This window comes from Mammaliicoccus fleurettii (genome assembly GCF_002018435.1).
GTDB lineage: Bacteria > Bacillota > Bacilli > Staphylococcales > Staphylococcaceae > Mammaliicoccus > Mammaliicoccus fleurettii.
The window spans coordinates 1-57,671 of the sequence record NZ_MWJM01000012.1 but is presented as its reverse complement, the minus strand read 5'-3'; the positions used below and the strand labels follow the sequence as shown (position 1 = coordinate 57,671).

Sequence of the window (57,671 nt, the reverse complement as noted above, 5' to 3'; positions counted from 1 at the left end):
GTATATCCTACTGGTATATCAACTACTTCCAAGTTGTCACCTGAAACATGATATTCAATGACTTCATCTGAATCCGGTAATCTAAATCTAATAACGCCCTCCCCAGAAACTACTAGGAATTTTTCATTTTTAGTATGATGCCAATGATTACCTTTAACTATGCCTGGTTTTGAAACATTGACCGATACTTGTCCTCTGTCTGGTGTTTTTATGAATTCAGTAAAAGAACCTCTTTCATCAACATTCATTTTAAGAGGATAACTAAATTCATTTTTAGGTAAATAACTTAAATAAGTACTATATAAAGCTTTTTCAAATGAATCATCTAATTTAGGTAAGAATCTCTTTTCTCTAGAATCTTTGAATGAAATAATTAAGTCACTGATTTCTCCTAAACTCTTTTTATAAACATTAGGTACTTCAACTTTGTTATCAACAATTGTAGGTTTATCTTCAATTGCTCTTTTTATTTCCGCGATAACATCATCAATATAATTTAGTGATAACATGATTTCTCTATCATTCACTTTTATTTCTTTACCACAAGCAATATTATTACAGAATGTAGCAATAACAGAATTGTAATTAGGTTTACACCATTTACCAAATAAATTTGGGAATTGATAAATATAAACTTTGTTACCGTATGTTTTTGAGAAATTATTTAGTAAACTTTCAGCTTCATTTTTACTTTTACCATACAAATTATCTGCATTTGCCTGAATAGAAGATGACAAAATAATAGAAGGTTTATTAGGATTATTTTTAACTATATCTAACATTTCTTGTAAGAGTGATACGTTACCTTCATAAAATTCACTTTCATGTTCTGGTCTATTTACACCTGCTAAATGTACAATACAGTCTGCTTTAGTTAAATATTCATTTCTATCTTCAATAGAAGTATCTCTTGATATTTCGAGAATTTGATAATCAGTCGTTTGCTTTAAATCAAATTTTAAATTTTTTCCTACAAAGCCATTTGAACCGGTAATTACGATTGATTTCATATAAACCTCCTATTTAAGCTTTATTTTTATAACTATTTAGTTCATTTTTTACAAATTCTAATGACAATAATTTTTCTTTTATTTCTTCTACTGATAGTTGGTATGTGTTATCTGAGTTATATTCATACGCTTCAGTTATTTCTTTACTACCATCTTCCACATAATTACTATAATTTAAGTCTCTAGAATCCGCTGGAACTCTATAATAGTCACCCATATCTTCTGCTTGTGCATATTCTTCTCTTGTAAGAAGCGTTTCAGCTTGTTTTTCACCGTGTCTAGTACCTATAATTTTAATTTCATTTTTTGCTTCAAAAAGTTCTAATAATGCTTGAGCTAAATCTCCCACTGTAGAAGCAGGTGATTTTTGAACCATAATATCTCCAGTTTCTGCATGTTTAAATGCATGTATAACTAATTCAACTGCTTCTTCTAAGCTCATTAAATATCTCGTCATATTTGGATCTGTAACTGTTAATGGCTCCTTATTTTTAATTTTTTCAATAAATAATGGAATAACAGAGCCCCTTGAAGCCATAACGTTCCCATATCTTGTTCCACAAATTAATGTTTGATCTTTATCAACATTTCTTGATTTGGCAACAAATACTTTTTCCATCATAGCTTTAGAAATACCCATAGCATTTATTGGATAAGCAGCTTTATCAGTAGAAAGGCATATTACTTTCTTTACATTTGATCTTATCGCAGATTGTACAACATTTTCAGTACCCAATATATTTGTCTTAACAGCTTCTATAGGGAAAAACTCACATGAAGGAACTTGTTTTAATGCAGCTGCATGAAAGACAAAGTCAACACCTCTCATAGCACTTTCTACACTCAATAGGTCACGTACATCACCAATATAAAATTTTAATTTATCATTATTATATTTTTTTCTTATATCATCTTGTTTTTTCTCATCTCTTGAAAACACTCTTATTTCTTTTATGTTTGTGTGTAGGAATCTTTTCATTACTGCATTACCAAACGAACCTGTGCCACCTGTAATTAATATTGTTTTACCTTTAAACATATCCTCACCTATTACTTTTGTATTGTTTTATCATGATTACTATCGATATTATTATTGGTATAGTTTATAATTTTTTCTTTAGTGTAACTGTTAAGTAAATCTGAAATAATTGATTCAACTTCTTCTTTATCAATATCTTTAACTTTTCCTCGATAAATCTTTTCGTATACTTGCTCTGGATGTATTTCATCTTTATTCAACAATTCTTCAAATAATTTTTCACCTGGTCTAATACCACTAAATTCAATACCTATGTCTTCTTCTTTATAACCACTTAGTCTGATAAGGTTTTTAGCTAAATCTACAATTTTAACGGGTTTACCCATATCTAGCACAAATACTTCTCCACCTGTTGCTAAGGCTCCAGCTTGTAATACTAGTCTTGATGCTTCTGGTATTGTCATGAAGTATCTTGTCATTTCCGGATGCGTAACGGTTACTGGTCCACCAGCCTCGATTTGTTTTTTGAAAAGTGGTATTACAGAACCTCTTGACCCAAGTACGTTTCCAAATCTGACTGCCACAAAGTCAGTCTTCCTTGTTTCATTGTTTATACTTTGTATGACCATTTCTGCTACTCGTTTAGAAGCTCCCATAACGTTAGGAGGATTTACTGCTTTATCTGTAGAAACCATTACAAATTTACTAACTTCTGCTAGTTTCGCAGCTTCAGCTGTATTTTTTGTCCCTAAAATATTATTCTTGATTGCTTCTTGTGGATTAAATTCCATTAATGGTACGTGTTTATGTGCTGCTGCATGATAAACAACATATGGTTTATAATCTTGCATTATTTTTTCCATACGCTCTTTATCTTGCACGTCTGCAATAATGGGTACTACTTCGATTTGTTCTTTATATATTCTATTAAGTTCTTGATGTATGTGATATATGCTATTCTCACCGTGCCCAAGTAGTATGATTTTCTCTGGTTTGAACTTACAAACTTGTCTGCATATTTCAGAACCGATTGACCCACCTGCTCCAGTTACAAGTATTGTTTTTTCTGTTAATTCTTTTGAAATAGATGCCATATCGAGTTCTACTGGATCTCTTCCTAGTAAGTCTTCGACTTCTACTTTTTTTAATTGATTAACTTCTATTTCACCTGACATGACATTTTCTATGTTAGGCATTTTAAACACTTCGACTCTTGCGCCTTCACACAATCTATTTATTTCTCTTAATCTGTTTTGCGAAAGGGTTGGAATGGCAATAATAATTTTTTTAATATTAAATTTCTTAACTAAATCTGGTATATCTGAAATGTAACCTTGTATCTTTACACCGGATGTTATAGACAACTTTTGTTTATTTGGATCATCATCTACGACAAGCACTGGTTCCATTCCCATATAAGGTGTATTTATCATTTGGCGAATAAGTAAAGAACCACCTCGGCCACCACCTACTATAAGTGTTGGTATCTTCTTATCTTCATTACTTATGAAGGATTTTCTAAATATTCTCCATGACAATCTTGAGCCACCTATTAACAGTAAGTGCATCATCCAAGTTATAAAATATAATCTTAAAAATGGTGGTTGTTGTGTAACTATTGAGACAATTATCCCCGTAGTTATGATTGATCCTGTAACTGCTTTAACAATTAAGATTAATTCACTTACACTCGCATATTCCCATGCTCTATGATATAAATCGAAGACTTGAGCGAATAAATGATGAGATATAAGCAATATAAATGATGATAAAATTAACGTTTTAATGGAGTAGCCTTCAAAGTATGGCTCTAAGATGTAATATCCTAAAAACAGTGAAAAAGTAACAATTAGTGAGTCTATAACTAATAGCATCATGAGTCTTTGCTTAATTGATATATATTCCAATTCTCATTCCCCTATTTCCTATTTAAAATAGACCAAAAATTTTGCTTTTCTTAAATTCAATTGGTCGTCCCTTTACTACATCTTTATTCTGTATCATTGCTTCATTATTATTTAATAAGCCTTTTATATTAGGCTCCATTTTTTTCAATTTTGGTGTGTTGAACAATTCACCCAGACCGAACGGTCTATTCTTTGGATGATGTGCATCTGAAGCAACAAAATGTATTAAGTTATGTTCTATCATTTGAATAGATAATTTCTGTATATTTTTTCCTAACTCACCTGTCAAAGATGAAGCTGTTATTTGGCTTAATGCCCCATTACTTATTAATTCATAAAGCAAATTAATATCTTGAACAATTGCATTATTACGTTCTGGATGAGCAATGATAGGTATAAAACCTTTAGTTTGAATTTCATAAAGTAGATTCTTGGTGTAATGTGGTACAGCATTAGAAGGTAACTCTATTAGAAGATATTTAGAATAATTAATTCCTTGGATTTGATGTTGATCTATATCCTCTAATACTTTGTCCGTTATTCTTACTTCTTGACCAGGATATAACTGAATATTAAAGTCTTTAATTTGTTGATTACTTGTTAGATCTTTAATTGCATTATCGACATCACTAAATATGTTGTTATACTTCGGATGTAGATGGTGAGGTGTAACAACAATACCTGTGATACCTTGTTCTTTAGCTTGTGTTAATAAATCAAATGTTTCTTCTAATGATTGAGGGCCATCATCCATACCAACTAATAAATGATTATGAATATCTATCATTATTCATCTTCCCCATAATAATAGTAAGAACTTGATGATTTATCTAAAGGCGCTTTATTTAAAACAGCACCAAGAATTTTTGTTCCTGACTTCTCTAACAATTCTTTGCCTTTCTTAACTGATTCTTTATTATTACTTTCAACATCTATTATGAAGATTGCATTTTTAGTTAATTCGCCAAATAATTGAGCATCTGTCACTGTATTAACAGGCGGTGTATCTACAAGAATGAAATCATATTGTTGTTTAAGTTCTTCAAATATATCCATCATATTTGTTGAACCAATTAACTCAGATGGGTTTGGTGGAATCGGGCCTGAAGTTAAGACGTCTAAATTAGTAACTTCAGTATTATGTACTGCATCTTTAAATGTACTCTTGTTTATAATTAAATTAGACAGACCTGTAATATTGTTTTGATTAAAAATGTAATGTTGGGTTGGCTTTCTCATATCTCCATCAATTAATAATGTTTTAAATCCAGCTTGTGCATATGTTATTGCAATATTTGCTGATACAGTTGATTTACCTGAAGAAGGTTTATCCGATGTCACTAACAATGTTTGCACCTCATCATCTGCAGACGAAAATAAAATGTTCGATCTAATCCCTCTGAATTTCTCACTGACAACTGATTTAGGTTTCTTATGAGTTATTAAAGTCGTTATTTCTTTATCTATTTTCTTTTGCATAGCCATACTATTAAACCTCCTTTATTGATCAAATCTTTGTATAGTTCCTAGTACTGGTATATTTAATTGTTCTTCAACATCTTGTTCTGTCTTTATTCTCTTATCTAATATTTCTTTCAAGAAAATGATAGTTAGTGCGACAGCTAAACCTAAAAATAAACCGACCACTAGATTTATTAGCGGTTTAGGCGATACTTTACTTCCATTATTATCTGCTTTAGAAAGTATAGAAACGTTATCAACATTCATTATGTCTTTAACTTCTTTACTAAAAACGTTTGCTATTTCATTAGCTACCTTACCCGCATTTTCACGACTTTCATTTTCAACAGTAATATTTAATATTTTTGATTCTGCTTGATTGCTTACTGTTAGCATTCCAGAAAGCTCATTGCTAGAATATTTGTCATTTAAATTTTCAGATACTTTGTCTAATATTCTTGGACTTTTTAAAATTTCGGAGTATGTATTAACGAGTTGTAGATCTGTTTGTACTTGTTGAGCTATCATTTGGTTGTCTATTTTTTTTTGATTAACAAGCACTTGTGTAGACGTTGAATATTTCGGTGTCATAAATACGAATGTAATCACCATACTCAAAACTAGAAAAATGATTGGTAAAAAAATTAAATACTTTATGTTTTTCTTTAAAATTCCAAATAGTTTGCTTAAGTCAATAGTCTCTTCCATAAAATCCTCCACTCTTATATTTAATACAATTTAATTATACATCATTCACTTGTAGTTACAATTGTATTTTATAAATATTCTAGATTTATTATCTATAATTATATACTACTTAAATGAGTTTCATTTATATTTAATCATAATCTTCTTTTAAATAAAATTATTCTGATATTAATTTGAATATTTCCATAGGTTTAATAATATATCTTTAAGTTACTTTATACATTAAAAAGTACATTTATTGACATCAAATATAAATAAAAAGCCTTATTGAGTAAAACACTCAATAAGGCTTTTGCTAAAGTTATTATTAATTTCTTTTATTTGTATTAAATTTTATTTAAACACTATTCTCTTCTACCCCAACTCATACTTCTCTTTAAACTCATCTATTACTTCTCCTAAATCGTCTACATCTAAAGAAAAATACAGTTTCATTTTAGGTTCTGTTCCTGATGGTCTTACTGCTATAAATCCTTCTTTAAAGATAAATTTAATAAGATCTGTTTGTGGTAAGTGGATAGTTTCTTTATTACCGCTTCTTACACTATATGATTCTTGTGTTATATAGTTCTCTATAATCAATGGTGTTAAGTTTGATAGTTCTATTGTATTTAATTGTTTGAAGTTGCTCATGATTTGATTGATCTTTGTTCTTCCTGCTGCGCCTTCAAATGTTGGTGATAGTGTCTTATCTTTATATTGTCCGTGTTCTTGATATATATTTTCTAATATATCTTTAAATGTTTTACCTTCTTGTGCAAGTTGTTCTTTATACTTTATGAGTAATGCTGCTACTTGTATTGCATCTTTATCTCTTGAGATATCATCTACTATATATCCGTGGCTTTCTTCATATGCTAAGACAAGTTGTGAGGGATTATTTTCTAAGTTCATCAACTGTTCTGATATGTATTTAAAGCCTGTTAGGACATTTATTACGCCTATGTCTAATGATTTCGCTAATTTCTCACTTAATGCACTTGTTACGACTGATTTGATGATGTATTTCTGTTTATCATCTGATAGTTCTTCGTTTCTTAATTTCATAAGCAACAAGCCTATTTCATTTCCATTGAAATATTTCGTTGTGCCATCTTCGTATCTTTCTACAATTCCGATTCTATCTGCATCTGGATCTGTTGCGATTATCAACTGAGCGTCTTCTTGTTCTGCTAATGCTTTTCCTAATTCAAAAGTGTCTTCCACTTCAGGGTTCGCTATTTTCACAGTTGGGAAATCGCCATTTGGCGCTGATTGTGCTTGTTCTACGATATAATTAGTGTATGATAAATCATTTAATATTTCGGATAATAAAGGTAAACTTGTACCGTGCAAGCTTGTTAGAACAGTCTTTGTTGATGTTGTTGAAAAGTCACCGACTAATTCTTTAATCGCTGCTTTATATGCTATTGTTGTTGCTTCATTTAATGGCATCACGACTTGTTCTTCTTGTAATGCTTTTAAGTCTGTCGTCTTAATATTCAAAGGATCTTTTACTTTATCTATATAATGACTAAGTTCTTTCGATGGTTCTGTTAATAATTGGCCACCGTCTGAGCCATAAACTTTAATGCCGTTATAGTTTTTAGGATTATGACTTGCTGTAATCATAATGCCTGCAGTTGTGTTTAAATGTCTGACTGCAAATGATAATTCTGGTGTTGATTTATATGTTTCTGGCAATATAACATGTACGCCATTTGTGCCTAATACTTTCGCTATCTCAATCGCAAATTCTTTAGATAAATGTCTCGTATCAAAGTGGATGACTACTTTAGGTTGTTCTGTTTTATTTTTTAAATATTTGGCTAACCCTAAAGCAACCTTTTGTATAGTAAATTTATTTAAACGACCTGGACCGATACCAAAAGTATTTCTAATACCTGCTGTTCCAAAGGATAATACATCTGAAAATCCTTCTTCAATTTCTTCATCTGATTGGAGTTTATAAAAGTGTTCTACTAAGCTTTCAGAAACTTTCTCTTCCCATTGTGATTTCAAAGTTCTATCCCCTTTATCTAAATATCTAGTGATTGAATGTAACGTTGAATTTCATCACACATTTCTTCATCTTTCAAAGCATATTCTATCGTTGTCTTAACAAATCCAATTTTTTCACCAACATCATAGCGCTTGCCTTCAAAGTCATACGCATAAACTTTATCGTCTTTATTTAAACGCTCTATAGCGTCTGTTAATTGAATTTCTCCACCACTACCTTCAGTTTGTGTTTCTAAATAGTCGAAGATTTTAGGTGAAAGTACATATCTACCCATAATTGCAAGGTTAGATGGTGCTGTTCCTTGCGCAGGCTTTTCTACAAACCTTTCTACTTCATATAAGCGTTCGTCTTGAGATTTCGGTTCGATTATACCGTATCGATGTGTTTCTGATTCAGGTACAGTTTGAACACCAATAACTGATTTACCTGTTTCTTCATATTGATCCATTAATTGTTTAATCGCAGGATTATCAGATTCAACAATATCATCTCCTAAAAGAACCGCAAACGGTTCATTACCGATAAATTGTTTAGCTGTATGAATTGCATGACCTAATCCCTTTTGTTCCTTTTGTCTCACATAGAAAATATTCGCCAAATTTGTTGAATACTGAACTTTATCAAGTAACTCAAGTTTACCCTTTTCGAACAATGTTGTTTCTAGTTCTTTTTGAATATCAAAGTGATCTTCAATCGCACGTTTATGTTTACCTGTGACAATAATAATATCCTCAATACCAGCTCTAGATGCCTCTTCTACAATATATTGAATTGTAGGTTTATCTAATATTGGTAACATCTCTTTAGGCATCGCTTTCGTAGCAGGTAAAAATCTCGTCCCTAAACCTGCTGCTGGTATGATTGCTTTTTTTATTTTATTCATAGTACTCCCCTTTATAAAATTACATTTTGATATTCTTGTTTAGATTTTTCTTTATAATAGTCAAAATCAAATTCTTCAAATTGTTTATTATCATTTAAATGAATTTTAAATCCTTCAACAAGGCCATCTACTGTATTCTCTACAATTATTGCTTGATTTTCATTTAAATATTCAGTTGTTTCTTTTAAATTTACAGTAATTACATCAGTGTTTAAAGATAATGCTTCATATACCACAAGTCCTAACCCTTCATAGTTAGAAGATAAAACAAATGCATCAACATGTTTAAGTAATGGATAAGGATTATTAATCCCACCTAAAATCACTATATTTTCATTGGCAACGGATTCTCTCACCCACTGTATAGTTTGTGATTTCAACGGACCATGTGGACATATCATAATTAAAAATATATTTGGATTCTCTATATAAACTTGCTCAAAAGCTTCTATTAATTTATCATGACCTTTTTGATAGTCATATCTTCCAATATTCAAATAGACTTTTATTTCTGGGTTAAATATCGCATCAAGTAATTTACATTTCGATATTCTCATTTTATTAAATAAATCTACTGAAACCACTGTTGGATTCATGTCTTTCGTTTCAAAATACTCATTTATTAAAAGTTCATTATTATTATATAAGTTTTCAAACGTTGTTCTTAATTCACTATCTTTAATAAAATTTTGATAAAGTGAATCAAATGATTTATCAATATGTTTAATCAACATTTCTTTATGTGTAATTAAAGTTGAATTAGTGTTTTGCTCATTATTCTCGGTTATTCCATTTTCTACATTTTTGATCAGATTTTTTTTCAACATTTCTTTTTCTGGATACCTTCCGAGTGTTTCTATTTCCATTTCTTCTGAATCTAATGACTTATAATTTAATTTTATATTCTCATTATAAGAGTAATCAACATGTACTGGTTCGATTGTTTGTAATAAGTTTTCCATAGAAAGATTTCTGTTTCTCTCTTCACCTAAAAAGTTATTTACTGTTACTACTTTATCAGAAATGTTCGGTAATTTTTCAATTAATTTACTTCTTAAATTATTATGGACAAGAACTACTTTATTAGCTTTTTCATAGGCTCCAAAAATTATTTTTTTACTAAAATTCTTTTTAGCTTCATATTCAGCAAACATGTCAGTGTGTACCCAAATAGCAGTTTTAGAATTGATATGTCTCATCATTTCAGCACTTTTTCTTTCGAATCCAGTATAATGAATAAACCAATCTATTTTTAAATCACCAAATAATCTACTAAACTCTTCCTTAAACATTCTTTCAAGTTGTTTTTCCACACTTGAGAATTTGAATTTTTCATTCCATAAGTATTTTTTCATAAGCAATCTATCTTTAAAGCTTCCATTCATTTCACCAACTGTTGGATAAAAATAGACATTCTCAGGTAAATTTAATAGGCGGTAGTAATGTTCTTTTTTCACTTTATTCTTTTCAAAAAAACAAATATAATTTTTTTCATTTGTGTCTATATTTTCTAAGGTATTAATTAATGCAGTTGTAATACCATTACTCCAAAATCCTCCACTTACTACTGCCACAGTTTCTTTTCCATTGTGAAGATTATGTGACTCTATAGATGAATCTTCCTTTCCAAATAACATATGATTCACAATAATTTCGCTACCATTAGCTTGATCAAATTCACTAAACTCATCTATAAATGTCTTATAGTCTACTTGTTTTGGAATACTATTTATAATATCTAGAAGTTCTTCTATATTATTCGTCTTTTCAAACGGATAAGTGGATAAATCATCATAAACACCTCTATTTTCTACATATTCTTTAAAGTCATATGTATATAGAATAACAGGCTTATTCAAATTGATATAATCATACATTACTGATGAGTAATCTGTTATTAAACCATCAGATGCTGCCAAAAACTCATAAATTTCAAAGTTTGTTGGGAATGGTTTTACTTTTTCATATGTATCTGGAATAACAGTTTTCTCAAATGGATGTAATTTAACATATACGATTGTGTCATCTTCTAAATTATCTTCTAGATAAGACATAAAATTCATTATTTGATCAGAACCTTTAACTTTACCTAAACTACCTCTCCATGTAGGCATATATACAAGAGCTTTTTTGTCGTTTATATGTAATGTTGTCCTAATGTTATTGCGTATCTTTTTATCAAAAAATATACTATTTCTTGGAGATGGTCCAATGATAAATTTCCCCGTATAGATATTATTTAAATGATGTGTCCTCGCTAATATTTCCATTGTTTTATGATTATTTACGTAAATACGATCTGCCATATAAAAATTACGTTGAACATTTGCCACATCTAATATTTTAGGTATATCTCTACCCATATGCTTTAGTGGAGTTCCATGCCATATAATAAAATACTTTTGCCCTTCTCGTTTGTTAAAGAAAGGATAAAATGTTGTATCATTAATTAAATACTCACATGTTGCAAGTAATTCATAATATTGATTAGACATATGTTTAACAAAGATTACCTTTTGTTTTAATTCTTGAGGTAAAAACAGCTCTAAATCTTCTTCATTTTTCAATGATACATATATTTTCATATTTATATTTTTATCTACAATATCTTTTACTAAATAATAAATATGACCACTTAGTGTATCCCCATGTACTGCTTCAAAGAGAACAGTCTTTTTTTGTATCTTTTTAGTTCTACGTGAATTTACGTAAACAAATTTCCCTTTATTTCTTTGAAAATTCCCAACTTTTTTTACAAATTTATTTTTCATGTTTTTTCTCTTCTTTCAAGGTTATTTATTGCCCTAAGTTTTTTTAATTGTCTTCTTCATGTTCTCCATCTCTTATTAGTAAATAATCCTGTAATGTACTTTGAATATTCCACAAAATATTCAAAGTATAAAGAGAAACTATTGACATGCACATAAACTTTACAATTTTTTTCATTTAAAATCTCCTTATCAAATATATCTTTTTGTTTTATTCTGTAGCGATTATCCTATGTATAAAAGAAATATTTAAACTTTAAGTCTACTTTATGTATTTATTAAATTGACGTACTTCTTAAAAATAGGAAAAATAATACATTTTACATATTATAATTATATCATCATTATTATAAATAAAAAGATAATATTTTAAATTTTTACACCTAAATTCATATTGTTTTTATATGAATTAACTTTTTAATTACACAATTTAAAATTGTTCGAAATTAAATTCATTTACTGATTTTCTTGAATCATTTTATTATGTGTAACGCGATGATCAAAGTTCTTGGCAATATTGATTTTGTAGTTTGTATGTTGTTCATAATCCTGTCCGTATACACATGCGTAAAGTATATCCATTAGAAATCCTATTGAATCTCTTGTTGAGAAGTTGCTGATTTTTGAATAAAGCTTTTCTCGTGTTGATATGCGTAAAGTACTGTCTGCATATTTACTTACTGTGTTCTCTCCTATACTCGTTAATCCGATTATTGGAACTTTTTTCTTCTTTAACATTGGCAATAGTTTTAATATGCTTTGATTCTCTCCACTATAAGAGATAAATATTGCGCATGTGTCTTTTGTAGATTTTTCTATTTCAAAATGCGGTTCTAATGTGCATAGTTTAACAGTTTTGCCTATTTGATTCATCTTCATTTCAAACTCTTCACAAATCATTAAATTATGGTAGAGTCCAAATATTTTGATTGTATCTGCTTTTACTAAATAATCTACTGCTAAATCTAATTCTTGATTATTAATTAAATGTAGTGTGTCATTAATCGTCGTTTGGTTTAACAATGCTAATTTATGACTGATGGACATATTATTATCTGTTGCATCAAACGGGAAATTCGCATCGATTGATTCGTAATGTCGATTTAAATATTCTACTTCTTCTAAGAAATGTTCTTTTAATTCTAACCATCCATCATAACCTAATTTCTTCGCGATTCTAATCACTGTGGAAGGATGTGTATACGTTACTTTAGATATATGTTCTAATGTTTTAGTTTTTACTTTTTCTCGTTCTTCAAACAAATAATGAATGATGCTTTGTTCTGCTTCGGAAAATATATCTTCTTTCATTCTTTCGGTTAATAACATGTTTAGAACTCCCCTTTGTAAAAATTAATTACAAACATTTATCTTTTTAGAAGGAAATTTGTAAATTTCATTTGATAATAGCGCATTCGCCTCTTTAATCGTTACTTCTATTCTATACTTAACGTGTATAAGAAAGAAATCAATAGGGGGTATTTTAAATGGAAAAAGGTATTAAAATTGTGACAATCGGTGGCGGTAGTAGTTATACACCTGAGTTGATGGAAGGTTTTATTAAACGTTACGAGTCTTTGCCATTAAGTGAAATTTGGTTAGTTGATATTCCTGAAGGTCGAGAAAAATTAGAAACTGTCGGTAAGATGGCACAAAGAATGTGGGACGCTTCTCCTTATGATGTAACGATACATTTATCTTTGGATAGAAGAGAAGCATTAAAAGATGCAGATTTTGTAACGACGCAATTTAGAGTAGGATTATTAGATGCTCGAATTAAAGATGAACGTATTCCGTTATCTCACGGATTCTTAGGTCAAGAAACAAATGGACCGGGTGGTATTTTTAAAGCGCTAAGAACGATTCCTGTCTTATTAAATATCGTTGAGGATATGAAAGAACTCTGTCCAAACGCTTGGTTAATCAATTTTACAAACCCTAGTGGTATGGTGACAGATGCAATTGTACGATATGGGAAATGGGACAAAGTACTCGGTCTATGTAACGTACCAGTTAATAGTTTAATTAATGAACCTGAAATGTTGAATGTTAAAGAAGGAGAACTTACGCATCACTTCGCAGGATTAAATCATTTTCATTGGCATCGGGTAAAAGACGCTCAAGGTAACGATGTAACAGAACAATTGAATAAAAAGCTCGTAGAAGATGCATCGTCATTACCTTCTAATATTTTTGATGTATCATTTTTTGAAGAACAATTGCAACAAATGAATTTAATTCCATGTGGCTATCATAGATATTATTACCGCGCAGAAGAAATGCTAGAACATGCGCTTAAAGAATATCATGATCCAGAAATCGGTACACGTGCAGAACAAGTTAGACAAACTGAGAAAGAATTATTTGAACTGTATAAAGATGAACATCTGGACCATAAACCAGAACAATTAAGCAAAAGAGGCGGGACACACTATTCAGACGTAGCTTGTGAAACGATCGCTTCAATCGCATCAAATAAAAATACACACGTCGTTGTCTCTACAGTTAATAATGGCGCAGTACCAGACTTAGCACCAGAAGACGTAGTTGAAGTATCAGCATATATCAATGCAACAGGCGCACAACCAATCGCATTCGGCTCATTACACCCAGCAGAACGAGGATGGTTGCAAGTCATGAAAAATATGGAACTATGTGTAGAAGAAGCAGCAGTAACCGGAGACTATGGCTTATTATTACAAGCCTTTATCATTAATCCATTAATACAAAGTGGTGAAACAGCCAAACAAGTAATGAACGAATTACTCATCGCACATAAAGCATATTTACCACAATTCTCCGAAACAATCGCACAACTAGAAGCACAAGGCATAGAAATAAAAGATGCCAAAGCAAGAGAACTAAGTGAGCATGTAGAATTGAGAAACGTATAGAAGTAGAACGGTTGGGATTGAAATGTGCTTATTTAGTACATTTCAATCCCGTCATCCAATACAAATATAATGATTTGAGGCTGGGACAAATTAATTTGTCCCAGCCTTTCATTGTGTGGTGTTGATTTTGAGCATGTCTTAGATTAATGATGGAGTTAATCTAGGTTTTGGTGGAACTCTTCGATTAACTCCCGAATTAATCTACAACTTGGTCGATCTCTTAGATTAACTACCGAATTAATCTACAACTTAGTCGATCTCTTAGATTAACTGTCGAATTAATCTACAACTTACCCAATCTCTTAGATTAATTCCCTCAATCCCAGCATATTTCAACAAAAAGACTACATCGTCCGAGATACGATGTAGTCTTTTCTAACGTTGTCAGTTGGTTATTCTGACGTTCGTGTTTTTATATAGGGTATGTGTTAATTGTATTTCTATGCTCTATTGTTAGACAAACATTTATGAATGATTGATTCTACAGTGTCTTGCATAACTTTTTTACTTGGACTCAAAATTTGTTGGGGGTTAAAAATATTTTGATCTTCTGTTAGTGTTTGTCTAAGTTGATTACTCCATGCGATATTGATTTCGGTATTAAAGTTTATTTTTGCGTGTCCTAATTTAATTGCTTTTACTAGGTCTTCGTCTGATATTCCTGATGCGCCATGTAATACTAAAGGGATATCGATGGCTTCTTGTATTTCTTCCATTTCTTTAAATCCTAAGTTTGGTTCGCCTTGGTATTTACCATGTACGGATCCTAATGCCGGTGCAAGTGTGTCTAGATTGGCTTCTTTCGCAAGTCTTATACAGTCTTCTAATCGTGCATATTGAACATTACCGATTACGCCATCTTCATTACCTCCGATTGCTCCGACTTCGCCTTCAACTATGACGTTATGTTTATGCGCATAGTCTACTATTTCTTTAGTCTTTGCTATATTTTCTTCGATTGGTAATTTAGAACCGTCAAACATAACCGAGTCGTAACCAGCATCTACTGCTTGTTTACAACCTTCTATACTCAATCCATGATCAAGATGTATAATAACCGGTACTGTTATATCCATTGACTCTATTTTGTGGTTAATTGTCTTACATATAAAATCATATCCACCAAGAAACTCAATAACTTTATCTGTCGTTCCTAAAATAATTGGGGAACGTGTTTTCTCTGCAGCTTTTAAAATACATTCTATCCATATTAACCCATTAACATTAATTTGAGGAATGGCATAATGTGATTCTTTAGCTTTTCGTATAAATGTATTCATTATTTAACGTTCCACCTTCCTTATGGTTATAATGTTTTTGATTGACCGGTTAATAATGATTGAGGTGCATTTGCTAATAATGATTCTTTACATTTCATTGCGATTTCTTGTGCTTTATAACCATCTTCTATTGAACATAATACATCTGTATCATTTAAGATAGCTTCTATAAATCCATCGATTTCTATTTTGTAAGCTTCACTATATCTTTCTAAGAAGAAGTACGGTGGATTATTTTTAGATATACCATCTGCACGGTGATAATTTAAAGTTGTAGTTTGCTCATTACCTATATCTATTGCACCGTTATCACCTAATACTTCTACACGTTGATCGTATCCATATATACTTCTTCTACAGTTTTCAATTACAGCCATTGAACCATTTTCAAATTTAAGTGTAACGAGCGCTGTATCGATATCGTCATATTTAGCTATTTCCGGATTGACGAGTGCTCCACCTGTCGCATAAACTTCAGTTATTTCAGACTGCATTAAATATCTCGCCATATCAAAGTCATGAATCATCATATCCATAAATAATCCGCCAGAACGTTTAATATATTCTATCGGTGGTGGCTCAGGGTCTCTCGAAGTAATACGTAACGTTTGGATATTTCCAAGCTCACCTTTATTTAAAATTGTTTGAAGTTCTTTGAAGTTTTTATCAAACCTTCTATTGAAACCCATTTGTAATTTAACATTAGATTGTTGAACCGCTTCTAGTGCTTCTTTAGCTTCATCTATAGATAAACTAATTGGTTTCTCACAGAATATGTGTTTACCTTTAGCACATGCTGCTTTAATGATATCTACATGTGTATCTGTTGGAGAACATATGACAATAACATCTACTTCTGGATCATTAATAATATCCATATGGTTTTTCGTTTTATTTTCTATACCTGCTTTTTTAATCCAATCCACCATTTTGTCGCAATATATATCTGAAATCCATTTAATTCTAACGTCTTTATGCGTTCTTAAATAATTGATATGTAATTGGCCAATACGTCCTGCACCAATTACGCCAAATGTAAGTGTCATAAACTTTTCCTCCTATGCTAATCCAAGTGGTGAGAATAAAATGTAAGTGCCTATCACTACAAATATGATAATACCGCCTACTAGATATCTATGTTTCCAAGGCGTTATATCTACTTTTGCGTAATTAACACTGAAATCAAACTCATCAGATGGTTTCCATTTATTGAATAACATGACTACTAGTAAATCGATGAAGAATAATACACTTAATACATATAAATAATGAATTTCTGTTAACACTACTTTTGAAAGCGCATACAATACAATGTGTAAAATAAACATCACTTTACCACCAAGTTGTGATGTACGTTTAACAAAGAATCCAACAAGTACGAGTACTAAAAGTGGCATATTATACACACCATTAAACTCTTGTACCACTGCGTATAAACCTTGTGGGAACAATGAAATCATTGGTGCAATGATAACTACAATCACACCGACAACTACTGTTACTAATCTCCCAACTCTAGAAACTTGTTTGTTGCTTGCTTCTTTGTTCATAATTGATTTGTAAAAGTCTAACGAGAACAATGTTGCTGTACTATTTAACGATCCAACAAATGAACTTAGTATGGCACCAAATATAACAGCACCGAATAATCCATAAGCCCATCCAGGTAAGACTTCATTAACTAACATTGGATATGCATTATCAGGATTCGAAACTTTGTCACCTAACATATTAAATGCTAGAACACCTGGGAACACTAAGAATAATGCACCAAATATTTTAAATACACCGACAAACATTGCACCTTTTTGAGCTTCTTTTAAATTCTTACCAGCTAGCGCTTTTTGTACAATCATCTGGTTTGTACACCAGAAGAATAAGTTGTTAAAGAACATACCGAAGAATAATGTTGGCCAAGGTACGATATCAGAATCAATTGCACCTATTGAGTTTAATTTCTCTGGTGTATTCTGTATAACTTTGTCGAAACCTTTTAAGAAACTTCCATCACCAAACATGATTAAACCAAGAATTGGGATGGCAAGACCTCCAATAATCAAACCAATTCCATATATAGAATCACTGTGTGCACTTAATGATAATCCACCAATAAACAAGTAAATAATACCCACTATACCTATCACTGTTGATATAAGAATCACAGCTGTCATATCACTAATTTCTAACATATCACTTATATTGAAAATTTTATTAAATACGAGTGCACCTGAATAAAGTACAACTGGCAAGAAAGACACAACATATGTAAATATGAAAAGTAATGATACGAGTCGTTTCGTAAATGTATCAAATCTCATTTCAATGAAATCAGATATCGTATCTACACCATATCTAAAGTATCTAGGCAAGAATACGAGTGCCAATATGACAATTGCAATAGCAGCAGTTACTTCCCACGCCATTACTTCCATTCCAGCCATGAAACTTTGACCATTTTGACCTACTATTTGTTCTGTAGAAAGGTTTGTCATAATGATGGTTGAAGCGATAGTAAATCCAGTTAAACTTCTACCACCCATGAAATAACCTTCAGAATTTTGAGTGTCTATTTTTCTACTTCTTAAAAATGCATATACCCCTACTGCAAATACGACTAATACAAATGAAAATGCTGCAAATAAACTCATGATAACCCTCTCCCCTTAGGTGTTTAAATCACTCTCAATTTCATGATTATTTTTATTGATATTGTTCAATATATTCTTTTGCTTTTTTAGCATAAATAAACGGGTTGGCAACTGCTGGATCTTGTTCAGCTTCTACTACAATCCATCCTTTATAATCTGATTGATAAATTAAATCTAATATCGGTTTGAAGTCTATTACGCCATCACCTGGCACTGTAAACATGCCATCTTTCACACCATCTAAGAAGCATTTACAGTCTTTATCTACAACTTCTTTAACCTTTTGTCTAACATCTTTAAAATGTATATGCTTTATTCTATCTTTATGCCTATTGAATATATCTATTGGATCTTCTCCAGATAGTACAAGATGTCCTGTATCATATAAGAGAGAAACGTTATCTTTACTTGTTTTTTTCATTAATTCATCTATTTCATGAGTTGTTTGTACACCTGTACCCATATGATGATGGTATACAATTTCCATATCTTTCTCGTGAGCTAACTTTCCTAATTTCTCTAATCCATCCACTAATAATTGCCATTCTTTTTCAGTGAATACAGGTTTTTCTTTAAATAGTGCTTTCGTTAAATCTCCTTGAATGCTGTTACCTTGTTCAGAAACAACGATTACTTTAGCACCTAAAGCACTCAAGAAATCTCTATGTTTAATAAATGCAGCTTCAGTTACTTCAAAAGGCTCTGACGTTAAATATAAACTGAGCCAAGCACTTGCTACTGATAATCCTCTAGGTTCTAAAAAAGATTTTAATACTTCTGGATCTTTCGGATATTTATTACCAATTTCAGTTCCTTCATATCCTGAAAGTGCCATTTCACTAATGCATTGTTCAAAAGAATTCTCATAACCTAATTCGGGCATGTCATCATTTGTCCATGCAATCGGTGCACATGCAAAACGTATATCTTTAGTCATTTAACTCACCTCATAAAGTAATAATATTCTTGTTTTCGAAAGATTCTTGCATTGCTATTGCTACTTCAGTACTTTTCAAACCATCTGTTCCAGTAATTGAAGAAGGTTCTTTCTTTTTAATAGATTCTACAAAAGCATTTAATTCGTTAATAAATGCGAATTTAAAGCGTTCTGGAAAATGACCTGAAGTTGGCCTTACGACACCGTTCTTGTCATATACAGTGACTAAGTTCTTCTCTGGTGCATTACCAATTCTGATCATACCTTCAGTACCAATGATTTCTGTTTCAACATGATAACCATGTTGTGCGTTTCTTCCTGCTAATAAATAAGCAATTGTACCGTCTTCTAACTCCGCTAAACATGCACCGGTTTCAAGTTCTTCACATTCTGAAAGTTCAGGTGCTGCTATATTATTTCCTAGGGAATATACCGTCTTAAATTCTGAACCTGTAAACCAGCGAACGAGATCAATATCATGAATCGACATATCTAAAAATATTCCGCCACTTGCACTGTTCTTAGCGAATTGGATAAAACTATCCAACCCAGCACTTGGGTCAATTCCGTAGCAACGCATAGCTGTAATTTTTCCTAAATCACCATTATCGACTGCATCTTTCGCAAATTGATATGAATCATCAAATCTACGCATAAATCCTAATTGGAATACTTTATCTTTATTGTTATCTATTTTTTCAACAACTTGTTTAATGTTTTCTAGTTCAAGTCCAATTGGTTTTTCAGAGAACACATGCAAACCTTTATCTAAAGCTTGTGTGATTTGAACAGCATGAAATCCACTAGGTGAAACGATAACAACTGCATCCAACGCGTCATTTTCAATCATTTCTGTATAAGATGTGTAACAATTTTCTACGCCTAATGTATCTCTTGCATATGCTAACTCTTGTTCAACAACACTTGCTACAGCGTATAACTCTGCATCTTTAACGTGATTCACAATATTCTCAGCATGCACTTGACCAAGTCTTCCTAATCCAACTTGACCGATTTTTATTTTTGTCATCGTTCTTTCCTCCAATTTAGTAATGTTTTGCAGTCTTCATTGATAATGTCTTTTCTTTAAATGCTTCTTGAATAGATGGCTTATCACTATGTTCTGATACGCCTACATTCCAAAATGATTCGTATCCATCTGTCATTGTTTTAGGTAATGTTTTAATTTCTATTAATGTAGATTTAGTTTCTTGTTTAGCTTGTCTAATCGCTGCTTCAAGTGATTCAAGATTGTTTACACTATATGAAACAGCTCCATAACCTTCAGCTATTTTCTTATAATCAATATTCATCACATTACCGTTATAATCATTAAACTCTGTACAGAAACTAGCGCTTCCATTACCCATCTGTAAATTATTAATACAACCAAAACCACTATTATCAAAAAGAACGATGTTAATTTTGTAGTTATATTGCAATGCCGTTACTAATTCAGTGTGTAACATTAGGAAACTACCATCTCCAACTAATGCATAGACTTCTCGATCAGGATTGGCAATTTTAGCGCCAACAGCTGCTCCGATTTCGTATCCCATTGTTGAATAACCATATTCCATGTTGTAAGTATTGAATACATCCGTATCCCATAATCGTTCTAAATCTCCTGGCAATGAACCAGCAGCTGCAACAATTATTGCATCTTTATCTATTGTTTCATTCACTTTGATTAAAGCGTTCGTTTGAGGTAATTCTGTATTAAGTGAAGTTGTATACTGATTCAATTTTTTTGGATCAAAATGACCTGCAATTTCTGCTTCAAAGTTATCTTTATGAATATCAATTTGAGATAATCTTGTTCTTTCTTCGTCCCATTGCTGTTTTACACGTTTAACAACTTCAAGCGTATTAAATTGATGACCTTCTAGATTATCTGCTATTTGTTTAACGGATACTTTAGCATCGCCGACAACTTGCACAGCATCTAATTTATATGCATCTACTCTGTTAACATTAATATTGATAACTTTAGCTTTATCAAAATTGATGACTGTCTTAGAACTCGTTGTAAAGTCTGAGTATCTTGTACCAATACCTATGATCACATCTGCATCTTTTGCATAAACGTTAGCTGCTAAATTTCCTGTTACGCCTAATCCGCCAAGATTTAATGGATGAGATGCTTCAATTGTTGATTTACCAGCTTGCGTTTCCGCCATAGGGATATTTGTTTCGTCCATTAGCTTTTTAATGATTTCTTGAGCTTCAGAATATTTAGCGCCTCCTCCAACAATTAACAGAGGTTGCTTAGCTTGTTTCAATGTTTCAATAGCAGCTTTAATTGCACGTTCTGAAGGCTCTAATCTATCAACGTAATGTACTCGCTTTTCAAAGAACGATTCAGGAAAATCAAATGCTTCTCCTTGAACATCTTGACTTAACGCTATCGTTACAGGTCCAGCAGTTTGTGGATTTGTCATCACTTCAAATGCACGTATAAGCGCCGACATTATTTGCTCAGGTCTCGTAATTCGATCAAAATATCTAGATACTGGTTTTAATGCATCATTAGTCGTGATGCCAATGCTTTGTGGATTCTCGATTTGTTGTAATACTGGGTCCGGTTGACGTGTTGCAAATGTATCACCCGGTAAAAATAATACTGGTATATGGTTTGCAGCAGCAGTTCCAGCAGCTGTTACTAAGTTTGCTGAACCGGGTCCTACTGAAGTAGTTACTGCGAATATTTTCTTTCTTAAACTTTGCTTACTAAAACCAATTGCAGTGTGTGCCATACCTTGTTCATTTTTTCCTTGAATAATTTTCAAGTCATCTTGATAATTTGATAAGCCTTCACCAATACCAAGTACGTTTCCATGGCCGAAAATGTTCATAACACCTTCAACAAACTTAGTTTCTTCGCCATCAATGGAAATATATTGCTTAGTTAAAAATTTAACGATTGCTTCTCCAGTTGTTAATTTCACTGTATTGACCATGTTTAATACCACCTTAAGATTGTTCTTTAATTAAGTTTTCTATCTTTTCTACAGTAGGCATTGCTTCTGATGAACTATGACTACTAACAACTATGGCAGCTGATGCCGCTCCATATTTCAATGCTTCTTCAACCGATTTACCTTGTACAAGTGCATAAATAAAGGCAGCTGCGTACGAATCACCTGCTCCAAAAGTCTTCACAACATTTGCTTTAAATGCTTTACCCTCATATGTGTTTCCATCTTTATCAAAGGCATTTGAACCTTGCACGCCATGTTTAATGACAACTAAATTCGGTGTAGCTTCAAATAGTAATTCGCTTATCTCTTTATCAGTTAACGGTTTGTAACGTTCTACCATGTCAAACTCATCTCTCGTACCTATTACTACATCAGCTTGTTTTGCTACTAATTCACTATAAATAGAAGTTTCTTCTTCACTAGCCCAACTATATGGTCGATAATCTAGTTCAAAAATCACTTTTACATTATGCTTTTTTGCTAATTGTAGTGCTTTTAATACCGCTTCTCTTGAAGGAGATTTAGCTAACGCTGTGCCCGAAATAAGTAAATATTCTGAATTTTTGATATATGATTCATCTACATGTTCAGGCGCTAGATATAAATCTGCTACTTCTTCTCTATACATTAATATGCTTGATTCTTTAGGACTTTTAATTTCTGTAAAAGTAAGACCTATTTTATGACCATTTTCATCTACATGAATTTGTGATGTATCTACGCCTACTTTTTCAAAATAATTCGTAATAAATCTGCCATGTTGATCATCTGAAACGTTAGCAATCATGCCAACGTCCAATCCCAATTTAGCAGTACCAATCATTATATTTGCTGGTGAACCACCTACATATTTAGTAAAAGTAGATGTCTCTTCCATAGGTCTATTAATTTCATTAGCATTTAAATCGATAGCAGCACGACCAATTGCTATTATTTGTTTTTTCTTTGTCATTTTTGTGCACTCCTTATTCTCTATCAATAATCCATTCGTGATCTGGTTGATTATAGAATTTCCAAACTTTCTTTGGCCCTGCCATAACATTTAAATAATATCCATTATAACCATCTGGAACGGCTACTGGATGATAGCCTTCAGGTACAACTACAACATCTCCATGCTCTACTGTCATCGTTTCATCTAATGAAAGATCATCTGTGAATACACGTTGAAAGACAAATCCTTTATTAGGATTCATTTCATGATAGTAAGTCTCTTCAAGCAAAGATTCATTCGGTAAATTGTCTACATCATGTTTATGAGGTGGATAACTAGACCAATTACCTTGATCTGTATACACTTCTACGACTAGCAACTTTTCACTAGCAGTATGTGTATCAGGCAGTATATTGTGTACATGTCTTTTGTTTGAATACTTACCTCTATCTTCTACTGAATTTTCTGATGCTGGAACAAGTTGTGTTGCTCTTTCTTCATCTGCTGGTGAATAACAAAATACAACTCTAGAATCTTTATTAGCCTTTATTTTTACATTATGATTTTTAGAAATATAAATGCTATCAGTCGGGATTTTTTCAAATACAGAATCTCTTGTTCCTAAATCTGAATAAGTGTCATATCCATCTGAGACATCAATATTTCCTGTTAAAGCTACAATACAAAGTTCAAAATCACCTGTAGATTCCTCATAAATTCCTTGTGATTTAATGTCTAGAACTTTAAATCCTATATAATCTAAATGAATGTCATTTGGTTGTAAATCATGTATCACTTGTACATCATCACTTAATGGATGATGTACAGGTTTATTTAATAATCGAGCCATCTCTATATTCACTCCTTAAAATTGTGGATTACCATGACGAGCAGTTACGACTTTACGGTGTGTATAGAATTCAATGCTATCTTTACCGTTAGCGTGTAATGAACCATAGAATGAAGATTTCCAACCTGAGAATGGGAAAATCGCCATTGGTGCTGGTACACCTAAGTTAATACCTAACATACCTGCATCGATATTTTCTCTGAAGTATCTAATTGATGATGCACTATCTGTAAATAAACACGCACCATTTGCAAATTCTGATTGATTCGCTAATTTAATTCCTTCTTTTAAATCTTTAACTTTTACAATAGATAAAACTGGTGCAAATATTTCATCTTGCCACAATTTCATATCAGTTGTAACATCTTCAAAAATTGTCGGTTTAACAAAGTAACCCTCTTTGTTATTATCTTCTCTACCATCTAGTACAAGTTTTGCACCTTCAGCTACACCTTGATCTACATAATTTAATGTACGCTCTACATTCTCTTCTCTAATAACTGGCCCTAAAAATACGTTATCTTCTAAACCGTTACCGATTACGATATCTTTAGATGCCTGTACAAGCTTTTCTTTAAATTCATCATAAACGCCTTCTTGTACAGCTACGACTGCTGCTGCCATACAACGTTCACCTGCAGAACCAAATGCTGCACCGATTACATCTTTAACAGCTCCATCAATGTTTGCATCATTTAAAATGATCGTATGGTTTTTAGCACCTGTTAAACATTGTGCACGTTTTAAGTTTTCAGTAGCTTTTTTGTAAACATATTCGCCGACTGGTTTAGAACCTACAAATGAAACAGCTTTAATATGTTCATTTTCACAAATTCCATTTACTACATCGTGTGCTCCGTGTACAACATTGAATACACCTTTAGGGAAACCTGCTTCTTCAACTAACTCTGCAAGTTTATTTACTAATAATGGTGTCTTTTCAGATGGTTTAATGATAAAAGTATTACCTACTGAAATAGCCATTGGGAACATCCAACATGGCACCATCATTGGGAAGTTAAATGGTGTGATACCACCTACAACACCTACTGGATATTTATAACTTGTACCTTCTATATTTGTTGCAATACTTGATAATGAATCACCCATCATCAACGAAGGCGTACCTGAAGCGAATTCAACATTTTCAATTCCTCTTTGTACTTCGCCTAACGCTTCATTCGTATTCTTACCATTTTCTTTCGTAATAATTTCAGCTAATTCATCTTTATTGTCTAATAATAATTGTTGAAGTTTAAATAATAATCTCGCACGTTTAGGTACAGCTACTTCTTTCCATTCTTGAAAAGCTTCTTGTGCAAGTTGAGCTGCTTCATCTAATTCTTCTCTAGTTGAAACCGGAACTTTAGCAATAATTTCTTTTGTAGCTGGATTTATAACATCTATTGTTTCCTTACTTTTTGACGCTTTCCATTCACCATTAATATAATTCTTTAAGATTTCTGCCATTTTAAAATCCTCCAGTTATTATTTTTAAAGTAACCGCTTACATCAACATTTAAAAAATTTGAGCATATATTGATTAACTATTGGTTACTTGTTGAGACAATATTATAATATACTGAATAATATGTCAACTTTTGAGTAACTTATAATTTTTTATAGTTGTTAAATCTATAATTTTTGGGTATATTGTAAGAAATGGGGGAATCACTAATGAAATCTAAACGCATTTATGAAATCGAATCTTTCATAAAAAAGAACAAAACAGCTTCAATAGATGAATTGAAGGAAATTTTCAATGTGTCTGTAAACACAATAAGGCGAGATGTAAATCTATTAGCAGAGATGAATATCGTAAAAAAGGTTTATGGTGGCATTGAAGTCATTGAAGACCAATATAAAGCAGTCGACTACCAAGAAAGAAACGTCGAAAATTATCAAGCTAAAAAATATATTGGAAAAATAGCCGCACAACAAATTGAAGCGAACGATATCATCTATATAGATACCGGTACGACAACAATCCATATATTAGAATACGTCGATAAAAATCTATCATTCACAATTATTACAAATAGCTTGGACATTATGAATAAAGCCTCTCAATTTAAGAATGTCACTCTATTTATAATAGGAGAAAAGTACAAACCACGTACAAGATCTTTTATAGGAATTGACTCTAATTTATTGTTAACAAAGTTCAATATAACAAAATGCTTTATGGCAGCTACAGGCGTCAACATACAGAACGGACTGTCCAATTCTGAAATGGAAGAAAATCTAATCAAACAACATATTACAAAAAAAGCTAGAGAAACATATGTACTAGCAGATTATAGTAAAATGGGCCAATCAACTTTATTAACATATAGTAACTTGGTAGATATAGACAAAATCATCACAGACAAAAACCCTCCTCAAGAAATACAACAATTTTGTAGCGAAAATGAGATAGAAATTGTATATTAGAATTGAAATAAAGAGCCCTCTTAAAATATGACATTCATTTTAAGAGGGTATTTTAATTCGGGAATATAAAATTGGATGTTGTCTTAGATTAATGATGGAGTTAATCTATGTCTTGATGGAACTCTTCGATTAACTGCCGAATTAATCTACAACTTAACTCATTTTTTCAAAAATTGAGGTAACCTCAACAGAATATATCTCATTTCTTAATCTACCCTACATATAAAAACTCCCCGAACGTTGGATTATATATATCCGACGTTCGGGGAGTGCTATTCTCTACAACTTAAATAATAATGTTATCGATAAGTCTTGCTTGGCTAAATTTAACGGCTAGTGATATAAATATTTGTCCTTTTATTGTGTGTTGTTCTTCTAATTCTGGATAACTATATATCGCTACTTCTACGATTTCACCGCTTACGTTTTTCTCTAGGTATTGTGTAATTTCTTCTATTAAGATATTACTTTTTCTTTCACCTTGGTCATATAATTGTTTTGCTAATTGTAAGCTTTTAGACAGGTGTACCGCTTCTCTTCTTTCTGCTTCTGTTAAATAAATATTTCTAGAGCTTTTGGCTAATCCGTCTTCTTCTCTAACGATTTCTATTGGCACGATATTAACTGTATGATTAAAGTCTTCTACCATTTTCTCAATTATTGCTAATTGCTGAGCATCTTTTTTTCCAAAATATGCATTGGTTGGTTGTATCATATTGAACAGTTTATTAACGACTGTTACAACACCATCGAAGTGTCCTGGTCGTTTTTTGCCTTCTAATACTTGTGCTAAGTGACCTACTGTTATCGTCATACTTAATTCACCAGGATACATTTCTTCTACTGTAGGATGAAATACATAGTCTACACCGATTTTTTTTAACTTTTCTAAATCTGATTCAAAAGGTCTTGGATAGTCATCAAAATCTTCGTTAGGACCAAATTGTAATGGATTCACAAAAATACTTACTACTGTTACATCGTTTTCTTCTATTGATTGTTTCATCATTTTTAAATGTCCATCATGTAACGCACCCATTGTTGGAACTAATCCAATTGTTTTACCTTGTGTTATATATTTTGATGTAATACCTACCATGTCTTTAATTAACGTTACTTCTTGTGTCACTTACCTGTCTCTCCCATCACTTTCTTCTTATATGTGTGCGCTTCTGAAGGGAATGCGCCACTTTTCACTTCTTGATTGTATAATTTTAATGCTTCTACACCATTTGAAAAGTCACCATATTGTTTAACAAATTTCGCGATATGTTCTGAGCCATAATTCAATAAATCATGATATACCAATACTTGTCCGTCTGTTCCTTTACCTGCACCGATACCGATTACTGGAATTGTTAATTGTTCACTAATGACTTCTGCTAAATCGCTAGGAATAGCTTCTAAAACGAGCATCACCGCACCAGCTTGTTCTACAGCTTTCGCATCTGCTATCAATTGTTCTGCTTCTGCTCTTGAACCAGCCTGTAATTTATATCCCATAATACCTACACTTTGAGGCGTTAATCCTAAGTGTGAAACGACTGGTACACCGATTTGAGTACATCCTTCAATTAATGTCACATGTGGTCCTTCAATTTTGACTGCATTTGCTTTCGTATCTTTATATAATCGTACGGCATTTTTCATATCAGTTGAATGATCAATACCCACTGCACCAAATGGCACATCAACAATGATATAAGTTTCTGGTGCACCTCTTCTAACTGCTTTAGTATGATGAATCATATCTTCCATCGTTACTTCTACTGTACTATCATATCCTAAAACAACCATTCCCAATGAGTCGCCTACAAGTATTGTGTCTATTTCAGCTTGTTCTGCCTGTTTAGCACTTGGATAATCATACGCTGTAATCATGGATATTTTTTCTTTTTGTTCCTTCATGGCCAACAATTGATTAATTGTTTTCATCCCGTACCACCTTCTCATTTTTGTTATTATGTATATATTAACATTGAAAGGAAAATAATAAATGAAAAAGTTTGGAATAATCGGTCCAGGTGCAGTTGGTACTGCTATCGCATACGCATTAAATCAATCTGGTCATATAGTTTCACTGTTTGGGAGGTCTCATTCAACCGTCCAATTTCAAGAATACAACCAAAATGAGCAACATGAGCTAACGGTTCATTCGTTACAAGAAGCAAATGAAACAGTAGATGTCTTATTTATTGCTGTCAAGACGACCCAACTTGATTCAATCATCCCTTACCTTAACAATGTCATACATTCAAATAGCGTTATTATTTTAACTCAAAATGGTTATGGACAGCTAGAAAAAATTGATCATCCTAATAAATATCAAGCAGTTGTTTATATAAGTGGTCAAAAAGATGGTCATCACGTTACACATTTTAGAGATTGGACTTTAAAACTTCCTATTAATGATTACACGCTTGATTTACAACAATTTACTCAACAAAGTTTACTTAATATTGAGTGTCTTGAAGACTATGCCGAACAGGTTTGGTACAAATTGATCGTTAATTTAGGTATTAATACAGTAACGGCATTAACGAGACAACCAGCAAAAGTATTGAATGCTATTGAAGTCAAAACTCTGTGTTACAACTTGTTAGTAGAAGGCAAACGTGTTGCTGAAGCTGAAGGTGTATATTTTAATGATGATTTAGAAAATAGCATTATGAAGATATATGATGGTTATCCAGATGACATGGGAACAAGCATGTATTATGACATGATAAATAACCGACCTTTAGAGACTCAATATATTCAAGGTTATATTTATCAACTTAGTCAAAAGCATCAATTATCTACGCCACATATCGATAGTACTTATGCAATTTTAAGCACATTTCAATAATTTTTACGCAGTGTAATTTGTTTCAATTTCCTTTATTTGGGTATTTATTAATATGATTTCAAATGAAGGAGCGTAACTTTTATGAAGGACAAATTCGACAAAAAGCATGAAGAAATACAAGGTTATACTCAAGACATACAGCCTGGTATAGAACATGAAATGGAGCCAAAGCCTATTATTGAAGATGAAGATTATAAGGCTGCTGGTAAATTAAAAGGCAAAGTCGCACTTATTACAGGTGGAGATTCTGGAATTGGTGAAGCAACTGCAATTCTGTTTGCTAAAGAAGGTGCAAATGTTGCAATTGCTTATTATGACGAAGATAAAGATGCCAAATATGCTTTAGCAAGACTTGAAGAAATCGGAGTTAAAGCAAAAGCATATAAACACGATTTAAAAAAAGACAAACATGCCAATGAACTTGTTGACCAAGTTATTGAAGATTTCGGTCAACTGAATATATTAGTTAATAATGGTGGTATTCAATATCCACAAGATCATTTTGAAGATATTACGAAAGATCAATTACAAGAAACGTTTGAAACGAACTTTTTCGGAATGTTCTATTTATCTCAAGCTGCATTACCTCATTTAAATAAAGGAGATACAATTATTAATACAACAAGTGTTACTGCGTATCGCGGTTCAGCACATTTAATAGATTATTCTGCTACTAAAGGCGCGATTGTATCATTTACACGTTCACTTGCTTCATCATTAGCAGAGAAAGGTATTCGCGTTAATGCAGTAGCGCCCGGACCAATATACACACCTTTAATACCAGCAACATTTGATAAAGACAAAGTAGAAAACGCTGGTTCTGATACACCACTTGGTAGACGAGGACAACCAAGTGAGAATGCCCCGGCATATGTTTATTTAGCATCACAAGATTCCACTTATGTTACAGGACAAGTCATCCACGTTAACGGTGGCGACTATATGACAACTTAATATTATATTGAGAATAACGCCCGAATTTATCAAGTTCGCATTGACTTGATAAGTTCGGGCGTTCTATTTATCATGTTGGGCCCGTCTTGATAAGTTCGGGCGTCCTATTTATCATATCGGACCTGTCTTGATAAATTCACGGGCTCTATTTATCATGTTGGACCCGTCTTGATAAATTCACGGGCTCTATTTATCATGTTGGGCCTGTCTTGATAAGTTCGGGCGTCCTATTTATCATGTTGTGCCAGTCTTGATAAATTCACGGGCTCTATTTATCATGTTGGACCTGTCTTGCAATATTCAGACGTTCTATGTTGCTAGTCTGCCCTGTCTTGCAATATTCACCCGCTCTATGTTGCTTGTCGACCCTGTCTTGCAATTTTCAGCCGCTATATGTTGCTAGTCGGACCTGTCTTGCAATATTCAGTCGCTCTATGTTGCTAGTCGACCCTGTCTTGCAATATTCAGTCGCTCTATGTTGCTAGTCGACCCTGTCTTGCAACATTCAACCGCTCTATTTATCATGTTCGACTCGTCTTGATAAATTCAACCGCTCTATTTATCATGTTCGACTCGTCTTGATAAATTCACGGACACACCCTCACCCTCATCCTCATTACTTCTATTCTATATATCTAGCTTCCTATCTAATACTTCTTCCATCATCATCCAGCCTTTTTGATCTTGTCCGTCTGTATCATATGGTTCGAATCCGTAATTTAAATACATATTTATAGCTGGATAACTTGTCGTTTGTGTTGTTAAATATACTTGCTCATGGCCAAGTTCAATCATTTTATTCAATGCTGTGCTTAATAACGGCTTCGATAGTTTCTTTCCTTGATATTCTGGTTTAATTGCTACAAAGTGTATTCTTCCTAAATTTTCTCCTATGCCTTCTAAATGACCAAACCATGCTGTTGTTGTACCTATTACTTCTCCACTTTTATTCTCTATAAAAAGACATCTATATTTCATTTCTTCTATATTAGACCCGAATTCTTTATTGAATCTTTTTAGTGCTTCATCAGTATCTTTAAATTCTCCAGCTGCAGTTTCAACTTTAGCCCAATTGTGTTCGTCGCCTTGTCTAAACATTCTTATCGTATATCCTTCTGGTAATTCGAATTGAGGGAAATTTTCTAAGTTATTTCTGAACATTTTTAGTTTAATTCTTTCCATAAGTCATACCTCTTTTTCTATTTTTTGAAAAATTACAGACTGTCATAAATCCATAATTCTTTTAATATTCCTGTCATAAAAGACATTTCTTTTTTATTCTACTGTAACCTATGATATCAAAATTGATGTTAAAGTGTATAAAGTAATCAAGAGACAAAATATATAAATTTAATTTATTGCTTATGGAGGAAAATTTTATTATGAAAAAATTATTATTTGCAACAACAGCTGCAGCAGGAATTATTGCTTCTGGTTTTGGAGCACAAGCAGATGCAAGTGAAAATACAAACTACTCAACTCAAAATACTAACTATACAACTACACAAGTAGCCGATACATCTAATACAAACGAAGTATACAAAGAATTTATTGCTGCTGGTGGTACAAAAGCATTATGGGATAATATTGTAATGCCTGAATCAAGTGGTAACCCTAACGCTGTTAATGAACTAGGATATAGAGGTCTTGGTCAAACTAAAGAAGCATGGGGTACTGGTAGTGTTACTGAACAAACTAAAGGCATGATTAACTATGCTAAAGAACGTTATGGTTCAGTAGAAGCTGCAATTGCATTCCGTCAAGCTAACAATTGGTGGTAAGATTTAATATCATATCAAAGACTGCTATGTGGATATCCGCATAGCAGTCTTTTTTTATGAATCACGCTTTTTGACAAACACAATGAGACATATTATACTTAACTTGTATTCAAATTAAATACAAGTGAGGTTTTTCAAAATGAAAATTGGCGTAATCGCAGCAAATGGTAAATCAGGTAAACTGATAACAGAAGAAGCAGTGAATAGAAATTTAGATGTTACTGCAATCGTACGTAATGAAAATAAAACTATTGCTAAACAATCTATTATTAAAGATATTTTTGAATTAACAACTGAAGATTTAACACAATTTGACGTTGTAATCGATGCTTTTGGTGAATTTAGAGAAGATAAACTTCATTTACACCAAGACACTATCCAACATTTAAGTGATATTTTATCAAATACAAATACAAGACTAATCGTTGTTGGAGGCGCTGGTAGTTTATATGTTGATGAGCAATTAGAGACGCAACTATATAACACTCCTGACTTTCCAGATGCTTATAAACCACTTTCAACAGCTCAAGGAAAAGCACTAGACGATCTTCGTAAAAGAGATGATGTACGTTGGACGTTTGTAAGTCCAGCAGCAGAATTTATAGCTGACGGAAAAAGATCAGGAGACTATATACTTGCTGGAGAAAAATTAACATTAAACAGCAAAGGTGAAAGTAAAATAAGTTATGCAGACTTTGCTATTGCATTAATAGACGAAGCAACTGAAGGCAACCATGTACAAGAAAGAATTTCTGTAGTTTCAAAATAATTTCCAATTCTTATCGCTTTTATCATCTTTGAAAGTTATAATAAATAATGAATCTAAGAGGTGATAAAGCGTGAATACACAAATATCGGTCGCAATCCATATACTATCTTTGCTATCAATAAATGACGAACCAATCTCAAGTAAATATATAGCAAGTAGCATTAACAGTAACCCTACACTCGTAAGAAAAATATGTAAATTTTTAAAGAACGGTAATTTAATAGATAGTCAACAAGGTAAATCAGGTTACAAACTATCTAAATCAGCCGATCAAATAGCATTAGGCGACGTATACCATCTCATACAAGAAGAAGAACATTTCGCTAAAATACACCAAGACACAAACCCAGACTGCTTAATAGGTGAAAATATACAAACAGCATTAGATGAAATTTATACAGAAGTAGATTTAAAAATTATCGAAGAACTCAATAAAACAACAATAAAAGACTTAGCCACAAAAATGACTAATAATTAACAAAAGGTCTAACCAATCTGAACATCCCCTTTCAAGTAGACACTAAATAGTGCCAAACTTTGAGAAGATCCGTTCATTATATTGGTTAGACCTTTTTTAGTGTGGTTCTGAGGTTGCGCTTAGTGGGGTTGCGCTTACTGGCAGAATTCTGAATTGTGCTCCTTAACAGCACCTCTTACGGACATTTCTCGGAATTATGTCTCTAACGACACCTCTTACGGACATTTCTCAGAATTTTGTCCCTTACAAACACTCTTACGGACATTTCTTAGAATTTTGTCCCTTACAAACACTACTGCCCGCTTATCTATTATTTATACACAAACAAAAATATCAATATATGTACTAGGTTGTTTAATCCGTGACAAATTATGGCGATTTCGATTCGATTGGTGATTAAATATAATGCGCCAAAGATGAGTCCGAGTGCAAAGTATATTATAAATTCTCCTATACTTGTTGGTCCGTGAATGAGTCCGAATAGGATACTTGATACGATAAACCCTGCCAGCAAATGTCCTTTGAACATACCTTTTAAAATAAATCCTCTAAATATTAGTTCTTCAAATATTGGTCCTAAAATTACAAATATGATAATTGATATAAAAATCGGCATTGTGTTTAAATCTTTATACACATCCACTTGGTTACTTGGTTGCCCTATTATAGCTGAAATGGTCCAATATATTGCAAGAGATAGTATTGTAGCTATTAATCCATATAATAGGTGCTTTTTCTCAAGTGGTTTAAACTGTATCAATTTAAACTGAAATTTTGATATTAAATATATGAGCATTATAAATAATATGAGTCCTATAGCGAGCATAACTAAATTACTTGCTAACCCTATAGTTGTATATGTTCCCATACATATAATTGAAAGTAGTATAGACTCCCACAGGACATACTTATATTTATTATGTGCGATTGGCTCATTGTCTTCAAAAATTTTTTTAATGCTCATATAGTCCTAACTCCTTCTTCTTAACTGAAGATTCCTTATTATTTCATCGGCACTTTTAAATAGAATGTTGTACCTACATCTACTTTGCTTTCTACTTCAAGATGTCCGTCCATTTGTTGTGCGAGATTTTTAGCGATATAGAGTCCTAAACCAGAACCACCTGTATCTTTATTTCTTGATTCTTCAACTCGATATGTTCGATCAAAGATGCGATTTAAATGTTGTTCGGCTATACCTGGACCATCATCTGAAACAGCGATACATATTGAATGATCCGCTTCTTTTGATACTTTTATTTCTATTCTCGAGCCTGCTTGTGTAAACTTAAATGCGTTATCAATTATATTAATTAAAATTCTCTCTAGAGGAATTCTATATTGTTTAATCGACGTTATTTCTTCACACAGCTGTATATCTATTGTTCGATTTTTAGTTGATAATTGTCGTTCGTAAGATTGTAAAATTGTTACAAAAAGTTTATCTATATAAATCGTTTCAAGTTTGTATGTTTCTGCGTTGTTTAAATTGAGTTCCATTACACTTGTTAACTCATCAAACATATATGATATTCTTTGTGCTTGTTTTATTAATACATCATAGGCTTTTTGTTGCTCACTTGAGCCAGTAATCACGCCTTCTTTCAACCCTTCAGCATATGAAGCTATACTAGCTAACGGGGTCTTTAAATCATGCGTTAAATTTTGTACCATTTCACTCTTTTCTTGTTGCTCATGTTTCACTTGTTCAATTTTAGCCTCTATATTGTGAGCCATCATATTAAATGAGTCGCTCAATTCTTTCATTTCTTTCGGGCTATCAATTTTTAATTTTGTTTCATTATAATTTCCATTAGCAATTAATTTAGTTTGTTTATTCATCAATCTGATACGTTTAACTAATGGATTGATAAACAAAATACATATAAATGTAGTAAGACAGCTTGAAATAATGGCACTTATGGTAAGTAACAATGTTGTGTTCGCATCAAACCACATCCATTTATATGCTACTGCTAAAATAAGCGTCGTTAATACGATACTACTTATAAATGCGGTGATGATTTGTGTTCTAATAGTTAGCATTTATTTCGCCCTTTCAAATTTATACCCTAAACCCCAGACAGTTTTAATAACAAATTCATTGTAATTTTGTTGTTCTAACTTTTCTCTAATACGACGAATATGTACGTTTACTGTATTGGCATCTTCATAATAATCATATCCCCATACTTTTTCTAACAGTTCCGATTTAGATATGACCATTTTTTCATGTTCAGCGAGATACCATAGTAGATCAAATTCTTTCACTCTTAATGCAATTTCTTCGTGATTAACTTTTATAATTTTTTCTTGTTTACATAATTGTAGTGATCCAAAAGTTAAATACGCTTGTTGATTATATTTTTGAGTACGATTTAATAAGTTATGTGCTCTTAATACGAGTTCACGTGGGCTAAATGGTTTCTTAATGTAATCATCAGCACCTAATGTTAATGCATATATCGTATCGTGTTCTTGTGTTTTAGCAGTTAAATAAATAAAAGGAATATCTAACTGTCTAATTTTCATTTCTTTTACAACATCATAGCCATTCTTTTCAGGCATCATAATATCTAAAATAATTAAATCGATATCATCGTTCATTAAATCTATAGCTTGTTGTCCATTAGATGCTGTAACGACATGATGACCTTCATATTCAAAATAAGTCTTACAAATATCTAAAATATCTTGTTCATCATCTACTATTAAAATATTTGCCATATTATCTATCCTGCTTCCTTTTTCATAAACATATTATAAATAGCATATGCTGATAGATTATGTAATTTATCCATATTTAATACAATCATAATAAAACCTAATAACTGAATTGGATACGTAAAAATCATATCTGCTAATATGTAATTTATCATTATAAATATACCAAAAAGTGCTGCATATTTCTGTAAGAAACCAATAACTAGTGCAATACCAATCATCATTTCTCCAAGTGGAATAACCCACTCCCACAAAGTAGTATATGGTTCAATCATATACTCAAACATCAACTTATACCACATCGGGGAATCTTCGTTTTGAGCAATAACGTGTGTTAGTCCAGTTAAACTAAATCCTCCAGTGAATTTTTCATAACCTTGTATAAAAATCATCAATCCGCTCATTAAGCGAACGATTAAACATAAAAATTGAAATACTTTTTTCATGACATGCTCCTTTTAATAAAGTATTGGGGAAACTCAGTTGTCCTGAATTCCCCCTAGAATTTGAAGTTATTTTACTTTAATTTTGCACTTCCGAATACGACATGTGCTTTTTTACAATAAATTGTAACTTCATTATATTTAGATGTGTCCATATCTTTTAAATCAAAAGTTTGTTCCATCTTGTTATAATCTACTTTATCAATTTCCATGCCCTTATCAACATTTCCATCTTTCGTTAAATACACGTGTAAATCTGGTGCTTTAGAAGATTTGAAATCTGTAAGCATTAATTTGTTATCTTTAATCGTTGCTTTACCTTCCACCATTTCATCATTCATAGATTTGAACATGCCAGACATCATCATATCTTTATCTTTCATGTTGTCTTTTGACATATCTTTATCTTTCATTTCGCTTTTAGTATCCATATTCTCATCTTTTTTCATGTCATCATTGCCACATGCACCTAATAATAATGTTGTTGTTAATGCAAACGCACCTATAGTTGTCTTTGTTAAATTCATTTAACACATCTCCTCTTTAGTTGATATGTTAAGTGTATGCGCTATATAAGCATTAAACCATTAACTGTTTATTAACTACTATGAACTTATTATTAATTATTCATTTCTATAACTTTTCCAGAATTCGAATAACTGATTAGGACTTTTCGAGCCATATTGATGAATAAACCAGTCTCAACTACTCCAACAATAGAAATTAAGTCTTGGTTTAACTTTTCCGGATTGTTAATCACTTTAAAATCACAATCTAAAATATAATGATCATTGTCAGTTAAAAATATACCGTTATTGTCCATTCTTAAAGTAGCGTTACAACCTAGAACTTCAATTTCACGAGCAGTCACTTCCCAACCAAAAGGTACTACTTCAACAGGTAATTTAAACTTACCTAAAGTCTGAACATATTTAGATTCATCAATAATCACAATAAATTGATCCGTAGCATTTGCGACAATTTTCTCACGTAAAAGTGCACCACCCCCACCTTTAATCAGTTGGAAGTTCTCATCAACCTCGTCCGCCCCATCAATCACTAAATCTAAATGATTCACTTCAGAAAAATCAGTAAGCGGAATATTATTAGAACGCGCCCATTCAGCAGTCTTTTCAGAAGTAGGAATACCTTTAATATTTAACCCTTCTTTAATACGTTCACCTAAACTCTGAATAGCATAATACATAGTCGACCCCGTACCTAAGCCAACCACCATACCATCTTTAATATAATTTATCGCTTCATATGCAACACGTTTTTTAAGATCATCTTGATTCACACCGAACACCTCTTTTTAATAAAATGCTATATGAAATTTAGTTTAACATAATGTTAATCTATGTCTTGGTGGAACACTTCGATTAACGGCGGAGTTAATCTACAACTTATTCAATCTCTTCGATTAACGTCTGAGTTAATCTACAACTTACGCAATCTCTTCGATTAACGGCTGAGTTAATCTACAACTTTATCAATCTCTTCGATTAACGACTGAGTTAATCTACAACTTACGCAATCTCTTCGATTAACGGCGGAGTTAATCTACAACTTATCCAATCTCTTCGATTAACGGCGGAGTTAATCTACAACTTACGCAATCTCTTAGATTAACTACCGAGTTAATCTACAACTTCGGCAATCTCTTCGATTAACGGCGGAGTTAATCTACAACTTATCCAATCTCTTCGATTAACGACTGAGTTAATCTACAACTTTATCAATCTCTTCGATTAACGACTGAGTTAATCTACAACTTACGCAATCTCTTCGATTAACGTCTGAGTTAATCTACAACTTATCCAATCTCTTCGATTAACGGCTGAGTTAATCTACAACTTACGCAATCTCTTAGATTAACTACCGAGTTAATCTACAACTTCGGCAATCTCTTCGATTAACGGCGGAGTTAATCTACAACTTATCCAATCTCTTCGATTAACGACTGAGTTAATCTACAACTTTATCAATCTCTTCGATTAACGACTGAGTTAATCTACAACTTACGCAATCTCTTCGATTAACGTCTGAGTTAATCTACAACTTCGGCAATCTCTTCGATTAACGGCGGAGTTAATCTACAACTTACACAATCTCTTCGATTAACGGCTGAGTTAATCTACAACTTATCCAATCTCTTCGATTAACGGCTGAGTTAATCTACAACTTATCCAATCTCTTCGATTAACGGCGGAGTTAATCTACAACTTACGCAATCTCTTCGATTAACGGCGGAGTTAATCTACAACTTACGCAATCTCTTCGATTAACGGCGGAGTTAATCTACAACTTACAAACCAACTTTTCCATCCACCAGATATATTTACATTTATGACTGTTTGTTGTATCAACACTTGTCGTAGGTTCTTCAGCAGCATATATGACAACGAGTAATTCAGAAGCTCAAGCAGCAGAACAAGTTCAAAAATGGGGTCAAGGTGTAGGTGGATCTAGTGGTACAAATACACAAAGTACTTCAGAAACAAACGCACAAATTCCTTGGTATAAATACGAAGGTTATACAACATACGATCCTTACTTTACACTAGATTATAATTTCGTACGTGCATCTAAATATGACAATGTTACCATCGATGGTTATAAAGTAGATCCAAAAGCTTATAAAGATTATGCCTATTCTAAAAAAGTTTATGATACGACTGTAGATTTTAATGATAAAAACGAAGTCATTCAAATAAGTTTTAAAACTAAACCAAATACAGTAACAAAAGAAGCTTTCAAAAAAGCTCATGCCTCTAACGATATGGGAGAAGAAGGTCCAGATAGTGGCAATGGCACAATGATTCCTTATAATACAAACGATGCTTCATATAAAGCGTTCTTTGATGAAAATGGTTATTTGACTAAAATTATATATGGTCAATAACTTGATAATAAAATAGTAACAAAAAAGGACTGAGACAAATGATTTGTCTCAGTCCTTTTTCATTTTTATTTAGTATTTGAAGCTTTTTCATCTGTTCTAGGTAATGGATAAAATCCAGCGTTAAACTGTTTCCATAATGGTTCTGGCAATTCATGTTTGTCAGTTCTTTCTGGATCAAATACTGAAACGATTTCATCTTCTTTACCTTGTTCTATTTTTGAAACGAATTGATGATCAAGTAATAATTCTCTACCTATTGCGATTAAAGGCGCCCCTGTTTCATAAGCTGCTAATGCATCATCTGCAGTAAAGATTGATCCTATACCAATTAATGGAACACGACCATTGATCCAATCTAATAATAATTTCACACGTTGTTCACCTTTGTACTGTCCTTCTCTTGTTGTAGAATGGATATCCATTAATGAAACATGTAAATAATCAATAGGTTGTTCTGAAAGTGTCTTAACTAGCTCTTCAGTTAACTCCATAGAAATTCCTGGAGATTCAACTTCTTCAGGAGAGAAACGATATCCTACAATAAAGTCTGGTGTTGCATGTTCACGCACTACTTTAGTAACCGCTTCAACGATAGCTAAAGGATATTTTAAATGGTCTCCCCACTCATCTTCTCTACGGTTGTAATAAGGTGAGAAGAATTGGTGAATTAAGTAATGATTAGCACCATGAATTTCAACACCATCAAAGCCTGCATCAATTGCAATTTTAGTTGCATTAGCAAATGATTCAATAGAATGTTCTATTTCTTCAACAGTTAATTCACGAGCTGTATGTTTTTCTTTTTGTCCAAAGCCTTGTACTGCAACTTCACTTGGAGCAGCCGCTTCACCAGTTGGCGTTAAACCAGGTAGAGACATTGCACCACCATGATGAATTTGAATTAAAGCTTTCGCACCATTTTTCTTCATCACTTCAGCTTGCTTAGTTAATCCTGGAAGATCTTCCTCTTTAGAAACTGAAGGTTGACCAGGAAAAGCTTGTCCCAAAGGCTCAACATAACTAGCAGCAGTAAGAGAAATCCCTACATCTTTAGAACGTTTTTCTATATATGGAATTTCAATATCTGAGATAGTACCATCTTCATTTGAAGAAACATGAGTTAAAGGTGCTAAGACAAATCTATTTTTAACTTCTACACCATTAGGTAATTTTAAAGACTTAAATAAAGGTTCATATTTTTCATTCATTTTAGTAAATCCTCCTTATGAAATAACACTATACCACCATAAGAAATCAACACGCTACTTTAATGCTTATAAAAATAGTAAGAAATATATCGAAGACAGATTAGTTAAGTATTGATCGGGATTAATTAGGGAGATGTCTTCGATTATCGACTGAGTTAATCTACAACTTTACCCATCTCTTAGATTAACTACCAAGTTAATCTACAACTTATCCAATCTCTTCGATTAACTGACGAATTAATCTACAACTTAGCCAATCTCTTCGATTAACTACCGAATTAATCTACAACTTAACCAATCTCTTCGATTAACTGCCGAGTTAATCTACAACTTACACTATCTCTTCGATTAACGGCTGAGTTAATCTACAACTTACACCATCTCTTCGATTAATTACCGAATTAATCTACAACTTACACCATCTCTTCGATTAATTACCGAATTAATCTACAACTTAACCAATCTCTTCGATTAACTACTGAGTTAACCTACAACTTTACCAATCTCTTCGATTAACTGCCAAATTAATCTACGTCTCATGCTCATCTTTATTAACTTCTAATATTTGGTTTTTTAACGAAAGCCTTCTGAAATTTTTGTAATATCTAAATATCATTTAACAAAAATTTCATATAAACATGTATTAAGATTATCTATACATTAATTTTTGGACGATTTCGTTCACTAAAATAAATGATTTGTATAACATTTTACTCTATATGACATAAATCATTCAAACTATTGAACAGTTTGAATACTATTGATATGATTATACCCAACAAGTAAGCGCTTACTTTTAATGGTGAAAGGGGGAAATACTATGAAACTAACTGAACTTATTGATAAAGATACTTTTATTTTTGATGAATCAATCACTACAAAAAATGAACTATTTAATTCACTAACTGAAGTTTTGAATGAAAAAGGTTATTTAAAGAATGAGAAAAAGTTTCTAAAAGATTTATACAAACGGGAAGAAATTGTTTCAACGGGAATTGAAGATGGATTTGGCATACCACATACAAAGTCAAAATATATAAATAAACCAATAATTACTTTCGCAAAAACTTCTAGGTTATCTGATTATATTGCTTTAGATGACACAAAAATATATATAGTTTTTCTTATTGCGTTACCAAGAAACACTCATGAATCACATTTAGATCTACTAAGTGAATTAGCTAAATTACTAATGGATTCAGAGTTTCGCCAATATATTAAAAATGCTGAACAAGCAGATGAAATTACAAAAATTTTATCTGTATAGGAGGAATATTATGAATATAGTAGGTATTACAGCTTGTCCTACAGGAATTGCACATACTTATATGTCAGCAGAAAAATTAGAAGTTACAGCAAAAACACTTGGTCACAATATAAAAGTTGAAACTCAGGGGTCAAAAATCGAGAATATTTTGACCCAAGAAGAAATAAATAATGCCGATTTAATCTTACTCGCTATTGATAAAGAAATTGACTTAAATAGATTCGGTGGTAAAAAAGTTAAAAAAATTTCAACTGCACAAGCTATTAAGAATCCTGAAAATGCAATAAATGATGGTTTGAATGATATTGAAACCATATACATTGAAGATAATAATGAAAAGAACGGATTTACAAACAAAACTGGCATTTATAATCATTTTATGAACGGTGTAAATTATATGCTCCCCTTTGTAATAGCAGGCGGGATTTTAATAGCTATTAGTTTCGCCTTTGGGATCAATGCATCTGATCCTAATTCAGAATCATATAATAAATTAGCAGCTGCGCTTTCTAAAATTGGTGGTGACACCGCTTTTCAATTAATGGTGCCAGCCTTATCCGCTGGTATTGCATCTTCAATTGCGGGGCGAGCCGGATTTGCTCCTGGGTTAGTGGCAGGTACTCTAGCAACCGTGGATGGTTCAGGATTTTTGGGAGGAATGATCAGTGGGCTCATCGCTGGTTATGTAACTGATGCTTTGGCTAATAAAGTTAAAATACCAAAATCTATTTCAGCACTTTATCAACTCATTATTGTACCTTTAGTTTCTATTTTAATAGTTGGGCTTTCTATGATATTCCTTATTAATACCCCTATTGCATGGTTACTTGATACTTTAACACATTGGTTAAATAGCTTAGGTCAATCTTCTGGAATTTTATTCGGATTATTGATTGGGGCAATGATGGCTGCTGATATGGGTGGACCAATCAATAAATCTATTTCAACATTTTCTATCGGATTGATGTCAGCTGGTGTTACTGCCCCTATTGCAGCATGTATGGTAGCAGGTATGACGCCCCCTCTAGGTTTAGCATTAGCAACTCTAATATTTAAAAACAAGTTCACTCTAGAGGAAAGAACTTCAGGAAAATCTTGTTGGGTGTTAGGCGCCTCATATATTACTGAAGGTGCTATACCATTTGCCGTTGCTGATCCTCTACGGGTTATACCAAGTTTAATATTAGGTTCTGCTACTGCTGCTGCAATATCCATGGGAGCAAGTGTAACATCTTTAGCTCCACACGGCGGAATTTGGATCATGTTTATACCTAATGTTATTAATCATTTATTCATTTATTTAATTGCAATTATAAGTGGAACGCTTGTCACTGCATTATCTGTAGGATTATTAAAGAAAAAGGTTTCAGAAGAACAAATTAATAAGATTTAATTAATTTAATATAAATAAGGTGGAGATTTAATGTTATATAATATGAAAGACTTACTAAAAGTAGCAAATGATAATCAATTCGCAGTTCCAGCTTTTAACATATGTAGCTTTGACATGCTTAAATCCATTATGGAAAAAGCAGAATATCTTGATGCCCCTGTTATTCTAGAAATACATCCTGATGAAATTGAATATCTTGGAAACCACTTTGTTTCTGTAGTTAGAGCATATGCTTTAAATAGTAAAGTTCCTGTTGTAATTCACTTGGATCATGGTGGCACATTATATGATGTTACAAGAGCAATTAGAAATGGTTATACATCTGTGATGATAGATGCTTCAACAAAATCATTTGAAGATAATATAGCTATTACTAAAAAAGTTGTAGAAATGGCACATAATGTTGGCGTTTCAGTAGAAGCAGAATTAGGTACCATTGGTAATAATGGTTCTAGTGAGGGTGGAGCGGATGAGATAATATATACAGATCCTGACCAAGCTGAATACTTTGTTAATGAAACTAATATTGACACTTTAGCTGTAGCAATAGGAACATCTCATGGTTTGTATCCAAAAGGTAAACAACCCAAATTAAATATTGAATTACTAAAAGAAATTAATTCCAGATTATCCATACCAATAGTATTGCATGGTGGTTCAGGAAACCCTGACGAAGAAGTTCGTGAATCTGTACAACATGGAGTAGGAAAAGTTAATTTAAGTTCTGATTTGAAAAGCGTATTCTTTGAAGGGATTAGAAAGACTTTAATTGAAAATAAAAATATGTATGAACCCAACGAAATCTATCCAATTGCAAATGCAAGATTAAAAGAAGTAGTTGATTATAAAATGAATTTATTGAATACTGTAGGAAAAGCAAAGTTATATAATTAATAATTTATAAAGGCGGTCTATTTTATGCTTAAAATTATTGAAGAACGACAACAAATTATAATTAACCATCTAAAAATAGTTCAATTTGCAAGAACTCAAGATTTAATTGACTTAGTAAAGTATAGCGAAGCAACAGTCAAAAGAGATTTAATAGAATTAGAAAAAAAAGGTCTAGTCAGAAGAACTCGTGGTGGTGCTATGATTATAGACAATCAAAAAATAGATTTGCCCTATTTAATGAAAATTATTAATTTTAATGAGCAAGATAACAAACATAAACTTGCTGAAAAAGCAAAAACACTAATCACTGATGATATGGTCATTTTTTTAGATTCCAGTACTACTACGTTACACCTTATTAAAATGTTATCTAAATTTGAAGGCTTACAAATTATAACTAATGGCGTTCTCACAGCATCACTTTTATCAGAATTCACAGAAGCTCAAATTAATATTTTAGGAGGAACAGTAGTTAAAAAGAGAAATACCATTAATGGATCTAAAGCTTTTAATGATGCTCTGACATACAATGCAGACATATCTTTTGTTTCATGCAGAGGATTTGATTTAGAGAAAGGTACAACAGAAACTACTGAGGGGGAAGCATTAATAAAACAGGCATTTAGAAGAAATTCTAAGCACTTAGTTTTACTTGTCACAGAAGATAAATATCACAATCAGTACCTTCATAAAAGTTTAGCATTAAATGAAATAGATACTGTAATTACTGACTATAATTTATCGCATAATGATATTGACATATTAAAAAGAAATAACATTACATGTGTATATTAACATCAAAAAAACGAGAACTTCGAGGTTTTAACCGGAGTTCTCGTTATATAATTATCAGCATTTTAAGTACTATTTACATCCTGTGATTTGTATTAATAAAATAAAACACCTAATATTATCCCTATCAAAACAATAGACCATGACGGCAGTTTAAAATACATCAGTAATATAAATAATGAGCTGGCTAGTACAAAATCTAAATCTGATTTAATTGTTGAAGTCCAAATTGGATTATACAAAGCAGCGATAAGAATACCGACTACGCCTGCGCTTATTCCTTTTAAAAATCCTTCAGCGTAAGTGTTAGATTTAATAGCATCCCAAAATGGTAAGATTCCAAATAACAAAAGAAACGCTGGTAGGAAAATAGCAATAGTAGCCAAAAGTCCTCCCCCAAAGCCTGCTATAGTCATACCAATATATGAAGCAAACGTAAATAATGGACCAGGAACAGCTTGAGCGGCTGCATAACCTGTTATGAAGTTATCGGGTGATATTAATCCTTGTGGTACAAACTCATTTTTCAATAAAGGCAAGACAACATGTCCACCTCCAAAAACTAAAGAACCTGATCTATAAAAACTATCAAACATTTTTAACCATAGATTATTTGTCACAGAACTAACTATCGGTAATACAGTTAATAGTAAAAAGAATAATGATAATGAAATAAAACCTAATTTTTTTGGTAACTTAAATGATTTCCTTTTTATTTTAATTCTATCTGTTGAAGTTTGTTTTAGAAATATGAGACCATATACACCAGTTATTAATAGCGCAATAACTTGTATATAAAGATTATCTATTAATAACGATAATATAAGAACAAATAATGCTAATATAATAGTAGTTTTAGTATTTGTTAATTTTTTACCCATTCCTATAATAGCTTGGGCGACAATAGCAACAGCTACAAGTTTTAAACCTTGCAACCAAGTAAAACTTGCATCACTATTAGTAAATAGTGTTGAAAATATCATCAGTATAATTACAGAAGGAAGTGTAAAACCGATAAATGAGATAATACCTCCCCCGATGCCTCCTCTTATAGTTCCTATACCAATACCTACTTGGCTACTTGCAGGGCCAGGTAAAAACTGACATAGTGCTACCAAATCGGAGTACTCCTTTTCATCAAGCCACTTTCTTTTCTTAACATACTCATCATAAAAATAACCTAAATGAGCAGTTGGCCCCCCGAATGATAATAAACCCAGTTTTAATGCAACAAAAAATATATTTATATAATTATACATAAAGAGCTCCTTATATATCGCTGATTAATTTTTTATTCAACTATTGAATTCTTTAATTTTTTTGCCAATTTCATCTCTAACACGTTGGAATTCTGACCATTCTTTACCTGCTGGATCATCAAATCCCCAGTGTTCTTTTTTTACGTTTGGTGGTAGTATAGGACAATTATTGTCTGCATCACTACATAAGGTTACGACCAAATCTGATTGTTTTAAGATATCATTATCAATCAAGTCTGATGTATGATTTGAGATATCAATACTTACTTCTTTCATAGCTTCTACTGCTTTAGGGTTAACACCATGTGTCTCAATACCAGCAGAATAGACATTCCAATCTTCTCCTAATATTTCCTTTCCCCAACCTTCAGCCATTTGGCTACGACATGAGTTTCCAGTACATATAAAATAAATTGTCTTCTTATCCATAAATAAACCCTCTTTTCTTAAAATATGATTAGTGTAAGGTATAAACCTAAAAGTGTTACAAATAGTACTGGAATAGTAATAATGATTCCAGTTTTAAAGTATGTCCACCAAGAAATCTTTACTCCTTTTTGTGTTAAAACATGGAGCCACAATAATGTTGCTAAAGAACCAATTGGCGTAATTTTAGGACCTAAATCAGAACCGATTACATTCGCATATACCATTCCCTCTTTAATAGTACCTACTACATTAGATTGTCCAATAGCAATAGCGTCTATTAAAACAGTTGGCATGTTGTTCATAATAGAGGATAGGAATGCTGCTATAAAGCCCATACCCATGATACTGCTAAATAATCCATGACTTGAAATATTAGATAATACATCAGCTAAAATTGTTGTGATACCTACGTTTTTTAAACCAAATACAACTAAATACATACCAATAGAAAATAGAACGATGTTCCATGGTGCACCTTTAATCACTTGTTTTGTATGAACTGCTTTAGATTTACGAGCTAACATCACAAAGATAAAAGCAATAATACCAGCAATGATTGATACAGGAATTTGAATAAACTCACTTATAAGATAACCCACGAGTAATATTGCTAATACAACCCATGAAACTTTAAATAATTTCGGATCTTTAATTGCATCTTTTGGAGCTGTAAGATTTTCTGTATCGAATGTTTTCGGTATAGATTTTCTGAAATATAACCATAAAATAAGAATACTAGCAATCAGAGAGAATATATTAGGAATAATCATTCGACTAAAATACTCAATAAACCCAATATTAAAGTAATCTGCAGAAACAATATTAACTAAATTACTAACGATTAAAGGAAGTGATGTGGTATCAGCAATAAAACCACTGGCAATAATAAAAGGAAAAATCACTTTTTTATTAAATCCTAGATTCCTTACCATCGCTAATACAATGGGCGTTAAGATTAAAGCAGCACCATCATTTGCAAAAAATGCTGCTACAACTGCCCCTAAAAGCATGATAAAAACAAACATTTTTAATCCGTTACCGTTTGAAGCCTTGACCATATGTATCGCAGACCATTCAAAAAATCCAATTTCATCTAATATTAATGAAATAAGAATAACAGCTACAAATGTTAGGGTAGCATTCCAAACAATACCAGTTACTTCTAATACATCGGAAAAACTTACGACCCCTGTAATGATAGCAACGACAGCTCCAATTAAAGCTGTAATACCAATATCTAAGCCTTTAGGTTGCCATATTACAAAAATTAAAGTTAAAAGAAAAATTACAATTGCTAAAATTGTCATCAACATTCACCTGATTTCATATTTTTACACACACAACGTTGATTAGATTTATTAATGACTTTTAAATTTTGATTAATATCATCTAAAATTGCGTGATTAAGTTGATACATGTGTTTATTACCATTTTTTCGTGTAGTAACTAAATCGTTATCTACTAATGACTTCATGTGATGACTGAGCGTAGGTTGTGAGAATTGAAAGTGTTCTAGCAAGTCACAAGCACATAACTCACCGCAAGATAGTAAATCTAGTATTTCCAATCTACTCGGATCTGATAAAATTTTGAATATTGATGATAGTTCTTTATAAGACATAAAAATACCTCCTAGATATTAAATAGACTATCATCTATATAGCTTTATGTCTATATAGTTTCCACCTATTTCTAGTATTAAATTAGGATACGTTGTAAATAACTAGTTTTGATACCTTGCAAAAATTAAAATAATTATTTATAGTTAATACATCAAGAAAAGTTGATATATTGTTTTAGTATTTATAAAGGAGTCCAATTTTATGAGAGTAAATCACGCAAGTACACTGTCAGTTGATTATTTTGTTAGTTATTTAAATTTAATTATGATATCAAGGAAAGTTTCTCTAAAAAAAGCTATATTATATATGAAGAAAGAGTTTTTTAAAGGTGAAACGAATATATATGGTGAAATGACAGAAACTCATTTTAACCAAGCAATAAAAGAGCTTAAACAGAAATAGAGACATTTAAATATCAAAGAGGTGATTATTCAATGGAAGTAATTAAATCCAGTCCTAATAGAACTGAGGAAGAACAATTAGATTTTTATGAACAGATGTTTAATGCACTTGCTGATAAAATTAGACTTAAAATTTTGCATTCAATACGTCAAAGCGATACAAAATCTTTGTGTGTATGTGATTTGGAGAAAGTATTAGAACTAAAGCAATCAAAACTTTCTTATCATCTAAAAAAATTAGTAGCTGTAAATATTCTTATTGCTGAAAAACATGGTACATGGAACTATTATAAAATTAATGAGCAACAAATACAGGTAGTTTTGAATGAAGATACTTGTTGTAAGATATTATAAGTATCTTCTTTTAATATAAAGTTAATCAACTTTTTTTGATTAATATATCAAAAAAAGTTGATTAAACAAATTCGGAGGCATTATCCTAATGTTAGATTCAATTATAGATTTCATAAAAACATTTTTAATGTTGTTTTTTGAATTATTAATATTATTCATAATCGTGAGCTTTATTGTAAGTCTAATTCAACAAGTTGTTTCAGAAGATAAAATTAAAAGATTTTTGAGCAAACCTAACCAAGCGATTAATTATATATTTGGAATGGTATTTGGTGCTATTACACCATTTTGTTCCTGTTCCACAATACCCATACTCGCAGGTCTATTAAATTCTAAAATTCCTTTTGGACCGGCAATGAGTTTCTTGATTGCTTCACCATTAATGAATCCTTTAATGTTGTTTATGTTATGGGCTTTATTAGGTTGGAAAGTTGCTGTTGTTTATTTTGTAGTACTAGCAATTTTTAGTATTTTAACAGGTCTAATATTTTCAAAAATGAATTTAGCTGAAAGTTATAAAGGAGTTAATGTTAAAGGAGACGGATTTTTTGCTAACAAAACAGGGTCTCGTTTTAAACAAGCATTAAACGATGCGTGGGCATTTTTATACCCAATGCTACCTTATCTATTCATTGGTGTGTTTATTGGTGCATTTATATATGGGTTCGTACCTGCAACATTTATAACTAAATATGCAAGTGGCGATGGTATTATCTCTGTATTCATTGCTTCTGTTATTGGTATTCCTATGTATATCAGACCTGAAACAATGTTGCCTATAGCTGAAGCATTAGTATCAAAAGGTATGTCGCTAGGAACAGTTGTTGCATTGATAATTGGTGGTGCTGGGGCAAGTATTCCAGAAGTTGTATTGCTATCTAAGTTATTTAAGAAAAAATTTGTTGTATCATTTGTTATCGCAATTTTTGTTGTAGCTATTGCTACAGGATTAATTGTAAATATGATTGTTTAAATTTAAGAAGGATAAATAGTGAATCAAGTAGCGTCAGTAATCAATATATAAGGAGGTGTTAAAATGGAAAAAAACGCATTTAAAAAAGCTATTTCTAAATTAAAGCCTAAAAAGCAATCTTGTTGTTCCGTAGAGATTGAAGAAAATAAAGAGAGCACAGACGACCACAAAAATAAAGATCAACAGAATAATAAAGAATGACTTTCCTTGATAAATGAGAAAGAGCAGTATAATTATTATGTTTTTTTATATTTCTCAAAATTCTATCAATAAATTGTAAAAAAACTAAAAACGCCTACTAATGCGAGAAAAGAATTCTATGAATTACTTAAACAGGTTAATGATAGTCATGAGCCCGTTTTTATAAGTGGCTCTAAAAGCGAGAATAATGCAGTCATTATAGGACAAAAAGATTGGAATAGCATTCAAGAAACATTGTTTCTTGAATCAACAGGAACTATGGATAAAGTTAGAGAACGTGAAAAAGATAGTAGTGGCTATTCTGATATTGATGCCTTGGATTGGGATAATATCTAATGAGTAATTACAGTGTTTTTATTAAAAACTCAGCAAAATCAGACTTAAAGAAAATCAAACAATCACAACTTAAAACCCCGTTTTTAAAGATTGTAGAAACGTTAAAGGAAGATCCCTATTTTCCAAATCAGTCTTTTGAAAAGTTACAGCCCAAACATTTGGAACGTTATTCTAGAAGAATTAATCACCAACACAGGGTAGTTTATACAGTTAATGAAGATAGTAAAGAAGTCTTTATCACCTCAGCATGGTCTTATTACGAGTAAGTCAAAATACTCTCATCATAAGTTAAATATTAAGATTTTCTTCCTTACACTTTTATTACTTTATTCTTCTTTATTATCTTCTACTTTAGATTCTATGAGTTGAGTATATAGTTTTCTAACACCATCTTCATTTTTTTGAGAATTTTTTACTACACAATGAATATTGTAAGTGTTCTTTTCGATTTCCAATCACACTTAGCTTATTCAAATCTTTTATTTTCCCTCTTCTTTTTAATAATTCTTTTTGAAAGCCTAATACTTTTTTTGCTCTGTGTTATTTAAATCAACCATTTCAACAATATGTTACACATTAGTCACTATCTTTTCATATATAGTGAGTTGTTTCTTACTAAACTCTTCGATTAACTACCAAGTTAATCTACAACTTACAACATCTCTTCGATTAACTACCGAGTTAATCTACAACTTATCCAATCTCTTCGATTAACTACCGAGTTAATCTACAACTTACAACATCTCTTCGATTAACTACCAAGTTAATCTACAACTTTACCCATCTCTTCGATTAACTACCAAGTTAATCTACAACTTACAACATCTCTTCGATTAACTACCGAGTTAATCTACAACTTTCACCATCTCTTCGATTAACTACCAAGTTAATCTACAACTTACAACATCTCTTCGATTAACTACCAAGTTAATCTACAACTTATCCAATCTCTTCGATTAACTACCAAGTTAATCTACAACTTACAACATCTCTTCGATTAACTACCAAGTTAATCTACAACTTACAACATCTCTTCGATTAACTGCCAAGTTAATCTACAACTTACAACATCTCTTCGATTAACTACCGAGTTAATCGAAGACTTACCTCATCTTTTCAAAAATCGACTTAATATAAGCAGACTATATCTCATCTTTCCGATTATCTCCACATAAAAAAGCACTTCGTCATCTAGACGGAGTGCTCTTTATTCCTTCTTACTTCTCTTCTACTACTTTTTTGTTAGATCGTTTTTGTAATAACACGCCTAATACGCCAATAATGATTATGATTGCGATTACGCCTGCTAATCCTAAGAATTTTGCTATATATCCTACTACGATTCCTACTGCTAAGAAGTCAGTGTCTGAGAATGTAGTTGATGCTGCTCCTAAATCTCCCATAAATGGTAGGAGTAATAATGGTAAGAATGTTACTAATATACCGTTTAACGCTGATCCTGCAATGGCTCCTTTTATTCCGCCTCTTGCATTACCGAATACGCCTGCTGTTGCTCCTAAGAAGAAGTGTGGTACAACGCCTGGTAATATTACGACGCCTCCTATAAGGAACATGATTAACATGCCTATAACTCCAGTGACGAAACTGACGAAAAATCCTATTAACACAGCATTTTGTGCGTAAGGGAATACAATCGGACAGTCTAATGCTGGTTTCGTATTTGGTACGAGTTTTTCTGAAATACCTTTAAATGCTGGTACGATTTCAGCTAAAATTAATCTCACACCTGTCAAAATGATAAATACCCCTGCTGCAAATGTTACACCTTGAATAACTGAGAATACTATAAAGTTAGTACCGTCACTTAATTCTGAATGTACGAAAGTTGGTCCTGCAAATAATGCAGCTATAATATAAAGTACGATCATTGTTAATGAAATACTTATTGTACTTTCTCTCAAGAAACTTAATCCTTTAGGAAACTTAATATCTTCTGTTGATTTTGATTTCCCAGAAAATAATTTACCAATTTCTCCTGCTGCCCAGTAACTTACTGTTCCAAAATGACCTATTGCTACTTGGTCTGATCCAGTGATTTTTTTCATTGTGGATTGTCCAAGTGCTGGTAATACTGCCATAATCAGTCCTAAAATAATTGACCCCATTATAACTGTCATTGTTCCTGTAATATTACCTACAGTTAACAGTATTGCTAGAAAAGCTGCCATATAAAATGTGTGATGACCTGTTAAGAAAATATATTTTAAGTTTGTAAATCTTGCGATAAATATATTAACTAACATCCCGAACATCATAATTAAAGCTGCTGTTGTTCCGTAATCTTTTAAAGCAATGGATATAATGGCTTCGTTATTTGGAACGACACCTTGTACACCAAATGCTTCTTGAAACATCTTCCCGAACGGTTCTAATGAATTTGTAACAACACCTGCTCCAGCACTTAATACAAGAAAGCCTAGAATTGTTTTAATTGTACCTGATGTAATATCAGCTGCTGATTTTTTCTGTACAATTAAACCAATCAATGCGATAAGTGCTACAAGTATAGCAGGTTGACTAAAAACATCTACAAAAAATCCTAATATTGAATTCATGATGCAGTCTCCCCTTTGTTTATAAAATGTTCAGTGCTTTTAATTTTTCTTCTAGTTTATTTTGTAATTCTTCTTTATCTAAAATGTTATCTAGCACAACAACTTCACCTAATCTTTGTGCATTTTCTTCTAAATCTCTACCACAGATAAAGACATCAGCCATATCAGGACTTGCTGACATTATGTCACTATGTTCAACTTTAACATCATCTGGAGCTTGTAAATTTTTCAGTGCTTCCTGTGCATTCATTTCAACCATGAAACTACTTCCTAAACCGTGTCCACAAACTACTAAAATTTTCATATTAATCATTCTCCTTAAATATATTTATAATTTCTGATTTATTTTTTGCTAAAACAAGTGATTGAACTGTTTCTTTATCACTTAAAATTGTTGCTAGTTTTTTTAAAATTTCGAGATGCGCTTCGTTATCGATGGCACTTAATACAAATACTAATGACGCAAAATGACTATTGTCCGAAAAGTTAATGTGTTCATCTAGTTTAAGTAAACTTAATCCTACTTTATTCACATTCTCGTTAGGTCTTGCATGTGCAATCGCAATTTCAGGTGCAATTACAATGTAAGGTCCCATATCATGAACACTCTTAATCATTGAATCGACATAATCCTTATTAAAATAATCTTCCTGTAATAATGGTGCTGCAGCTATTTGGATACCTTCTTCCCAGTTAGCAACTTTATCTTTCAATTGTATATGTTCTTCTTTTATAATTTGGGTCAAATTTAGACACCCTCCTCATTTTGGCTCACCGTTTTGATGAGTTGTAATATTCTTTCTTTGTTACCTTTAATCATTTCATTTCTATTTTCTTCATTCATAATGATTTGGCTTAACTGACCAAGTGCGTTCAAATGTATTTGAGATTGACTAGTAGCGAGTATAACCACGACTTTTACAGGATCAAATCGTTCATGTCCAAAGTCGATTCCATCTTCAAAATGAACAATGGACATACTTACAGGAACATTTACATTCTCAAAATTTGAATGCAATAATGCGATATTTGGTCCAATCACCATATAAGGCCCAAATTTATCTAGGTGGTCAACAATTTCATCACCATATTGTTTATTTACGTGGTCTGCATCTACTAAAGTTTGTACACTTTTTTTGATTGCTTCATTTCTGCTCGTAGCTTTAATATGTGTTTGAATATGATGTTCAGGTATGACATCTTCTAAGCTAGGTCCTACCATTTTGAAACTAGAAATATATCTTTCTCTATAATCATTAATCATGTGATTGATTTTATTTCTATCTTCTTTATTTAAAAATGGTGAAACTTCGATAGTCGGTACTGAAAAGCCATCAACCGGTACAGTTGAAAGGATATAGTCTACTCCATGTGATTTTAGAAAACTTTCCGAAATATCATAAATTGAAAAAGCATCTAAGATTTCTAATTCTGGATAAATATTCTTAATACGACTTTTCAACAATTGTGAAGTCCCAACACCAGAACCACATAACAAGATGACTTTAATTTGAGTTGTTTCTTCGCTAGATAATCGTTCTATTGAAGAAGCAAAATGCAGTGCTAAATATGCAATTTCATCTTCATTAAACGTAACTTGATATCCTTCTTCTAATATCCAAACTTGTTTTTTAATCGCTTGTACTAAATCTTGATACTCTTTTAAGATTTCATTTTTCAATGGATTTGAATGTTCCATATTAAAAGTCATTCTATGGATGGCGGGTTGTAAATGTGTAACAAGACCCGTCAGCAATTTATGATCGTGAATGAGCGGAATACCTATTTGAGCACTGACTTTTTGAATGAACAAACTAGATAAATGAGATAAATTTTGTTGTGTTTCTTCTTGATGAAATTTATTTACCCTAGCACCTAATAAATGTAATGTAATAAATGCAGCTTCACTTTTAGGAAACTCAATATCAAATCATTTTTCTAACTCGGTGGTAATTTGAATTGCAATGTTAAACGCGTCCGTATTACTTAACCTCTCATACTCTTCATCAGGAATTTCAAAAACAAATTTCTTTTTCGCGCGATGAATTGCAATAATAATGTGATAAATCAATCCATCAATACCAACTTGAACTAATTGAAAATCTTGTTCACTTATTGTTGTAATGACAGCACGTCTTATTTTTTCAAGTTCATCTTTAGAAAAAATTTCAATTCCAATTTGAGCAGTAGATTTACGAAAATACTCATTCACCACGTTGGCATAAGCTTCTCTTAAATTCTTTTCATTACCTTCAATAACAAATCCTTTATTCTTTTTATATTCCAGAATAAGAGCATATTCTTCTAACCAAAGCTGTACAGACTTCAAATCATCTACAACCGTTCGGCGTGATACATTAAGAAGATCAGCTAAACTTTGAGAACTAATCGGACTTGAAGATTCAAATAAACTTAAGATAATCTGTTCTTTTCTTTCATTTTTAGAATAATGAATGTCCAATTCGACATTAGAATTTTCATTATAATTTTCTTTTTGTGATAATTTGACGCCCAAACTTTTATTTCTATCAACATCAACATTCAAATCATTTTTAAACGATTCAATAAACTCCAAATCATATTGAATCGTCCGTTCAGTAACTTGAAATAAAGATGCCAATTCAGAGATCATTACGAAGTCCTTCTCAGCTGATAAATATGACAATATATTTCTTTGACGTTTGCTAAGCAATCAAATAACCTCCTTGTTTATATTGTAAGCGTTTGCTTAAAGTTATAGATGTGTAATCTACTTCGTTTTATAATCCGAAACATTTCACATCAATGCAAATAATAAGAACTTTTAGAGTTGGGAGTGGACTTAATCTATGTCTCCAACCTCAAAAAAGCTGAGACAAGTAATTTGTCTCAGCATTTAAATATTTTATATAGTTGTTCATATTCAGTTCATATATTTGTATTAATATTTTATTTGTTAATAAAAACAATTAAAAGGAGAAACAATAATGAAAAGATTATTTTACAGTTCAGCAATTTACACGGCATTAGGATTATTAAGTGGACTATTCTATAGAGAAATGAGCAGAGCTAACGACTTCGAAGGTTACTCTCAATTAAATGTTACGCATACACATATGCTCGTATTAGGTACAATCATGTTTCTAGTATTCTTACTTATAGAGAAAAACTTTAGCCTAACAAGAAATCACAAACTATTTAACTGGTTCTTCATCACGTATCACGTAGGTCTACTATTAACAGTTGCTATGCAAATGACAAACGGAATTATGACAATAAAAGGTATAGAAGCTAGCCCAGCAATTGCAGGTATGTCAGGGTTAGGACATATATTCTTATCAGTTGCATTCATCTTATTCTATGTACTATTAAATAAAAGCTATGAATTTAAAAAGCATTAAGAATCAATAAGAAGCAGGATTCATAATTTAGATTGTGAATCCCACGATATCTTTGGAGTCTTCGTGCATTATATACTTGCTTGATTTGAACTTAATAAGTTAAACGTACAAGCCTGGGACATATATCCCAGGCTTGTCATTATGTTAGGGACATAATTCTGAGTAATGTCCGTAAGAGGTACTGTTAGGGACATAATTCCAAGTAATGTCCGTAAGAGGTACTGTTAGGGACATAATTCCAAGTAATGTCCGCAAGAGGTACTGTTAGGGACATAATTCCGAGTAATGTCCGTAAGAGGTGTCGTTAGGGACATAATTCTGAGTAATGTCCGTAAGAGGTACTGTTAGGGACATAATTCTGAGTAATGTCCGCAAGAGGTACTGTTAGGGACATAATTCCGAGTAATGTCCGCAAGAGGTGTCGTTAGGGACATAATTCCGAGTAATGTCCGTAAGAAGGGTCGTTAGGGACATAATTCTGAGTAATGTCCGCAAGAGGTACTGTTAGGGACATAATTCCGAGTAATGTCCGTAAGAGGAGCTTCCTAAGGAGCACTATTCGGAATTCTGCCAGTTAGATCTTTCTAAAGAGCACTATCCAGAATTCTGCCAGTTAGAACAACCTAAGGAGCACTATCCAGAATATTACAAGTTAGCGCACGACCTTATGCACGACCTCATATACGCCAAGCCCCCAATCAAGATCCACAACCAAGCCTATCCACAAACCACACATCGCCCACTTCCTCCACACTAAAAAGAGCCGAGACAATTAATTTGTCCCGGCCTCATATATTTATAGCTATGTTATGCATGTCCTCTATTAAATCTACGTGCATATTCTTTAAAAGTGATAAAGCATTTATTTTTTTCGTCATAAAGTTTATATTTTAAAGATTCGAAGCTATCTTTGATTGTAATTGTAGTTGCATGATGTAATGGTGGTGTCTTTTCATGTGCTTGTTCTAATTGATAGTTTGGTATTCTTGGGCTTAAGTGATGCACATGG

Annotated in this window: 57 protein-coding genes and 1 pseudogene (1 of these 58 running past the window's edge); 19 read left to right on the top strand and 39 right to left on the bottom strand. The window is 32.1% G+C overall.

The window, feature by feature from the left end:
* From B2G86_RS10010 to B2G86_RS09965, 10 genes are all read right to left on the bottom strand, one after another.
* Positions 1-1,010 carry the 5' portion of a polysaccharide biosynthesis C-terminal domain-containing protein gene (locus B2G86_RS10010; protein ID WP_078357963.1) on the bottom strand. Its footprint begins 103 nt before the window's first position, so the window shows 1,010 of its 1,113 coding nt (coding positions 1-1,010); the start codon lies at positions 1,008-1,010; the stop codon falls past the left edge of the window.
* A gap of 13 nt (positions 1,011-1,023) precedes the next feature.
* The gene (locus B2G86_RS10005) at positions 1,024-2,049 is read right to left on the bottom strand and encodes a nucleoside-diphosphate sugar epimerase/dehydratase (RefSeq protein WP_078357962.1); all 1,026 of its coding nucleotides are present in this window, start codon (positions 2,047-2,049) and stop codon (positions 1,024-1,026) included.
* Positions 2,050-2,060: 11 nt separating this feature from the next.
* On the bottom strand, positions 2,061-3,896 hold the full coding sequence (locus B2G86_RS10000) for a polysaccharide biosynthesis protein (protein WP_078357961.1): 1,836 nt from the start codon (positions 3,894-3,896) through the stop codon (positions 2,061-2,063).
* A 22-nt stretch (positions 3,897-3,918) separates the two neighbouring features.
* A complete protein-coding gene (locus tag B2G86_RS09995) occupies positions 3,919-4,683 on the bottom strand; it encodes a tyrosine-protein phosphatase (protein WP_078357960.1) in 765 nt (254 codons plus the stop codon).
* Complete coding sequence (locus tag B2G86_RS09990) at positions 4,683-5,375, bottom strand: polysaccharide biosynthesis tyrosine autokinase (protein ID WP_078357975.1); 693 nt, start codon at positions 5,373-5,375, stop codon at positions 4,683-4,685. The genes B2G86_RS09995 and B2G86_RS09990 overlap by 1 nt, the downstream gene beginning before the upstream one ends.
* 21 nt (positions 5,376-5,396) lie before the next feature.
* Positions 5,397-6,065 carry a Wzz/FepE/Etk N-terminal domain-containing protein gene (locus B2G86_RS09985; protein WP_078357959.1) on the bottom strand — a complete coding sequence of 223 codons (669 nt, stop codon included), beginning with the start codon at positions 6,063-6,065 and terminating at the stop codon, positions 5,397-5,399.
* 354 nt (positions 6,066-6,419) lie between these two features.
* Positions 6,420-8,066 (bottom strand): phospho-sugar mutase, encoded by a 1,647-nt coding sequence (locus B2G86_RS09980; RefSeq protein WP_078357958.1) that lies wholly within the window; start codon positions 8,064-8,066, stop codon positions 6,420-6,422.
* 17 nt (positions 8,067-8,083) lie between these two features.
* Entirely contained in the window at positions 8,084-8,950 is an 867-nt protein-coding gene (gene galU, locus B2G86_RS09975) for a UTP--glucose-1-phosphate uridylyltransferase GalU (protein ID WP_078357957.1), read from the bottom strand.
* An 11-nt stretch (positions 8,951-8,961) separates the two neighbouring features.
* Positions 8,962-11,721 carry a CDP-glycerol glycerophosphotransferase family protein gene (locus B2G86_RS09970; protein WP_078357956.1) on the bottom strand — a complete coding sequence of 920 codons (2,760 nt, stop codon included), beginning with the start codon at positions 11,719-11,721 and terminating at the stop codon, positions 8,962-8,964.
* Between the two features lie 453 nt (positions 11,722-12,174).
* Entirely contained in the window at positions 12,175-13,047 is an 873-nt protein-coding gene (locus tag B2G86_RS09965; protein WP_078357955.1) for a MurR/RpiR family transcriptional regulator, read from the bottom strand.
* A 158-nt stretch (positions 13,048-13,205) separates the two neighbouring features.
* Between B2G86_RS09965 and B2G86_RS09960 the strand changes: the two genes are divergently transcribed.
* Positions 13,206-14,612, top strand: a complete 1,407-nt coding sequence (locus B2G86_RS09960; protein WP_078357954.1) for a 6-phospho-beta-glucosidase — start codon at positions 13,206-13,208, stop codon at positions 14,610-14,612.
* 440 nt (positions 14,613-15,052) lie between these two features.
* On the opposite strand, the gene fba is transcribed toward B2G86_RS09960, so the two are convergent.
* From fba to B2G86_RS09915, 9 genes are read right to left on the bottom strand one after another with little or no spacing between them, the layout of a single operon-like run.
* Entirely contained in the window at positions 15,053-15,892 is an 840-nt protein-coding gene (fba, locus tag B2G86_RS09955; protein WP_078357953.1) for a class II fructose-1,6-bisphosphate aldolase, read from the bottom strand.
* 26 nt (positions 15,893-15,918) lie between these two features.
* A complete protein-coding gene (iolG, locus tag B2G86_RS09950) occupies positions 15,919-16,938 on the bottom strand; it encodes an inositol 2-dehydrogenase (protein WP_078357952.1) in 1,020 nt (339 codons plus the stop codon).
* A gap of 12 nt (positions 16,939-16,950) precedes the next feature.
* Positions 16,951-18,540 carry a solute:sodium symporter family transporter gene (locus B2G86_RS09945; protein ID WP_078357951.1) on the bottom strand — a complete coding sequence of 530 codons (1,590 nt, stop codon included), beginning with the start codon at positions 18,538-18,540 and terminating at the stop codon, positions 16,951-16,953.
* Between the two features lie 52 nt (positions 18,541-18,592).
* Positions 18,593-19,477: a myo-inosose-2 dehydratase gene (gene iolE / locus B2G86_RS09940; protein WP_078357950.1), complete on the bottom strand. Its 885-nt coding sequence runs from the start codon at positions 19,475-19,477 to the stop codon at positions 18,593-18,595.
* Positions 19,478-19,487: 10 nt separating this feature from the next.
* Complete coding sequence (locus tag B2G86_RS09935; protein WP_078357949.1) at positions 19,488-20,507, bottom strand: Gfo/Idh/MocA family oxidoreductase; 1,020 nt, start codon at positions 20,505-20,507, stop codon at positions 19,488-19,490.
* Positions 20,508-20,523: 16 nt separating this feature from the next.
* Complete coding sequence (gene iolD / locus B2G86_RS09930) at positions 20,524-22,437, bottom strand: 3D-(3,5/4)-trihydroxycyclohexane-1,2-dione acylhydrolase (decyclizing) (RefSeq protein WP_078357948.1); 1,914 nt, start codon at positions 22,435-22,437, stop codon at positions 20,524-20,526.
* Between the two features lie 13 nt (positions 22,438-22,450).
* A complete protein-coding gene (iolC, locus tag B2G86_RS09925) occupies positions 22,451-23,410 on the bottom strand; it encodes a 5-dehydro-2-deoxygluconokinase (RefSeq protein WP_078357947.1) in 960 nt (319 codons plus the stop codon).
* Between the two features lie 13 nt (positions 23,411-23,423).
* On the bottom strand, positions 23,424-24,242 hold the full coding sequence (gene iolB / locus B2G86_RS09920) for a 5-deoxy-glucuronate isomerase (protein ID WP_078357946.1): 819 nt from the start codon (positions 24,240-24,242) through the stop codon (positions 23,424-23,426).
* 15 nt (positions 24,243-24,257) lie between these two features.
* Positions 24,258-25,712 carry a CoA-acylating methylmalonate-semialdehyde dehydrogenase gene (locus tag B2G86_RS09915; protein WP_078357945.1) on the bottom strand — a complete coding sequence of 485 codons (1,455 nt, stop codon included), beginning with the start codon at positions 25,710-25,712 and terminating at the stop codon, positions 24,258-24,260.
* Positions 25,713-25,919: 207 nt separating this feature from the next.
* Between B2G86_RS09915 and B2G86_RS09910 the strand changes: the two genes are divergently transcribed.
* On the top strand, positions 25,920-26,675 hold the full coding sequence (locus tag B2G86_RS09910; RefSeq protein ID WP_158079036.1) for a DeoR/GlpR family DNA-binding transcription regulator: 756 nt from the start codon (positions 25,920-25,922) through the stop codon (positions 26,673-26,675).
* Between the two features lie 286 nt (positions 26,676-26,961).
* Here the strand turns inward: B2G86_RS09910 and panC are convergent, their stop codons facing one another.
* Both panC and panB read right to left on the bottom strand, forming a co-directional pair.
* Complete coding sequence (gene panC / locus B2G86_RS09905) at positions 26,962-27,804, bottom strand: pantoate--beta-alanine ligase (RefSeq protein ID WP_078357943.1); 843 nt, start codon at positions 27,802-27,804, stop codon at positions 26,962-26,964.
* Positions 27,801-28,610, bottom strand: coding sequence for a 3-methyl-2-oxobutanoate hydroxymethyltransferase (panB, locus tag B2G86_RS09900; protein ID WP_078357942.1), 810 nt, complete (start codon positions 28,608-28,610; stop codon positions 27,801-27,803). Before panB ends, panC begins: the two co-directional genes overlap by 4 nt.
* A 61-nt stretch (positions 28,611-28,671) precedes the next feature.
* Between panB and B2G86_RS09895 the strand changes: the two genes are divergently transcribed.
* Entirely contained in the window at positions 28,672-29,523 is an 852-nt protein-coding gene (locus B2G86_RS09895; RefSeq protein ID WP_078357941.1) for an oxidoreductase, read from the top strand.
* An 81-nt stretch (positions 29,524-29,604) separates the two neighbouring features.
* Entirely contained in the window at positions 29,605-30,477 is an 873-nt protein-coding gene (locus B2G86_RS09890; protein WP_078357940.1) for an SDR family oxidoreductase, read from the top strand.
* A gap of 627 nt (positions 30,478-31,104) precedes the next feature.
* Here B2G86_RS09890 and B2G86_RS09885 read toward each other — a convergent pair.
* Positions 31,105-31,659, bottom strand: coding sequence for a GNAT family N-acetyltransferase (locus B2G86_RS09885; RefSeq protein ID WP_078357939.1), 555 nt, complete (start codon positions 31,657-31,659; stop codon positions 31,105-31,107).
* Positions 31,660-31,859: 200 nt separating this feature from the next.
* On the opposite strand from B2G86_RS09885, the gene B2G86_RS09880 reads away from it, so the two are divergent.
* The 3 genes from B2G86_RS09880 to B2G86_RS09870 all read left to right on the top strand — a co-directional run bounded on the left by B2G86_RS09880 (position 31,860) and on the right by B2G86_RS09870 (position 33,505).
* The gene (locus tag B2G86_RS09880; protein WP_078357938.1) at positions 31,860-32,258 is read left to right on the top strand and encodes an aggregation-promoting factor C-terminal-like domain-containing protein; all 399 of its coding nucleotides are present in this window, start codon (positions 31,860-31,862) and stop codon (positions 32,256-32,258) included.
* Positions 32,259-32,397: 139 nt separating this feature from the next.
* On the top strand, positions 32,398-33,027 hold the full coding sequence (locus B2G86_RS09875) for an NAD(P)-dependent oxidoreductase (RefSeq protein ID WP_078357937.1): 630 nt from the start codon (positions 32,398-32,400) through the stop codon (positions 33,025-33,027).
* A 70-nt stretch (positions 33,028-33,097) separates the two neighbouring features.
* Complete coding sequence (locus tag B2G86_RS09870; protein ID WP_078357936.1) at positions 33,098-33,505, top strand: Rrf2 family transcriptional regulator; 408 nt, start codon at positions 33,098-33,100, stop codon at positions 33,503-33,505.
* A gap of 310 nt (positions 33,506-33,815) precedes the next feature.
* Here B2G86_RS09870 and B2G86_RS09865 read toward each other — a convergent pair whose 3' ends face one another.
* The 6 genes from B2G86_RS09865 to rpiA all read right to left on the bottom strand — a co-directional run bounded on the left by B2G86_RS09865 (position 33,816) and on the right by rpiA (position 37,972).
* Positions 33,816-34,469: a CPBP family intramembrane glutamic endopeptidase gene (locus B2G86_RS09865; protein WP_078357935.1), complete on the bottom strand. Its 654-nt coding sequence runs from the start codon at positions 34,467-34,469 to the stop codon at positions 33,816-33,818.
* A 38-nt stretch (positions 34,470-34,507) separates the two neighbouring features.
* On the bottom strand, positions 34,508-35,551 hold the full coding sequence (locus B2G86_RS09860; RefSeq protein WP_078357934.1) for a HAMP domain-containing sensor histidine kinase: 1,044 nt from the start codon (positions 35,549-35,551) through the stop codon (positions 34,508-34,510).
* Positions 35,552-36,232: a response regulator transcription factor gene (locus tag B2G86_RS09855; RefSeq protein ID WP_078357933.1), complete on the bottom strand. Its 681-nt coding sequence runs from the start codon at positions 36,230-36,232 to the stop codon at positions 35,552-35,554.
* A 5-nt stretch (positions 36,233-36,237) separates the two neighbouring features.
* Positions 36,238-36,675 carry a DoxX family protein gene (locus B2G86_RS09850; RefSeq protein ID WP_078357932.1) on the bottom strand — a complete coding sequence of 146 codons (438 nt, stop codon included), beginning with the start codon at positions 36,673-36,675 and terminating at the stop codon, positions 36,238-36,240.
* A gap of 71 nt (positions 36,676-36,746) precedes the next feature.
* Complete coding sequence (locus B2G86_RS09845; RefSeq protein WP_078357931.1) at positions 36,747-37,199, bottom strand: DM13 domain-containing protein; 453 nt, start codon at positions 37,197-37,199, stop codon at positions 36,747-36,749.
* Positions 37,200-37,291: 92 nt separating this feature from the next.
* Positions 37,292-37,972, bottom strand: coding sequence for a ribose-5-phosphate isomerase RpiA (gene rpiA, locus B2G86_RS09840; protein WP_078357930.1), 681 nt, complete (start codon positions 37,970-37,972; stop codon positions 37,292-37,294).
* Positions 37,973-39,025: 1,053 nt separating this feature from the next.
* Here rpiA and isaB point away from each other — a divergent pair.
* Positions 39,026-39,577 (top strand): immunodominant staphylococcal antigen IsaB family protein, encoded by a 552-nt coding sequence (isaB, locus tag B2G86_RS09835; protein ID WP_078357929.1) that lies wholly within the window; start codon positions 39,026-39,028, stop codon positions 39,575-39,577.
* A gap of 65 nt (positions 39,578-39,642) precedes the next feature.
* Here isaB and B2G86_RS09830 read toward each other — a convergent pair whose 3' ends face one another.
* Complete coding sequence (locus B2G86_RS09830; protein WP_078357928.1) at positions 39,643-40,785, bottom strand: NADH-dependent flavin oxidoreductase; 1,143 nt, start codon at positions 40,783-40,785, stop codon at positions 39,643-39,645.
* An 820-nt stretch (positions 40,786-41,605) separates the two neighbouring features.
* Between B2G86_RS09830 and B2G86_RS09825 the strand changes: the two genes are divergently transcribed.
* From B2G86_RS09825 to B2G86_RS09810, 4 genes are read left to right on the top strand one after another with little or no spacing between them, the layout of a single operon-like run.
* Positions 41,606-42,052 carry a PTS sugar transporter subunit IIA gene (locus B2G86_RS09825; protein WP_078357927.1) on the top strand — a complete coding sequence of 149 codons (447 nt, stop codon included), beginning with the start codon at positions 41,606-41,608 and terminating at the stop codon, positions 42,050-42,052.
* Positions 42,053-42,062: 10 nt separating this feature from the next.
* On the top strand, positions 42,063-43,445 hold the full coding sequence (locus B2G86_RS09820; protein ID WP_078357926.1) for a PTS fructose transporter subunit IIC: 1,383 nt from the start codon (positions 42,063-42,065) through the stop codon (positions 43,443-43,445).
* 30 nt (positions 43,446-43,475) lie between these two features.
* A complete protein-coding gene (locus tag B2G86_RS09815; protein ID WP_078357925.1) occupies positions 43,476-44,339 on the top strand; it encodes a ketose-bisphosphate aldolase in 864 nt (287 codons plus the stop codon).
* Positions 44,340-44,363: 24 nt separating this feature from the next.
* The gene (locus tag B2G86_RS09810) at positions 44,364-45,134 is read left to right on the top strand and encodes a DeoR/GlpR family DNA-binding transcription regulator (protein WP_078357924.1); all 771 of its coding nucleotides are present in this window, start codon (positions 44,364-44,366) and stop codon (positions 45,132-45,134) included.
* Positions 45,135-45,226: 92 nt separating this feature from the next.
* Here B2G86_RS09810 and chrA read toward each other — a convergent pair whose 3' ends face one another.
* From chrA to B2G86_RS09790, 4 genes are read right to left on the bottom strand one after another with little or no spacing between them, the layout of a single operon-like run.
* Positions 45,227-46,390 (bottom strand): chromate efflux transporter, encoded by a 1,164-nt coding sequence (gene chrA, locus B2G86_RS09805; protein WP_078357923.1) that lies wholly within the window; start codon positions 46,388-46,390, stop codon positions 45,227-45,229.
* A 36-nt stretch (positions 46,391-46,426) separates the two neighbouring features.
* Positions 46,427-46,819 (bottom strand): arsenate reductase (thioredoxin), encoded by a 393-nt coding sequence (gene arsC, locus B2G86_RS09800; protein ID WP_078357922.1) that lies wholly within the window; start codon positions 46,817-46,819, stop codon positions 46,427-46,429.
* Between the two features lie 17 nt (positions 46,820-46,836).
* The gene (gene arsB, locus B2G86_RS09795) at positions 46,837-48,126 is read right to left on the bottom strand and encodes an arsenite efflux transporter membrane subunit ArsB (RefSeq protein WP_078357921.1); all 1,290 of its coding nucleotides are present in this window, start codon (positions 48,124-48,126) and stop codon (positions 46,837-46,839) included.
* Positions 48,126-48,440 (bottom strand): ArsR/SmtB family transcription factor, encoded by a 315-nt coding sequence (locus B2G86_RS09790; RefSeq protein ID WP_078357920.1) that lies wholly within the window; start codon positions 48,438-48,440, stop codon positions 48,126-48,128. The genes arsB and B2G86_RS09790 overlap by 1 nt, the downstream gene beginning before the upstream one ends.
* Positions 48,441-48,642: 202 nt before the next feature.
* Here B2G86_RS09790 and B2G86_RS09785 point away from each other — a divergent pair, with 202 nt between their 5' ends.
* The 6 genes from B2G86_RS09785 (at position 48,643) to B2G86_RS09765 (ending at position 50,972) form a co-directional block, all read left to right on the top strand.
* Positions 48,643-48,843: a hypothetical protein gene (locus tag B2G86_RS09785; RefSeq protein ID WP_078357919.1), complete on the top strand. Its 201-nt coding sequence runs from the start codon at positions 48,643-48,645 to the stop codon at positions 48,841-48,843.
* 32 nt (positions 48,844-48,875) lie between these two features.
* Entirely contained in the window at positions 48,876-49,196 is a 321-nt protein-coding gene (locus tag B2G86_RS09780; RefSeq protein ID WP_078357918.1) for an ArsR/SmtB family transcription factor, read from the top strand.
* An 88-nt stretch (positions 49,197-49,284) separates the two neighbouring features.
* On the top strand, positions 49,285-50,169 hold the full coding sequence (locus B2G86_RS09775; protein WP_078357917.1) for a permease: 885 nt from the start codon (positions 49,285-49,287) through the stop codon (positions 50,167-50,169).
* 63 nt (positions 50,170-50,232) lie between these two features.
* Positions 50,233-50,370: a hypothetical protein gene (locus B2G86_RS13435; protein ID WP_088369003.1), complete on the top strand. Its 138-nt coding sequence runs from the start codon at positions 50,233-50,235 to the stop codon at positions 50,368-50,370.
* Between the two features lie 72 nt (positions 50,371-50,442).
* Complete coding sequence (locus B2G86_RS09770; RefSeq protein ID WP_078357916.1) at positions 50,443-50,706, top strand: type II toxin-antitoxin system Phd/YefM family antitoxin; 264 nt, start codon at positions 50,443-50,445, stop codon at positions 50,704-50,706.
* Positions 50,706-50,972 (top strand): Txe/YoeB family addiction module toxin, encoded by a 267-nt coding sequence (locus B2G86_RS09765; protein ID WP_078357915.1) that lies wholly within the window; start codon positions 50,706-50,708, stop codon positions 50,970-50,972. The genes B2G86_RS09770 and B2G86_RS09765 overlap by 1 nt, the downstream gene beginning before the upstream one ends.
* A 951-nt stretch (positions 50,973-51,923) precedes the next feature.
* On the opposite strand, the gene B2G86_RS09760 is transcribed toward B2G86_RS09765, so the two are convergent.
* The 5 genes from B2G86_RS09760 to B2G86_RS13575 all read right to left on the bottom strand — a co-directional run bounded on the left by B2G86_RS09760 (position 51,924) and on the right by B2G86_RS13575 (position 55,974).
* Complete coding sequence (locus B2G86_RS09760; RefSeq protein ID WP_078357914.1) at positions 51,924-53,282, bottom strand: PTS ascorbate transporter subunit IIC; 1,359 nt, start codon at positions 53,280-53,282, stop codon at positions 51,924-51,926.
* 19 nt (positions 53,283-53,301) lie between these two features.
* Entirely contained in the window at positions 53,302-53,586 is a 285-nt protein-coding gene (locus B2G86_RS09755) for a PTS sugar transporter subunit IIB (protein WP_078357913.1), read from the bottom strand.
* Between the two features lies 1 nt (position 53,587).
* Positions 53,588-54,028, bottom strand: coding sequence for a PTS sugar transporter subunit IIA (locus tag B2G86_RS09750; protein WP_078357912.1), 441 nt, complete (start codon positions 54,026-54,028; stop codon positions 53,588-53,590).
* A 2-nt stretch (positions 54,029-54,030) separates the two neighbouring features.
* A complete protein-coding gene (locus tag B2G86_RS13580; protein WP_338011998.1) occupies positions 54,031-55,095 on the bottom strand; it encodes a BglG family transcription antiterminator in 1,065 nt (354 codons plus the stop codon).
* Between the two features lie 117 nt (positions 55,096-55,212).
* Positions 55,213-55,974: a BglG family transcription antiterminator gene (locus B2G86_RS13575; protein WP_338011997.1), complete on the bottom strand. Its 762-nt coding sequence runs from the start codon at positions 55,972-55,974 to the stop codon at positions 55,213-55,215.
* A gap of 274 nt (positions 55,975-56,248) precedes the next feature.
* Between B2G86_RS13575 and B2G86_RS09740 the strand changes: the two genes are divergently transcribed.
* Entirely contained in the window at positions 56,249-56,662 is a 414-nt protein-coding gene (locus B2G86_RS09740) for a DUF2871 domain-containing protein (protein ID WP_078357911.1), read from the top strand.
* A gap of 807 nt (positions 56,663-57,469) precedes the next feature.
* Here B2G86_RS09740 and B2G86_RS09735 read toward each other — a convergent pair.
* Positions 57,470-57,671 (bottom strand): annotated as a pseudogene (locus B2G86_RS09735) (fatty acid desaturase); the annotation flags it as partial.

Coding starts and splice junctions, on each gene's coding strand:
- B2G86_RS10005 (WP_078357962.1), bottom strand. CDS start 2,049: ATGTTTAAAGGTAAAACAATATTAATTACAGGTGGCACAGGTTCGTTT.
- B2G86_RS09995 (WP_078357960.1), bottom strand. CDS start 4,683: ATGATAGATATTCATAATCATTTATTAGTTGGTATGGATGATGGCCCT.
- B2G86_RS09990 (WP_078357975.1), bottom strand. CDS start 5,375: ATGCAAAAGAAAATAGATAAAGAAATAACGACTTTAATAACTCATAAG.
- B2G86_RS09985 (WP_078357959.1), bottom strand. CDS start 6,065: ATGGAAGAGACTATTGACTTAAGCAAACTATTTGGAATTTTAAAGAAA.
- galU (WP_078357957.1), bottom strand. CDS start 8,950: ATGAATAAAATAAAAAAAGCAATCATACCAGCAGCAGGTTTAGGGACG.
- B2G86_RS09970 (WP_078357956.1), bottom strand. CDS start 11,721: ATGAAAAATAAATTTGTAAAAAAAGTTGGGAATTTTCAAAGAAATAAA.
- B2G86_RS09965 (WP_078357955.1), bottom strand. CDS start 13,047: ATGTTATTAACCGAAAGAATGAAAGAAGATATATTTTCCGAAGCAGAA.
- B2G86_RS09960 (WP_078357954.1), top strand. CDS start 13,206: ATGGAAAAAGGTATTAAAATTGTGACAATCGGTGGCGGTAGTAGTTAT.
- fba (WP_078357953.1), bottom strand. CDS start 15,892: ATGAATACATTTATACGAAAAGCTAAAGAATCACATTATGCCATTCCT.
- iolG (WP_078357952.1), bottom strand. CDS start 16,938: ATGACACTTACATTTGGCGTAATTGGTGCAGGACGTATTGGCCAATTA.
- B2G86_RS09945 (WP_078357951.1), bottom strand. CDS start 18,540: ATGAGTTTATTTGCAGCATTTTCATTTGTATTAGTCGTATTTGCAGTA.
- iolE (WP_078357950.1), bottom strand. CDS start 19,477: ATGACTAAAGATATACGTTTTGCATGTGCACCGATTGCATGGACAAAT.
- B2G86_RS09935 (WP_078357949.1), bottom strand. CDS start 20,507: ATGACAAAAATAAAAATCGGTCAAGTTGGATTAGGAAGACTTGGTCAA.
- iolD (WP_078357948.1), bottom strand. CDS start 22,437: ATGGTCAATACAGTGAAATTAACAACTGGAGAAGCAATCGTTAAATTT.
- iolC (WP_078357947.1), bottom strand. CDS start 23,410: ATGACAAAGAAAAAACAAATAATAGCAATTGGTCGTGCTGCTATCGAT.
- iolB (WP_078357946.1), bottom strand. CDS start 24,242: ATGGCTCGATTATTAAATAAACCTGTACATCATCCATTAAGTGATGAT.
- B2G86_RS09915 (WP_078357945.1), bottom strand. CDS start 25,712: ATGGCAGAAATCTTAAAGAATTATATTAATGGTGAATGGAAAGCGTCA.
- B2G86_RS09910 (WP_158079036.1), top strand. CDS start 25,920: ATGAAATCTAAACGCATTTATGAAATCGAATCTTTCATAAAAAAGAAC.
- panB (WP_078357942.1), bottom strand. CDS start 28,610: ATGAAAACAATTAATCAATTGTTGGCCATGAAGGAACAAAAAGAAAAA.
- B2G86_RS09895 (WP_078357941.1), top strand. CDS start 28,672: ATGAAAAAGTTTGGAATAATCGGTCCAGGTGCAGTTGGTACTGCTATC.
- B2G86_RS09890 (WP_078357940.1), top strand. CDS start 29,605: ATGAAGGACAAATTCGACAAAAAGCATGAAGAAATACAAGGTTATACT.
- B2G86_RS09885 (WP_078357939.1), bottom strand. CDS start 31,659: ATGGAAAGAATTAAACTAAAAATGTTCAGAAATAACTTAGAAAATTTC.
- B2G86_RS09880 (WP_078357938.1), top strand. CDS start 31,860: ATGAAAAAATTATTATTTGCAACAACAGCTGCAGCAGGAATTATTGCT.
- B2G86_RS09875 (WP_078357937.1), top strand. CDS start 32,398: ATGAAAATTGGCGTAATCGCAGCAAATGGTAAATCAGGTAAACTGATA.
- B2G86_RS09865 (WP_078357935.1), bottom strand. CDS start 34,469: ATGAGCATTAAAAAAATTTTTGAAGACAATGAGCCAATCGCACATAAT.
- B2G86_RS09860 (WP_078357934.1), bottom strand. CDS start 35,551: ATGCTAACTATTAGAACACAAATCATCACCGCATTTATAAGTAGTATC.
- B2G86_RS09855 (WP_078357933.1), bottom strand. CDS start 36,232: ATGGCAAATATTTTAATAGTAGATGATGAACAAGATATTTTAGATATT.
- B2G86_RS09850 (WP_078357932.1), bottom strand. CDS start 36,675: ATGAAAAAAGTATTTCAATTTTTATGTTTAATCGTTCGCTTAATGAGC.
- B2G86_RS09845 (WP_078357931.1), bottom strand. CDS start 37,199: ATGAATTTAACAAAGACAACTATAGGTGCGTTTGCATTAACAACAACA.
- B2G86_RS09830 (WP_078357928.1), bottom strand. CDS start 40,785: ATGAATGAAAAATATGAACCTTTATTTAAGTCTTTAAAATTACCTAAT.
- B2G86_RS09825 (WP_078357927.1), top strand. CDS start 41,606: ATGAAACTAACTGAACTTATTGATAAAGATACTTTTATTTTTGATGAA.
- B2G86_RS09820 (WP_078357926.1), top strand. CDS start 42,063: ATGAATATAGTAGGTATTACAGCTTGTCCTACAGGAATTGCACATACT.
- B2G86_RS09815 (WP_078357925.1), top strand. CDS start 43,476: ATGTTATATAATATGAAAGACTTACTAAAAGTAGCAAATGATAATCAA.
- B2G86_RS09810 (WP_078357924.1), top strand. CDS start 44,364: ATGCTTAAAATTATTGAAGAACGACAACAAATTATAATTAACCATCTA.
- chrA (WP_078357923.1), bottom strand. CDS start 46,390: ATGTATAATTATATAAATATATTTTTTGTTGCATTAAAACTGGGTTTA.
- arsC (WP_078357922.1), bottom strand. CDS start 46,819: ATGGATAAGAAGACAATTTATTTTATATGTACTGGAAACTCATGTCGT.
- arsB (WP_078357921.1), bottom strand. CDS start 48,126: ATGACAATTTTAGCAATTGTAATTTTTCTTTTAACTTTAATTTTTGTA.
- B2G86_RS09790 (WP_078357920.1), bottom strand. CDS start 48,440: ATGTCTTATAAAGAACTATCATCAATATTCAAAATTTTATCAGATCCG.
- B2G86_RS09785 (WP_078357919.1), top strand. CDS start 48,643: ATGAGAGTAAATCACGCAAGTACACTGTCAGTTGATTATTTTGTTAGT.
- B2G86_RS09780 (WP_078357918.1), top strand. CDS start 48,876: ATGGAAGTAATTAAATCCAGTCCTAATAGAACTGAGGAAGAACAATTA.
- B2G86_RS09775 (WP_078357917.1), top strand. CDS start 49,285: ATGTTAGATTCAATTATAGATTTCATAAAAACATTTTTAATGTTGTTT.
- B2G86_RS13435 (WP_088369003.1), top strand. CDS start 50,233: ATGGAAAAAAACGCATTTAAAAAAGCTATTTCTAAATTAAAGCCTAAA.
- B2G86_RS09765 (WP_078357915.1), top strand. CDS start 50,706: ATGAGTAATTACAGTGTTTTTATTAAAAACTCAGCAAAATCAGACTTA.
- B2G86_RS09760 (WP_078357914.1), bottom strand. CDS start 53,282: ATGAATTCAATATTAGGATTTTTTGTAGATGTTTTTAGTCAACCTGCT.
- B2G86_RS09755 (WP_078357913.1), bottom strand. CDS start 53,586: ATGAAAATTTTAGTAGTTTGTGGACACGGTTTAGGAAGTAGTTTCATG.
- B2G86_RS09740 (WP_078357911.1), top strand. CDS start 56,249: ATGAAAAGATTATTTTACAGTTCAGCAATTTACACGGCATTAGGATTA.